This is a genomic window from Streptococcus ferus DSM 20646 (assembly GCF_000372425.1).
Taxonomy (GTDB): domain Bacteria; phylum Bacillota; class Bacilli; order Lactobacillales; family Streptococcaceae; genus Streptococcus; species Streptococcus ferus.
In genome coordinates this window covers 459,704-517,374 of the sequence record NZ_AQVD01000001.1, presented here as the reverse complement: position 1 = coordinate 517,374, position 57,671 = coordinate 459,704, and the positions used below count along the sequence as shown (strand labels likewise).

At 41.3% G+C, this 57,671-nt stretch carries 56 protein-coding genes, 2 pseudogenes and 1 riboswitch (2 of these 59 running past the window's edge); of the genes and pseudogenes, 40 read left to right on the top strand and 18 right to left on the bottom strand.

Annotation, left to right across the window (positions count from 1 at the left end):
• The 6 genes from A3GY_RS0102610 to radC form a co-directional block, all read left to right on the top strand.
• Positions 1–533, top strand: partial view of an SGNH/GDSL hydrolase family protein gene (locus A3GY_RS0102610; RefSeq protein ID WP_018029848.1) — the 3' portion only. The gene continues 91 nt to the left of window position 1, outside the view; the window shows 533 of its 624 coding nt (coding positions 92–624); its start codon lies beyond the left edge, outside the window; its stop codon occupies positions 531–533.
• Positions 534–663: 130 nt separating this feature from the next.
• Positions 664–1,260 carry a histidine phosphatase family protein gene (locus A3GY_RS0102605; protein WP_018029847.1) on the top strand — a complete coding sequence of 199 codons (597 nt, stop codon included), beginning with the start codon at positions 664–666 and terminating at the stop codon, positions 1,258–1,260.
• Positions 1,261–1,268: 8 nt separating this feature from the next.
• The gene (locus A3GY_RS0102600; RefSeq protein WP_018029846.1) at positions 1,269–1,868 is read left to right on the top strand and encodes a histidine phosphatase family protein; all 600 of its coding nucleotides are present in this window, start codon (positions 1,269–1,271) and stop codon (positions 1,866–1,868) included.
• Positions 1,869–1,871: 3 nt separating this feature from the next.
• Positions 1,872–3,308 (top strand): 6-phospho-beta-glucosidase, encoded by a 1,437-nt coding sequence (locus A3GY_RS0102595; RefSeq protein WP_018029845.1) that lies wholly within the window; start codon positions 1,872–1,874, stop codon positions 3,306–3,308.
• A gap of 94 nt (positions 3,309–3,402) precedes the next feature.
• Complete coding sequence (locus A3GY_RS0102590; RefSeq protein WP_018029844.1) at positions 3,403–4,521, top strand: AI-2E family transporter; 1,119 nt, start codon at positions 3,403–3,405, stop codon at positions 4,519–4,521.
• Positions 4,522–4,578: 57 nt separating this feature from the next.
• The gene (gene radC / locus A3GY_RS0102585; RefSeq protein WP_018029843.1) at positions 4,579–5,259 is read left to right on the top strand and encodes a RadC family protein; all 681 of its coding nucleotides are present in this window, start codon (positions 4,579–4,581) and stop codon (positions 5,257–5,259) included.
• Here radC and A3GY_RS0102580 read toward each other — a convergent pair.
• The 5 genes from A3GY_RS0102580 to A3GY_RS0102560 all read right to left on the bottom strand — a co-directional run bounded on the left by A3GY_RS0102580 (position 5,256) and on the right by A3GY_RS0102560 (position 9,202).
• Positions 5,256–5,954 carry a gamma-glutamyl-gamma-aminobutyrate hydrolase family protein gene (locus tag A3GY_RS0102580; protein WP_018029842.1) on the bottom strand — a complete coding sequence of 233 codons (699 nt, stop codon included), beginning with the start codon at positions 5,952–5,954 and terminating at the stop codon, positions 5,256–5,258. The genes radC and A3GY_RS0102580 overlap by 4 nt on opposite strands.
• Before the next feature lie 11 nt (positions 5,955–5,965).
• A complete protein-coding gene (locus A3GY_RS0102575) occupies positions 5,966–6,610 on the bottom strand; it encodes a redox-sensing transcriptional repressor Rex (protein WP_018029841.1) in 645 nt (214 codons plus the stop codon).
• Between the two features lie 131 nt (positions 6,611–6,741).
• Entirely contained in the window at positions 6,742–7,098 is a 357-nt protein-coding gene (locus A3GY_RS0102570) for a DUF1831 domain-containing protein (RefSeq protein WP_018029840.1), read from the bottom strand.
• Between the two features lie 2 nt (positions 7,099–7,100).
• Positions 7,101–8,216 (bottom strand): cysteine desulfurase family protein, encoded by a 1,116-nt coding sequence (locus A3GY_RS0102565; RefSeq protein ID WP_018029839.1) that lies wholly within the window; start codon positions 8,214–8,216, stop codon positions 7,101–7,103.
• Between the two features lie 11 nt (positions 8,217–8,227).
• Positions 8,228–9,202 (bottom strand): ribose-phosphate diphosphokinase, encoded by a 975-nt coding sequence (locus A3GY_RS0102560; protein ID WP_018029838.1) that lies wholly within the window; start codon positions 9,200–9,202, stop codon positions 8,228–8,230.
• A gap of 173 nt (positions 9,203–9,375) precedes the next feature.
• On the opposite strand from A3GY_RS0102560, the gene A3GY_RS0102555 reads away from it, so the two are divergent.
• Positions 9,376–11,175 (top strand): heavy metal translocating P-type ATPase, encoded by a 1,800-nt coding sequence (locus A3GY_RS0102555; protein WP_018029837.1) that lies wholly within the window; start codon positions 9,376–9,378, stop codon positions 11,173–11,175.
• Positions 11,176–11,232: 57 nt separating this feature from the next.
• On the opposite strand, the gene A3GY_RS0102550 is transcribed toward A3GY_RS0102555, so the two are convergent.
• Entirely contained in the window at positions 11,233–11,796 is a 564-nt protein-coding gene (locus tag A3GY_RS0102550) for a CYTH domain-containing protein (protein WP_018029836.1), read from the bottom strand.
• Between the two features lie 100 nt (positions 11,797–11,896).
• On the opposite strand from A3GY_RS0102550, the gene yjbM reads away from it, so the two are divergent.
• Genes yjbM through pta form a run of 4 tightly spaced genes read left to right on the top strand, consistent with a single transcriptional unit; the run spans position 11,897 to position 15,265 of the window.
• Entirely contained in the window at positions 11,897–12,562 is a 666-nt protein-coding gene (gene yjbM / locus A3GY_RS0102545) for a GTP diphosphokinase (RefSeq protein WP_231871641.1), read from the top strand.
• Positions 12,537–13,370, top strand: a complete 834-nt coding sequence (locus A3GY_RS0102540; protein ID WP_018029834.1) for an NAD kinase — start codon at positions 12,537–12,539, stop codon at positions 13,368–13,370. Before yjbM ends, A3GY_RS0102540 begins: the two co-directional genes overlap by 26 nt.
• The gene (locus A3GY_RS0102535; protein WP_018029833.1) at positions 13,367–14,257 is read left to right on the top strand and encodes an RluA family pseudouridine synthase; all 891 of its coding nucleotides are present in this window, start codon (positions 13,367–13,369) and stop codon (positions 14,255–14,257) included. The genes A3GY_RS0102540 and A3GY_RS0102535 overlap by 4 nt, the downstream gene beginning before the upstream one ends.
• 15 nt (positions 14,258–14,272) lie before the next feature.
• Positions 14,273–15,265, top strand: a complete 993-nt coding sequence (gene pta, locus A3GY_RS0102530) for a phosphate acetyltransferase (protein ID WP_018029832.1) — start codon at positions 14,273–14,275, stop codon at positions 15,263–15,265.
• A 54-nt stretch (positions 15,266–15,319) separates the two neighbouring features.
• Here pta and A3GY_RS0102525 read toward each other — a convergent pair whose 3' ends face one another.
• Both A3GY_RS0102525 and A3GY_RS0102520 read right to left on the bottom strand, forming a co-directional pair.
• Positions 15,320–16,930, bottom strand: a complete 1,611-nt coding sequence (locus tag A3GY_RS0102525; protein ID WP_018029831.1) for a hypothetical protein — start codon at positions 16,928–16,930, stop codon at positions 15,320–15,322.
• Entirely contained in the window at positions 16,927–17,673 is a 747-nt protein-coding gene (locus A3GY_RS0102520; RefSeq protein ID WP_018029830.1) for an ABC transporter ATP-binding protein, read from the bottom strand. Before A3GY_RS0102520 ends, A3GY_RS0102525 begins: the two co-directional genes overlap by 4 nt.
• Positions 17,674–17,805: 132 nt before the next feature.
• Between A3GY_RS0102520 and A3GY_RS0102515 the strand changes: the two genes are divergently transcribed.
• Together A3GY_RS0102515 and A3GY_RS0102510 are read left to right on the top strand one after the other, a co-directional pair.
• Positions 17,806–18,558: an SDR family oxidoreductase gene (locus A3GY_RS0102515; protein ID WP_018029829.1), complete on the top strand. Its 753-nt coding sequence runs from the start codon at positions 17,806–17,808 to the stop codon at positions 18,556–18,558.
• 11 nt (positions 18,559–18,569) lie between these two features.
• Complete coding sequence (locus tag A3GY_RS0102510) at positions 18,570–19,406, top strand: glycosyltransferase family 8 protein (protein ID WP_018029828.1); 837 nt, start codon at positions 18,570–18,572, stop codon at positions 19,404–19,406.
• 10 nt (positions 19,407–19,416) lie between these two features.
• On the opposite strand, the gene A3GY_RS09875 is transcribed toward A3GY_RS0102510, so the two are convergent.
• Positions 19,417–20,154: a hypothetical protein gene (locus A3GY_RS09875; RefSeq protein WP_018029827.1), complete on the bottom strand. Its 738-nt coding sequence runs from the start codon at positions 20,152–20,154 to the stop codon at positions 19,417–19,419.
• A gap of 85 nt (positions 20,155–20,239) precedes the next feature.
• Between A3GY_RS09875 and A3GY_RS0102500 the strand changes: the two are divergent.
• Positions 20,240–20,440, top strand: a pseudogene (locus tag A3GY_RS0102500) (HAD-IIB family hydrolase); the annotation flags it as partial.
• 2 nt (positions 20,441–20,442) lie between these two features.
• Here A3GY_RS0102500 and A3GY_RS09600 read toward each other — a convergent pair.
• Positions 20,443–20,967: pseudogene (locus A3GY_RS09600) on the bottom strand (ATP-binding cassette domain-containing protein); the annotation flags it as partial.
• Positions 20,968–20,980: 13 nt separating this feature from the next.
• Positions 20,981–22,450, bottom strand: a complete 1,470-nt coding sequence (locus A3GY_RS0102490) for an ABC transporter permease (protein ID WP_018029824.1) — start codon at positions 22,448–22,450, stop codon at positions 20,981–20,983.
• Positions 22,451–22,693: 243 nt separating this feature from the next.
• Here A3GY_RS0102490 and guaC point away from each other — a divergent pair, with 243 nt between their 5' ends.
• The 3 genes from guaC (at position 22,694) to A3GY_RS0102475 (ending at position 25,646) form a co-directional block, all read left to right on the top strand.
• Positions 22,694–23,677 carry a GMP reductase gene (gene guaC, locus A3GY_RS0102485; protein WP_018029823.1) on the top strand — a complete coding sequence of 328 codons (984 nt, stop codon included), beginning with the start codon at positions 22,694–22,696 and terminating at the stop codon, positions 23,675–23,677.
• A riboswitch (purine riboswitch) is annotated at positions 23,668–23,763 on the top strand. Its footprint overlaps the gene before it by 10 nt.
• Positions 23,764–23,796: 33 nt before the next feature.
• On the top strand, positions 23,797–24,378 hold the full coding sequence (locus A3GY_RS0102480; RefSeq protein WP_018029822.1) for a xanthine phosphoribosyltransferase: 582 nt from the start codon (positions 23,797–23,799) through the stop codon (positions 24,376–24,378).
• Between the two features lie 2 nt (positions 24,379–24,380).
• Entirely contained in the window at positions 24,381–25,646 is a 1,266-nt protein-coding gene (locus A3GY_RS0102475; RefSeq protein ID WP_018029821.1) for a nucleobase:cation symporter-2 family protein, read from the top strand.
• 30 nt (positions 25,647–25,676) lie between these two features.
• On the opposite strand, the gene A3GY_RS0102470 is transcribed toward A3GY_RS0102475, so the two are convergent.
• Together A3GY_RS0102470 and A3GY_RS0102465 are read right to left on the bottom strand one after the other, a co-directional pair.
• On the bottom strand, positions 25,677–26,588 hold the full coding sequence (locus A3GY_RS0102470) for an FAD:protein FMN transferase (RefSeq protein WP_408641238.1): 912 nt from the start codon (positions 26,586–26,588) through the stop codon (positions 25,677–25,679).
• Between the two features lie 66 nt (positions 26,589–26,654).
• Positions 26,655–26,840, bottom strand: coding sequence for a 4-oxalocrotonate tautomerase (locus tag A3GY_RS0102465; RefSeq protein WP_018029819.1), 186 nt, complete (start codon positions 26,838–26,840; stop codon positions 26,655–26,657).
• A 143-nt stretch (positions 26,841–26,983) separates the two neighbouring features.
• Between A3GY_RS0102465 and A3GY_RS0102460 the strand changes: the two genes are divergently transcribed.
• Genes A3GY_RS0102460 through A3GY_RS0102430 form a run of 7 tightly spaced genes read left to right on the top strand, consistent with a single transcriptional unit; the run spans position 26,984 to position 32,920 of the window.
• On the top strand, positions 26,984–27,577 hold the full coding sequence (locus A3GY_RS0102460) for a thymidine kinase (protein WP_026161887.1): 594 nt from the start codon (positions 26,984–26,986) through the stop codon (positions 27,575–27,577).
• Positions 27,574–28,653: a peptide chain release factor 1 gene (gene prfA / locus A3GY_RS0102455; protein WP_018029816.1), complete on the top strand. Its 1,080-nt coding sequence runs from the start codon at positions 27,574–27,576 to the stop codon at positions 28,651–28,653. The genes A3GY_RS0102460 and prfA overlap by 4 nt, the downstream gene beginning before the upstream one ends.
• Positions 28,653–29,483, top strand: a complete 831-nt coding sequence (gene prmC, locus A3GY_RS0102450; protein WP_018029815.1) for a peptide chain release factor N(5)-glutamine methyltransferase — start codon at positions 28,653–28,655, stop codon at positions 29,481–29,483. The genes prfA and prmC overlap by 1 nt, the downstream gene beginning before the upstream one ends.
• Positions 29,476–30,063 (top strand): L-threonylcarbamoyladenylate synthase, encoded by a 588-nt coding sequence (locus A3GY_RS0102445; protein ID WP_018029814.1) that lies wholly within the window; start codon positions 29,476–29,478, stop codon positions 30,061–30,063. The genes prmC and A3GY_RS0102445 overlap by 8 nt, the downstream gene beginning before the upstream one ends.
• 14 nt (positions 30,064–30,077) lie before the next feature.
• Positions 30,078–31,337: a serine hydroxymethyltransferase gene (gene glyA / locus A3GY_RS0102440; protein WP_018029813.1), complete on the top strand. Its 1,260-nt coding sequence runs from the start codon at positions 30,078–30,080 to the stop codon at positions 31,335–31,337.
• Between the two features lies 1 nt (position 31,338).
• A complete protein-coding gene (locus A3GY_RS0102435; protein ID WP_018029812.1) occupies positions 31,339–32,313 on the top strand; it encodes a nucleoid-associated protein in 975 nt (324 codons plus the stop codon).
• A gap of 1 nt (position 32,314) precedes the next feature.
• Positions 32,315–32,920: a lysozyme family protein gene (locus tag A3GY_RS0102430; RefSeq protein ID WP_018029811.1), complete on the top strand. Its 606-nt coding sequence runs from the start codon at positions 32,315–32,317 to the stop codon at positions 32,918–32,920.
• 45 nt (positions 32,921–32,965) lie between these two features.
• Here A3GY_RS0102430 and A3GY_RS0102425 read toward each other — a convergent pair whose 3' ends face one another.
• From A3GY_RS0102425 to A3GY_RS0102405, 5 genes are all read right to left on the bottom strand, one after another.
• On the bottom strand, positions 32,966–34,684 hold the full coding sequence (locus tag A3GY_RS0102425; RefSeq protein WP_018029810.1) for a phospho-sugar mutase: 1,719 nt from the start codon (positions 34,682–34,684) through the stop codon (positions 32,966–32,968).
• A gap of 73 nt (positions 34,685–34,757) precedes the next feature.
• The gene (locus A3GY_RS0102420; RefSeq protein ID WP_018029809.1) at positions 34,758–35,330 is read right to left on the bottom strand and encodes an ECF transporter S component; all 573 of its coding nucleotides are present in this window, start codon (positions 35,328–35,330) and stop codon (positions 34,758–34,760) included.
• Entirely contained in the window at positions 35,323–35,868 is a 546-nt protein-coding gene (gene coaC / locus A3GY_RS0102415; RefSeq protein ID WP_018029808.1) for a phosphopantothenoylcysteine decarboxylase, read from the bottom strand. Before coaC ends, A3GY_RS0102420 begins: the two co-directional genes overlap by 8 nt.
• Complete coding sequence (locus A3GY_RS0102410; RefSeq protein ID WP_018029807.1) at positions 35,861–36,547, bottom strand: phosphopantothenate--cysteine ligase; 687 nt, start codon at positions 36,545–36,547, stop codon at positions 35,861–35,863. Before A3GY_RS0102410 ends, coaC begins: the two co-directional genes overlap by 8 nt.
• A gap of 55 nt (positions 36,548–36,602) precedes the next feature.
• Positions 36,603–36,965 carry a plasmid mobilization protein gene (locus A3GY_RS0102405; protein WP_018029806.1) on the bottom strand — a complete coding sequence of 121 codons (363 nt, stop codon included), beginning with the start codon at positions 36,963–36,965 and terminating at the stop codon, positions 36,603–36,605.
• A 310-nt stretch (positions 36,966–37,275) separates the two neighbouring features.
• Between A3GY_RS0102405 and A3GY_RS0102400 the strand changes: the two genes are divergently transcribed.
• From A3GY_RS0102400 to A3GY_RS0102325, 16 genes are all read left to right on the top strand, one after another.
• Positions 37,276–38,949, top strand: a complete 1,674-nt coding sequence (locus A3GY_RS0102400; RefSeq protein WP_018029805.1) for a formate--tetrahydrofolate ligase — start codon at positions 37,276–37,278, stop codon at positions 38,947–38,949.
• Between the two features lie 50 nt (positions 38,950–38,999).
• Positions 39,000–39,491, top strand: coding sequence for a GNAT family N-acetyltransferase (locus A3GY_RS0102395; RefSeq protein WP_018029804.1), 492 nt, complete (start codon positions 39,000–39,002; stop codon positions 39,489–39,491).
• 272 nt (positions 39,492–39,763) lie between these two features.
• On the top strand, positions 39,764–41,089 hold the full coding sequence (locus A3GY_RS0102390; protein ID WP_018029803.1) for an LPXTG cell wall anchor domain-containing protein: 1,326 nt from the start codon (positions 39,764–39,766) through the stop codon (positions 41,087–41,089).
• An 80-nt stretch (positions 41,090–41,169) separates the two neighbouring features.
• Positions 41,170–42,762 (top strand): cardiolipin synthase, encoded by a 1,593-nt coding sequence (gene cls, locus A3GY_RS0102385; protein ID WP_373773970.1) that lies wholly within the window; start codon positions 41,170–41,172, stop codon positions 42,760–42,762.
• Positions 42,763–43,066: 304 nt separating this feature from the next.
• A complete protein-coding gene (locus A3GY_RS0102380; RefSeq protein WP_018029801.1) occupies positions 43,067–44,143 on the top strand; it encodes an aspartate-semialdehyde dehydrogenase in 1,077 nt (358 codons plus the stop codon).
• A 21-nt stretch (positions 44,144–44,164) separates the two neighbouring features.
• Positions 44,165–45,049, top strand: a complete 885-nt coding sequence (gene dapA / locus A3GY_RS0102375; protein WP_018029800.1) for a 4-hydroxy-tetrahydrodipicolinate synthase — start codon at positions 44,165–44,167, stop codon at positions 45,047–45,049.
• A 45-nt stretch (positions 45,050–45,094) separates the two neighbouring features.
• On the top strand, positions 45,095–45,598 hold the full coding sequence (locus tag A3GY_RS0102370) for a GNAT family N-acetyltransferase (protein WP_018029799.1): 504 nt from the start codon (positions 45,095–45,097) through the stop codon (positions 45,596–45,598).
• Between the two features lie 130 nt (positions 45,599–45,728).
• Positions 45,729–46,067, top strand: coding sequence for an ATP cone domain-containing protein (locus A3GY_RS0102365; RefSeq protein WP_018029798.1), 339 nt, complete (start codon positions 45,729–45,731; stop codon positions 46,065–46,067).
• Between the two features lie 117 nt (positions 46,068–46,184).
• On the top strand, positions 46,185–47,036 hold the full coding sequence (gene ylqF, locus A3GY_RS0102360; RefSeq protein WP_018029797.1) for a ribosome biogenesis GTPase YlqF: 852 nt from the start codon (positions 46,185–46,187) through the stop codon (positions 47,034–47,036).
• Positions 47,023–47,790: a ribonuclease HII gene (locus A3GY_RS0102355; RefSeq protein ID WP_018029796.1), complete on the top strand. Its 768-nt coding sequence runs from the start codon at positions 47,023–47,025 to the stop codon at positions 47,788–47,790. Before ylqF ends, A3GY_RS0102355 begins: the two co-directional genes overlap by 14 nt.
• A 26-nt stretch (positions 47,791–47,816) precedes the next feature.
• The gene (locus A3GY_RS0102350; protein ID WP_018029795.1) at positions 47,817–48,365 is read left to right on the top strand and encodes a sugar O-acetyltransferase; all 549 of its coding nucleotides are present in this window, start codon (positions 47,817–47,819) and stop codon (positions 48,363–48,365) included.
• Between the two features lie 14 nt (positions 48,366–48,379).
• The gene (locus tag A3GY_RS0102345; RefSeq protein ID WP_018029794.1) at positions 48,380–49,327 is read left to right on the top strand and encodes an ROK family protein; all 948 of its coding nucleotides are present in this window, start codon (positions 48,380–48,382) and stop codon (positions 49,325–49,327) included.
• Positions 49,328–49,375: 48 nt separating this feature from the next.
• Positions 49,376–50,218, top strand: a complete 843-nt coding sequence (gene dprA, locus A3GY_RS0102340; protein WP_018029793.1) for a DNA-processing protein DprA — start codon at positions 49,376–49,378, stop codon at positions 50,216–50,218.
• A 94-nt stretch (positions 50,219–50,312) separates the two neighbouring features.
• Positions 50,313–52,430, top strand: a complete 2,118-nt coding sequence (gene topA, locus A3GY_RS0102335; protein WP_018029792.1) for a type I DNA topoisomerase — start codon at positions 50,313–50,315, stop codon at positions 52,428–52,430.
• A gap of 263 nt (positions 52,431–52,693) precedes the next feature.
• Complete coding sequence (trmFO, locus tag A3GY_RS0102330; RefSeq protein WP_018029791.1) at positions 52,694–54,028, top strand: methylenetetrahydrofolate--tRNA-(uracil(54)-C(5))-methyltransferase (FADH(2)-oxidizing) TrmFO; 1,335 nt, start codon at positions 52,694–52,696, stop codon at positions 54,026–54,028.
• 175 nt (positions 54,029–54,203) lie between these two features.
• Positions 54,204–57,671, top strand: the 5' portion of a protein-coding gene (locus tag A3GY_RS0102325; protein ID WP_018029790.1) for a glycoside hydrolase family 70 protein. The gene runs 711 nt beyond the window's last position; the window shows 3,468 of its 4,179 coding nt (coding positions 1–3,468); its start codon is at positions 54,204–54,206; its stop codon lies off the right edge, out of view.

Below are 57,671 nucleotides of genomic sequence, written 5' to 3'. Positions count from 1 at the left end.
AAAAGGGAGGGATTGTTTTTGCAGGAGATTCCATTGTGGAATTTTTTCCTCTTAAAAAATATTTAGGAAGAGAGAAGCAGTTGATAAATCGAGGGATTTCGGGAACGGATTCCAATTGGTTGCTAGCACACCTGGATGAGCAGATTCTTGCTTTGGATCCAGAAAAGATTTTCTTATTGATTGGCACCAATGATCTTGGTTTAGGCTACTCTGTTTCAGAAGTTTTCAACCGGATCGGTCAGCTTATTGGGCAGATTAGAAACAATTCGTTGACCGTTCGCATTTACCTGCTATCGGTTTTGCCAGTTAATGAAGATAATCGCTATGCCGATAAGGTTAAGATTCGCTCTAATCAGCTGATTAAATCCCTAAACGACAATTTAAAGGTTTTACCTGGAGCTGAGTTTATTGATCTCTTCCCCCATTTAGTAGATGAAGAGGGAAATCTAGCAACTTCTTTTACCACTGATGGGCTCCATTTGACTCCTGACGGCTATGCTAAGTTAGCTGAACTGCTTCACTGGGACTTATAGAGATGAAAAACAAAGGATAGTATCAGAATACCGTAAGATTTTACAAGAAGAATGGTTCTTATTATTTTACACTATAAGCAGTAATGTTAACTTGTTTATCTGTGTCATTTAAAAGAGAAAAGAGAACATGATGTCAAGAAAACTTTATATAATGCGTCATGGAGAGACGCTTTTCAATCAGCAAAAGAGAGTTCAGGGCTGGTCTGATTCCCCCTTGACAGAAGTAGGTATTCAGCAAGCAGAAGATGCTGGCCGATTTTTTAAAGAACGCCATATTTTCTTTGACAAGGCCTACTCCTCGACTCAGGAGAGAGCGACCGATACCTTGAAATTGGTTACGGATGCTCCCTACGAGCAGTTAAAGGGGCTTAAGGAAATGAATTTCGGTATTTTTGAAGCTCGAGAGGAAAATCTCCTGCCCAAGTTTCGTCCGGGTGCCAACTCTTTTGAGGACCTATTGGTTCCCTATGGTGGTGAAGATATTAATCAAGTTGGCCAGCGTGTCTATCAGACCATCCAGGAAGTGCTTGACAAAACAAAGGATGACTCGATGTTAATGGTCAGTCATGGGGCGGCGCTTTGGGGCTTAATCCTGCACCTGAAAATCACTCTGCCAGCTGACTTTCGTTTTTCTAATTGTGCTGTTTGTCAATTTGGGATTTCTCGCCAGGACTTAAGTTTGGAAGCTCTAATCAACCCTTTGACCAGAGAAGAAATCCTGTTATAGGAGGTTTTATGGTGAAAACACTTTATTTGATGCGTCATGGACGAACTCGTTTCAATGAGCAAAAGCGTATCCAAGGAGCCTGTGATTCCCCCTTAACAGACGAAGGGATTTCTCAGGCCAAAGCGGCGGCTGCCTATTTTGAAGCCCATCAGCTTGTTTTTGATGAGGTGTATTCATCGACTCAGGAGAGGGCCTGTGATACAGCGGAGCTAGCAAGCGGTCGAACAGATTATATTCGGCTGAAAGGATTGAAAGAGCAAGATTTCGGAGCCTTTGAAGGACAGCAGGAATACCTAAATCCCCCTCTCCAAGGTGATATTGGTTACGGTCATTATTTTGTCACTTACGGGGGAGAGTCTTATATGGATGTTCGCCTGCGAATGGATCAGACGATTAGAGGTGTGCTTGATCAAACAAAGGCGGAGACAATCTTAATGGTCAGTCATGGAGCTGCTATGGCACAATTTTCACGCCATGTCATAGAGAATTTCCCCAAAGTCCGCATGACGAACTGTGGGATTCTAAAGTTCAATTACGATGGTACCGATTTTGATCTGCTTGCTGTTATCGATCCCTTAAATCATAAAATCATTTATCAAAAGGAGTAAAAAATGAGTCAATTAAAAGCATTTCCAAAAGGATTTTTGTGGGGCGGTGCAACAGCTGCCAATCAATGCGAAGGGGCCTACGATGCCGACGGACGGGGTCTGGCTAACGTTGACGTTGTGCCCATCGGTGAGGATCGTGAAGCGATTATCACTGGTAAGAAAAAAATGTTTGATTTTGAAGAAGGGTATTTCTACCCTGCTAAAAAATCGATTGATATGTACCATCATTTCAAGGAAGATATTGCCCTTTTTGGCGAAATGGGTTTTAAAACCTATCGCCTCTCCATTGGATGGACGCGTATTTTCCCTAAAGGAGATGAGCTTGAACCCAATGAGGCTGGTCTGCAATTCTATGAAGACCTCTTTAAAGAATGCCATAAGCATGGGATAGAACCTCTGGTTACGATTACCCATTTTGATTGTCCGATGCATTTGATTAAAGAATACGGCGGCTGGCGCAATCGGAAAATGTTGGTATTTTACGAGCGTCTTTGCAGAACGTTATTCACCCGTTTCAAAGGTTTGGTCAAGTACTGGCTGACTTTTAATGAAATCAATATGATTCTGCATGCGCCATTCATGGGAGCAGGCCTCTACTTTGAGGCAGGTGAAAATCAAGATTTGGTCAAATACCAAGCAGCCCATCATGAATTAGTGGCCTCTGCCATTGCAACTAAGCTGGCCCATGAGATTGATCCTGAAAACAAGGTGGGCTGTATGCTGGCTGCTGGACAATACTATCCAAACACCTGTCATCCTCGTGATGTTTGGGAAGGTTTGCAAGAGGACCGCGAAAACTATTTCTTCATTGATGTCCAATCTCGTGGTGAGTATCCTAATTACGCCAAGAAGAAGTGGGAGAAATTAGGGCTTGAACTGGAAATGACAGAAGAAGACCTGACTCTTCTTAAAAAACATACCGTAGATTTTATTTCCTTCTCTTATTACTCTAGCCGAGTGGCTTCTGGTGAACCAGATGTTAAAGATAAGACCCAAGGTAATATCTTCGCCTCTATTAAAAACCCTTATTTGGACGCTTCTGAGTGGGGTTGGCAGATTGATCCTCTGGGCCTTCGTATTACTCTCAATACCATTTGGGATCGTTACCAGAAACCTATGTTTATCGTCGAAAATGGTTTGGGCGCTGTAGATCAACCAGATGAGAATGGCTATGTGGAAGATGATTATCGAATTGACTATCTGAGAGAACATATCAAAGCCATGAATGATGCCATCAATATTGACGGTGTCGACTTGATGGGCTATACGACCTGGGGCTGTATTGATTTAGTATCAGCAGGTACCGGGGAGATGAAGAAGCGCTACGGATTTATCTATGTGGATCGTGATAATCAAGGAAATGGAACACTTAGACGTTCCAAGAAGAAATCCTTTGACTGGTATAAACGTGTGATTGCCAGCAACGGAACAGAACTTTAGTAGAAAAACCAATTCGTTAGAATTGGTTTTTTTAGGCATTTCAGTTTCTAAAAGCCTCTTTTTTAGTGTATAATAGAGCTTTGAAGGAGATCTCATGAAACTCAATAAGCAATATATTATCTATCCTGTCCTTATTTTTGCCTTGTGTCTGGCCATTCAGAAAAACTGGTCCGCTGCCAGTCAGCTAGTATCAACGGTATTGACCGCTTCAAAGCCTTTTCTGATGGGGGCTGCCCTTGCCTATATCATTAATATTGTCATGGGAGCTTACGAGACTCTCTATACGAAATTGGTAAAAATACCCCAGCTTTTAAAAATCAAGCGCCCTCTGTCTATGATTTTAGCCTATGCAACCTTTGGCGCTGTTCTAGTCTTGATTTTTAATATTGTATTGCCAGACCTAATCGCCAGTTTAAAATCGCTTTTATCAATCAATCCGAATGATATCAAGAAAGTTATCAGTCAGCTTCAGCATAATAAACTCATTTCAAAATGGCTGGCTCAAATCGGTTCTGAAGCAGAAATAAGCAACCTTATTTCAAAATATAGTCAGCAGATTCTAAGTCAAGTGTTATCGGTCTTCAATAATCTCTTGCTTTCGGTAACCTCCATTGCCTCAGCGGTAGTGTCAGTATTTGTCAGCCTGATTTTTTCAATTTATGTCTTAGTCAGCAAAGAAAAATTGGGTGCCCAGTTCAAGACACTTGTAGACACCTATCTATCGCCATTTGCTCATAACATTCATTATGTCCAGGCGATTTTGCATGAACGTTTTCACGGTTTCTTTGTCGGACAGACGATTGAGGCCATCATTTTAGGAAGTTTATCTGCCATAGGAATGACACTTTTGGGACTTCCTTATGCAGCCACTATCGGCGTTCTAATTGCCTTTACAGCCCTAATTCCAGTTGTAGGTGCCTATATCGGTGTCACTATTGGGGCCATTCTGATTTTGACCCAGTCTTTATCGCAGGCTCTGATTTTTGTCATCTTTTTGGTTGTCTTACAACAATTTGAAGGGAATCTCATCTATCCACGAGTAGTTGGTGGTTCTATTGGCTTGCCATCCATGTGGGTCCTTTTGGTGATTACCATCGGGGCTTCTCTGGGAGGAGTGCTGGGAATGCTGATTGCGGTACCTCTATCGGCCAGTCTTTACCAAATGCTAAAAGATCATGTTCGTAAAAAACAAAGTCAAAAACAAGGCTCTTAGCCTTGTTTTTTAGTTTAAATCCTCTTTAAATACGAATAAGTGGAGTGGAGGTGGTTTATGTATACAATCAATTTTAGCCAAGAGGCTCTTCTACCGCGTGAGCGCCTAGTCAGCCAAGGGGCTGAAAAACTCAGTAATCAGGAGCTATTGGCCATCCTTTTACGAACAGGTACCAAAAAGGAAAATGTTCTGAAACTCGCCCAATCTATCTTAGGTACCCTGGATAACATCGCCGACTTGCGTCAGCTTTCTTTGTCAGAGCTACAAAAGATTAGGGGGATTGGGAAGGTGAAATCCATTGAAATCAAGGCGATGTTGGAATTAGCCAGACGCATCAATCAGGCAGAGTATATTAAGCAGGAGAGGATCCTAAGCAGTGAGCGTTTAGCCAGAATGATGATGGCTGAGCTTTCTGAGAAGAAACAGGAGCACCTTGTTGCGATTTACTTGGATACACAAAACCGTATTATTAGAAAGCAAACCATCTTCATCGGCAGTGTCAGGAGATCGGTAGCAGAACCAAGGGAGATTTTACACTATGCGTGTAAGTATATGGCAACCTCCCTGATTGTTGTGCATAATCATCCATCTGGAACAAGCCATCCAAGCCCTAATGACTTGCACTTTACGGAAAAAATAAAACGATCATGTGATGACCTTGGTATTGTTTTCTTGGATCACATCATCGTTGGTAAAAAAGAGTATTATAGTTTTCGCGAGGAGACGGATTTGCTTTAAAAGTCATTGACGATGTAGTCAAAGAGTTTTTGATCTTCTGGCCGTTTCTCTCGAAGAAGTTCAGGATGCCATTGAACGCCGAGGTAGCGGAGGTCTTTCTTTACGGAAAGAACCGCTTCAATAGTATCATCACGAGGATCTCTTGCAATAATTTCAAGACCATCTGCAAGGCGTTTAATACTTTGGTGGTGGAAAGAGTTAATCTTAGTGGCAGTACCGTAAATACCTGCCAAATCAGTCCCAGGAGTAATAACCATATCTTGACTTAGATAATCGGTTGGAGCATCCTGCCAATGATTCTCAATATCTTGATTTAGGCTGCCTCCCAGAGCAATATTCATCAGTTGTGTCCCGCGACAAACGGAAAAAATGGGTTTGTTTTGTTTAATGGCTTCCTCAACAAGGGCAAACTCAAACAGGTCGCGTTCTAAGAAGAAATCATCGTCAGAAGTATCCTTTTCTTCGCCATAGAAGACAGGATCCACATTTTGACCGCCAGTTAAAATAAGTTTATCAATCATGCCGACATAACTGGCGACAACTTGTGTATCAGAACTAACTGGAATAATCAATGGAAGCCCTCCGGCTTCCTGGACGCCTTTGACATAGCCGGTTGGTGTATAGGACCATAAAATATCTGGAAATTTAGCGTGTGGCCTTTCGTTTCCCGAAATTCCTATCACAGGTTTTGCCATAAGGTCTCCTTTTATTTTTTCTCTTGATTCATAAAGTAAAGCAGAGTTTGCAGTTCACTGGTTAAATCAACGTATTGAGCAACGATGCCTTTAGGGAGGGACAGATGTCTAGGTGAAAAACTCAAAATGCCTTTGATACCAGCCTCTACCAGACGATCTGTCACTTCCTGAGCAGCGTTACTGGGAACAGTTAAAATAGCCGTTTGGATATCAGTCCCTTGGATTTTAGCTTTAATGTCAGAAATGCCATAAACTGGAATACCGTCTACCGTTTTGCTGCCGACCAACTCATTGTCATCCGTATCGAAAGCCATGGCAATCCGCATTTTATTCCGTTCGTGAAAACGATAATGCAAGAGGGCACGTCCGATATTTCCCACACCGACAAGCAGCACATTTGTTGTTGACGTATCATTTAGAATATCTGCAAAGAAGTTCATCAGCTTATTGACATCATAACCAAAGCCACGTCGTCCAAGTTCTCCAAAATAGGAGAAGTCCCTGCGAACTGTTGCGGAGTCAATCCCAATCGCATCTGCAATTTGTTTAGAACTGGCTTTTTCAATTTTTTCAGCATTAAAACGTTTGAATATGCGATAGTAGAGAGACAGCCGTTTTGCTGTCGCTTTTGGAATAGATTTATTTAGTGAAGCCATACTTTTCTCCTTCAGTGTCTAGATACTATTGTAAGAAAAGTTTGTGAAAAAAGCAACAACTTTTGCTTGGAAGTTCTTTAAACTAAAAACACTGCTCTCTGATAAAACACTTTGTCAGAGAACAGTATTTTCTATGCCTTTACATTATCCGATTTTTCAAAAATGTCACGTTCTACGAGACTATCCATGAGGAAGTAAAATTTTTCCTGCAGGATTTGGTGTTCCTCTTTGTTGAAAATATTGACAGGGCGAAGACCGGACAGATCTGTAATACTAAGTTTAAAACCAGTCAGTTCTTTGTTGATAATGATTTTTAGAGGAAAACCATTCCCGCTGTTTGGAACTTTTTCCAGAAGACGGTTAAGTTCATAATTGCCAAGCCGATTTTGGTTAAAGGTTGTATCACGCAGTGTGTATTTTTTAATTTTGGGGCTGATGGCATAGCTGTATTTGCAATCTGGGAGTGTGATTTTTGTTTCAAAAGCCATTTTTAATGTCCTACAATTTCTATTAGTTTTTTGCTTAGAAGAGTGACCTCTTCGATAGTATTATTTTCAGAGAAGCTGATTCGGATGGATTCCTTTAGGCGGTGGGAGTCCTGTCCGAAGGTTGCTTCTAAGACGTGGCTGGGAGCAACTGTCCCTGCTGTACAGGCAGACCCCGTTGAGACGGCAAAGCCTGCTAAATCAAGCTGTGTCAAGAGGGTCTCTTTATTTCGCTTGGGAAATCCCAAGTTGACAACATAAGGGAAGGCAGAAGGAGCAGAGTTTAAGTAAAAGTCGCAATCCTTAAGACCGTCTAGCAAAGTTTTCCGAAGCCTGTCTACATGCTCCAGGTTCTCCTTTTGCCGCTCCTGGCTGTCAATCAGTGCCTGACCGAGTCCAACGATACCTGTTAAATTTTCTGTGCTAGCCCGCCTCTTGTCTTCTTGTTCACCACCGTGCAACAGCGAATCAAAATGCAGGGATTCCGCGAAGAGAAATCCGATACCTTTGGGGCCGTGAAATTTATGGGCAGATCCAGATAGAAAATCGATATTCAGTTCTTTTGGATGAACAGGGATTTTCCCCAAGGCTTGCACGGCATCTACGTGAAGTACTGCTTGATGCTGTGCCACGATTTGACCGATTTCTTTTATAGGAAGAAGATCACCTGTCTCATTATTGGCATACATGACAGAGACTAAAATGGTATCTTCTCGGAGAGCATCTTGGATTTGTTTAGCAGTGATCCGGCCATTGACTGGTTTCAGGTAGGTAACATCAAAGCCAAATCTTTCTTCCAGATAGGACATGGTATGTAAGACGGAATGGTGCTCAATAGCAGTGGTAATCAGATGGTTCCCTTTAGACTGATTCGCCAGGGCATAACCCTTGATGGCTGTGTTATTGCTCTCTGTGCCACCGGAGGTAAAGATAATTTCTCTGCTGTTGACGTGTAAGATGTCAGCTACTTTTTGACGAGCCTCTCGGAGCAGCTTGCTGGCTTCTCGGCCATAAGCATGAGTACTGGAGGGATTGCCAAAAGTAGAGGTCATGACATCAGTCATGGCCTCAATAACGGTTGGTGATAAAGCTGTCGTTGCTGCATTATCAAAATAAATCAAATTATAAGCCTCTAATTTTCCTTGTGGTTGTAAGCGAAGAGAGGACTGATGGGACGTTTTTCGTGAATACGAATAATGGCATCAGCAATCAATTCACTTGCTGAAATGTAATGGAGCATTTGCGGGAGTTTTTCTTTTGTCAGCACAGAATCTGTAATCAAAATTTCTTTAATCGGTGCTGTTTCCAAAATATCAGCAGCACCTCCAGCAAAGAGACCATGACTGGCAACGGCGTAAATTTCAGTAGCTCCCTCGCGTTCTAAAATCTTAGCCCCTTCTGCAAATGTTTTTCCGGTATTTAAAATGTCATCAATCAAAATGGCTTTTTTGCCTTCAACATCTCCGATGATGTAGCCTTCTTCTCTGCTGGAGTCGTCCTGCTGGGCATAGTCAATAATGGCAATAGGGGCATCTAAGTACTCGGCCAGGCTACGGGCACGTTTAATGCCTGAATTCTTAGGACTGACAACGACAACATCATCACCCGTCAGTCCTTTGGCGATGTAATGTTTGGCAAAGAGTGGAACCGTGAAGAGGTTATCTACTGGAATGTCAAAGAAACCTTGGACCTGAACGGTATGTAAATCAAGTGTCAGGACGCGGTCAACACCTGCCTTGACCAGCATATTAGCGACCAGTTTAGCTGTAATAGGCTCACGTGCTGCTGCAATTCGGTCCTGACGTGAATAACCAAAGTAGGGAATAACAACATTAACGCTTCGGGCACTTGCACGTTTACAAGCATCAACCATAATCAGAAGCTCCCAAAGATGGTCATTTACCGGAAAGTTTGTAGACTGAATGATATAAATATCTCTGCCACGGACACTCTCCTCTATGTTAATCATAATTTCACCATCTGAGAATTGACGCGAAGAAAGTTTACCTAGGGGAATACCTGCGGTTTTAGCAATTTTCTCGGCAATTTCTGTGTTGGAGGTCAGAGAAAATAATTTTATTTGTTTGTCAGGGTAGGTATCTAACATGCTTGACAAGTGCTCCTTTTGTATTAGTCTGACATCATTTTATCAAAAATATAAGTTTTTTTCATCTTTTATCATAAAAAAGAGAGGCAAAAGACTTGCCTTTTCCTTTTTTATTTAGTATCATTCTAATTAAGAAAAATAATTTAGAATAGTTCTAAATAAAAGAGGATTATATGACTAATTTTAAAAAATTTGTATTGACCTTATCAATTGGTTTCATTGCTTTAATGAGTGAATTTGTCTTTCATCAGCCAAGACTCAGTTTCTTGGTCGTAGCCCTAGCTGGGGGTGTTGTAACCTTCAGTATGCTACTGGGGATGATCGAAACGATTAAAGAAGGAAAGTACGGAGTAGACATTCTTGCAGTCACAGCTATTGTAGCGACCTTGGCTGTTGGTGATTACTGGGCCAGCCTGATGATCTTAATCATGCTGACAGGCGGAGACAGTCTGGAAGATTTTGCCAGTCGTCAGGCCAGTAAGGAATTAAGGAGTCTTCTTGATAATTCTCCTCAAATTGCGCACCGAATAACGGAAGCAGGAATGGAAGATATCAAGGTTGATCAAGCTGAGATTGGAGATCTTATCTTAGTCAAACCAGGAGAAACAGTACCGGTTGATGGCGACATTGTTAAGGGAATCTCCAGCTTTGACGAATCGTCCCTGACAGGTGAATCTGTTCCGGTTGAAAAAACAGTCGGCGATGAGGTTTTATCAGGATCTGTCAATGGCGATCAGTCTATTCAATTTAAAGTTAGCAAATTAGCTAAGGACAGTCAGTATCAGCTTTTGGTGAAACTGGTTAAACAGTCCGAGGAAGAACCAGCCCAGTTCGTTCGTATGGCTGACCGATATGCTGTTCCCTTTACAATTGCGGCTTATGTAATTGGTGGCTTAGCATGGTTCTTTACCAAAGATCCTGTACGCTTTGCACAGGTTTTGGTCGTTGCTTCGCCCTGTCCCTTAATTTTGGCAGCCCCAGTTGCCTTGGTAGCGGGAATGAGTCGTTCCAGTAAGAACGGGATTGTCGTTAAGACAGGGACAACCTTTGAAAAATTAGAAAAAGCCAAATCCATTGCTTTTGATAAAACAGGTACCATTACTCAAGGGAAGTTGCATGTTGATCAAGTCGTTCCTTATGGCGATATCAGCAGAGAAGAATTTTTAGCCTTAGCTGCCAGTTTAGAACAGGAATCTTCTCATATCCTTGCCCGTTCCTTAGTCGCGTATGCGAAAGAGGAGCAAATTAGCCTAAGGGAAGTTGACCAAGCGAAAGAAATAACTGCCCAGGGAATTGAAGGATTGGTCGGCGGACGCCACATTTATGCTGGGAAAGCAAGAGAAGACCTACACATTCCAGAAGGGTATGTTTCTCAGCAAACATCGGTTTATGTCAGCGCAGATGGTGATTTTATCGGCTATATTTCTTTTAAGGATACGGTTCGTGATGAGGCCCCTGCGACAGTGGCTGAACTGAGAAAACTTGGTCTGGAACATATTGTCATGCTGACAGGGGATAAGGCCTCCATTGCTGAAGAAGTTGCCGCAGAGGTAGGGATTAAAGAAGTGGTGGCAGACTGTCTGCCACAAGATAAAATCAATCGCCTAAAAGAAACTGCGAGTCAAGAGCGGCCGATTATCATGGTTGGAGATGGTGTTAATGATGCCCCGGCTCTTGTGACAGCTGATGTTGGGATAGCTATGGGGGCACACGGTTCAACAACAGCAAGTGAAAGTGCCGATGCTGTTATCTTGAAAGACGATTTGAGTAAAGTCGCTATGGCTGTTAAAATTTCCAAAGATACGATGACAGTTGCTAGAGAGTCTGTCTTAATCGGTCTCTTCATCTGTTTATTCTTAATGCTGGTTGCAAGTACGGGCATTATTCCGACTTTGATTGGGGCTATGTTGCAAGAAGTTGTTGATACAGTCTCTATTCTTTCAGCCTTGCGGGCACGAAGCAATCGACCTTAAAAAACGTTTAATAACTCAAAATAAAGAGGCGGGAACTGTTATTCCTGCCTCTTATTCTTATTTTGCTAAAGTAGCGCTAAAGCGAGCAACTTTACTTTTAGCATATTTAAATTTGATTTGATTGGCCTGTAAAAAGGCTTCAAAATCAGCCTTACCTTTCTGAGCCTCTGTTACCTCAAGTTCCAATTCGTAGTCTTTCCTGCCAGCGTATGTATTGCAGTCAAGTGCCATTAGTCCGATTTTGGTCGGAATTTCTCGACGAACGGTTGTTAAATGGCCTAAAAGATTCAGATTTTCAATAGGAATGTGCTGAGAAATGATGCTTTTAATCTCTCCATCGGGAAATTGGAGGCTATCAATAGTGCTTGCAGCTGTTCCCAAAGAAAGTGCTTGGTTATACTCCAGATTTCCGACATCTTGAGGAATTTTTAAAGTCAGTTCAGCCCGATCAGAATAGGTTCGGATGCGTAGAGACATTTTATGGCCTTTTAAAGCAAAGTCTTCAGTATCAAAATAATAATTGGTCTGGCTGACAGGCTCAACATGAAGCAGCTGTTTTTCTATTTTTTGAAACTCTTCTTGACTTAAAAGAGTCTTGTATTCAATTTCATGGTGGGTCATTCTTGTTTTCCTTTGACAGGCTTAATGTGTTATAATAATGAAGTTAGTAATATTCTATAAAAAAGTCAGGCATTTGACAAGAAAGGCGTGTATCGTGGCAATAGATTGGGAAGAATTTCTTGATCCTTATATCCAAACGGTTGGCGAACTAAAGATTAAATTTAGAGGTATCCGGAAACAATTTCGAAAGCAAAAGCGACACTCTCCTATTGAGTTTGTGACTGGGCGGGTTAAGCCTGTTGAAAGCATCAAAGAAAAAATGCTGCTGCGTTCTATTGACGAAGAGCATCTTGCACAGGATATGCAGGATATTGCCGGGATTCGGATTATGGTTCAGTTTGTTGATGATGTGGACGAGGTCCTAGAGCTTTTGCGGCAGCGCAAGGATATGCAGGTGGTGCAGGAACGCGACTATATTCACAACATGAAAAGCAGCGGTTACCGTTCTTATCACGTGATTGTTGAGTATCCAGTGGATACGATTGATGGTCAAAAAAGAGTTTTGGCAGAGATACAAATCAGAACCCTAGCTATGAATTTTTGGGCAACGATTGAGCATTCTTTAAATTATAAGTATCATGGTGATTTTCCCGAAGAAATCAAGCAACGCTTGGAAATTACAGCTAAGATTGCTTATCAGCTGGACGAGGAGATGCGGCAAATTCGTGATGACATCAAAGAAGCGCAGATTTTATTTGATGTGGAGAAAAGAAAGTTAAATGATGGTGTAGGAAATAGCGATGACACAGATGAATTTTACCGATAAGACCAAGGTTGCCATTATTGCCAACGGGAAATATCAAAGTAAGCGGGTCGCAGCTAAACTATTTGCTGTTTTACGTGACGATGACGCTTTTTACCTGACGAAAAAAAATCCAGATATTGTCATTACTATCGGCGGAGACGGGATGCTATTGTCTGCTTTCCATATGTATGATAAATACTTGGACAGTGTTCGTTTTGTTGGTGTCCATACAGGGCATCTCGGTTTTTACACGGACTATCGTGATTTTGAGGTAGATGAGCTCCTGAACATTTTGAGATCTGACAAAGGGGAGAAGATTGCCTATCCGATTCTAAAAGTGACAACAACATTGGAGGATGGCCGTCAGTTCACTTCCAAGGCTCTAAATGAAGCAACTATTAAACGTATTGAAAAAACCATGGTTGCAGATGTTGTCATTAACAAGGTTCAGTTTGAACGTTTTCGCGGGGATGGTATCTCCGTATCAACGCCAACAGGAAGTACGGCTTATAATAAGTCCTTAGGTGGTGCTATTCTGCACCCAACCATTGAGGCCCTCCAGCTGACTGAAATTTCCAGTCTAAATAACCGTGTCTTCAGAACGATTGGCAGCTCAATCATTATTCCTAAAAAAGATAAGATTGAGATTATTCCTAAACGTCAGGGCACCTATTTTCTGTCTGTTGACAATAAAACTTATACCCACCGTAATGTGGCCAAGATTGAATATGAAATTGACAAAAAGAAGATTAATTTCGTAGCGACCCCCAGTCATACAAGTTTTTGGGCGCGGGTCAAGGATGCCTTTATCGGAGAATTTGACTCATGAGATTTGATTTTCTTGCAGATAGAGAAGTCAAGGTCAAGACGCTTTTGAAAAGCCATGATGTCTCCAAGGCCTTGCTTGCTAAGGTCAAGTTTAAAGGTGGGAAAATTCTTGTTAATGGGAAAGAGGAAAATGCTGTTTATCTTTTAAATGCTGGCGATCAAGTCAGCATTGATATTCCGCCTGAATTACCGCATGAAAGTTTAAGACCAGTTGATCATCCTCTGGCTATTGTCTATGAAGATGATCATTTTTTAGTTCTTGATAAACCTGCTGGTTTTGCCAGCATTCCCAGTATTCTCCATTCCAATACCATGGCTAATTTCGTCAAACATTACTATGTGGCAAACCATTACCCTAATCAGCAGATTCATATTGTTACTAGACTTGATAAGGATACCAGCGGTCTAATGCTCTTTGCAAAGCATGGGTATGCCCACGCTCGCTTAGACAAGCAGCTGCAGGCTAAAACCCTTGAGAAACGCTATTATGCTTTAGTCGCCGGTCAGGGAAATTTGCCAGAAAAAGGGGATATTATCGCCCCCATAGCTCGTGATGACCAGAGTATCATTACGCGCCGTGTTCATCCATCAGGAAAGTACGCTCATACCTCTTATCAGGTAATCGCACAGTATGGCGAGGTTAGGTTGGTCGATATTAAACTCCATACCGGAAGGACCCATCAGATTCGTGTCCATTTTGCCCATATCGGTTTTCCTCTTCTGGGAGATGACCTATACGGAGGAAGCATGACATACGGCATCAGCCGGCAGGCTCTGCATTGTCATTCTTTGAAGTTTTTTAATCCGTTTTCAAAAGAACACAGAGAGTACACAAGTTCCTTGACAGATGACTTTGAGAGCGTTATCATAGGATTATCACAAAATTAGATAGAAGGTTTTTAAATGGGAATCAGATCGTTATTCGGTAGTTTGAGAGAAAAAATTGTTGGCAAAAACATCAAAATTGTTTTTCCGGAAGGTAATGACGAACGTGTTGTTCGTGCGGCGGCCCGTCTTAAATTCGAAGGGCTGGTAGAGCCAATTATTCTAGGGAATCCTGATGATGTTCGCAAATTACTCTCTGAGTTAGGTTTTGCTGATCCCCACTATACCATTATCAACCCCGATGATTATGCTGAATTCGAGGAAATGAAACAAGCATTTGTGGATATTCGAAAGGGCAAAGCGAGCATCGAAGATGCTGATAAGATTTTACGTGACGTCAATTACTTTGGTGTGATGTTGGTGAAGCTAGGTCTGGCAGATGGTATGGTATCTGGCGCTATCCACTCAACAGCTGACACCGTTCGTCCAGCCTTGCAGATTATCAAGACGAAACCAGGTATTTCAAGGACATCAGGTGTCTTCCTGATGAATCGTGAAAATACAGAAGAGCGTCTGATTTTTGCGGACTGTGCCATCAATATTGATCCAAATGCTCAGGAACTTGCCGAAATTGCTGTTAATACAGCAGAAACAGCTCATATTTTTGATATCGACCCTAAAATTGCTCTCCTCAGCTTTTCTACTAAGGGAAGTGCTAAATCCCCTCAGGTGGACAAGGTTCAAGAAGCGACAAGAATCGCTCAGGAACTTCACCCAGAATTGGCCTTAGACGGAGAATTGCAGTTTGACGCTGCCTTTGTTCCCAATACTGCCAAAATTAAGGCACCTGACAGCCAAGTTGCTGGTCAGGCCAATGTCTTTATCTTCCCGGATCTTCAATCAGGCAATATCGGTTACAAAATCGCCCAACGTTTGGGAATGTTTGATGCCATTGGCCCTATTTTGCAGGGGTTAAATATGCCAGTGAATGACCTATCACGCGGGTCAAGTGCTGAAGATATCTACAAACTTGCGATTATTACAGCTGCTCAGGCCGTAGACAATCAATAATAAAAACACCCTGACCAATCTTGTAAAGAGGAATGGTCAAGGTGTTTTTTTGGGTTAAGGAAGTTTTTTCCAGAAGTTTTGAGAAATGATGACTTGAATGATGGCTATCACAGCTAGTATAACAGCAACTAAGATAAGGCTGACAAGGATAGCTGAGCTATGAAGAGCCAGAATTATGCTAAAGACCGTCAAGGCGACGCCAAAAACAAAAATACCTATAAAAAGGATAAAGCTGAACCATTGACCAATACCTCTAGAAAACAGCTGAGTGATGTTTTGCCAGGTTAGGTTAAGCAGGCGATAATCTCGCCAGTACATCAATTGCCCAAGGCATGCTGCGGCGATACCAGCTCCGAGTAAAAAACTTAGAACTAGAACCATATTTGCTTTTAGAAAGAACAGTCCGGCAAATAGGTAAATGGCAAGGGGCAGAGCTAATTGAGCGACTAAAAGGATTAGAAATTTCCCGACTAAAAATTTTTTAAAGGAAATCGGCAAGGTCTTTAAAAAGTTGTAATTCTCTTTTTCCAAAGAAATGGCAACAGCTAAGAAACTGGTTGGTGTTGCCAGCATACTCCCGACAAGAGTACCAATGAGGAAGGCAATTCCAAAGAAATCAGGTGTTACAAGGGATAGACCTAAGCGACTATTTGTCAAAGCAGGCCCCATAAAGGCAAAAACTAGGATAATCGGCATGAGGTAGGTCTGAATAATCAAGGTACCATCCTTAATAGTGGACAGATGATGCCTTCTGAGAGTCTTAGTCAAGCTCTCGGGCTTACTGTTTCGCTGAATGACCCGTTTGATTGGCTTTGCAGCTTCCATAGATAGAAAATGTTTAAAATAATTAGTGATGACAAGCTGTCTAATCAGAAAAAGCAGTGCTCCCAAGCCCAAGAGACCTAGCCAGTAGTTCAACAGACTATTTATTGAGAAAGGATTAATAAGGACTTCCAAAAATCCTCTAAAATAAGGGATGAGAGGCATTTGAACAGTTGTCGTCAAGGTCATATCTCGGCTGTTGCTCTGAGATGACAAATAAAAGATTGTGCCAACAGCCAAGAGCGTTGATAGAACCATTAAACTAGTGGAAATCATTTTTTTATGAGGACTTTTCATCAGCATCTGCCCTGTGAAATAGACTAGGAAAATGCTGATTGCATTGGTGAAAAGAACTAGGATTAGAAAGTTAATAAGCGTCCAAATCACCGCTAAAAAAGGGTTGGTCATCTGTAGGTAAGCGATGAGAAAAAGGGCAAAAATAGGCATCAGGAATGGAAGACTGCCGCCTTGTGATGAGAGGATTTTAGCGAGATAAACTTCACTTTCTTTAACAGGGATAGGCAGATAAAGTTTTGTGTCATTACTGTCATAAAAAACGGAGAATAAGGTTGTAAAGCCTGAAACAATCGCTATCAAAGCAAACATGCCCACTTGGAAAGAGAAGTAGCCCTGTGACTGACGGTAGTCAATATTAACAAACATATAGGCATAGATGAAAATGAAAAAGATAATCATAAGAATCTGCTGCCGAAGGATTGACCTGTAAGCTGAGAAGTTCTTCTTGGGATTCTTAGCCTGTTTCTTTTGGATGTTTGTCAAGGCTTGAGGATTGGAATAAAGAATGTTGATCTTGACTAATTCCCATACATTGTTGAGATTCATAGATCATCACCTGCCTTTGGTTCCTCTTTGCGCCCCGCTAATTCGAGATAGATGCTTTCAAGGTCCTTGTCAGGATAATGCGTTTTCAGTTCTTCCAGACTTCCAACAAAAATAAGTTCTCCTTGGCGCAAAATACCGATACGGTCGCAGAGTTGTTCCGCAACAGACAAGACATGGGTAGAGAATAAGACCGTGTTGCCAGCTTGCGCATGTTGACGCATCATTTCTTTCAAATCAAAAGATGCCTGCGGATCAAGCCCTGTCAGTGGCTCATCCAGAACCCAGATGTCGGGATTAGGGATAAGCGCACCAATGATAATTGTTTTTTGACGCATCCCATGAGAAAAGCTGTCAATGGTTTCAAACTGTCGCTCAGCAATGTCAAAAAGACGAGCGAGATAGTCTATTCTCGTATCGCGTTCTGCATCATCAACGCCATAAATTTTGGCTAGAAAATTCCAATACTCTCTAGCAGTCAGGTTCAAAAAAATATCGGGTGAATCAGGGACATAGGCAATTCTTTTTTTAATCTCATCACGATGTTCTGCCAAAGACAGTTGATCCACTAGGATATTACCAGAACTTGCTTCGATGATTGAGGTTAAGAGGCTGATGGTTGTTGTCTTACCTGCGCCATTATGGCCGATCAGGCCGAAAATCTCGCCATTTTCAATCGTCAGATTAAGGTCGTTCAAGGCCGCTTTTGCGTCATAATATTTGGAAATATGTTCAAATCTAATCATAAAATCTCCTCCTTGGCCCCTATTATAGTATATTAGTGGTACAATGTAAATTAAGATAAGGTTTACAAGGAATAATTGTTACATAATTATATTTATGTAAAACACCTTTTAAAAGAAGAAAAGGAGACGTTTATGTCAGAAGTGATTTTAGTGACAGGAGCATCTGCCGGATTTGGGGAGGCGATTGCCAGACTTTTCGTCAGTAAGGGCTATCGCGTCATTGGGGCAGCCAGACGCCAAGATAAGCTAAGAGACTTAGCTCATGAATTAGGGGAGAGGTTTTACCCTCTGCAGATGGATGTGTCCGATAAGGACTCCGTAGACAAGGCTCTTGCTCTCTTACCAAAGGACTGGTCCAAGATTTCGCTTTTAGTCAATAATGCTGGTCTTGCTCTGGGACTTGATAAGGCCTATGAAGCTGATTTTAAGGATTGGGAGACCATGATTATGACTAATGTTATGGGGCTCAGTTATTTAACGAGAAAATTATTGCCCCAAATGGTGGCCGCAAAAGAAGGTTATATCATTAATATTGGTTCTACCGCAGGAAGCTATCCCTATCCCGGTGGGAATGTTTATGGCGCGACTAAGGCTTTTGTCAAGCAGTTCAGTCTTAATTTACGAGCGGATTTGGCTGGCAGTCACGTCCGTGTCTCAACTATTGAACCTGGTCTCTGTGGTGGAACCGAATTTTCAAAAGTTCGTTTTAAAGGGGACGCTGACAGAGCCAAGCAGGTGTATGAAGGAGTCAGCAGCCTTCAGCCGGAAGATATTGCTAATGCTGTTTTATGGCTTTTTCAGCAGCCAAAACATGTCAATGTTAACCGTTTAGAACTCATGCCGGTCTCTCAAAGTTTTGGTCCTTGGCATTTGGCAGAAGACTAGAAAGGACTCTCATGACGCCTCTGAATCTCCTTTTTACACTGGATGATCGCTATGTTGACCATCTGAAAACGGTGCTTATATCACTTTTCAATAATTCTGAAAAAGCCGATTACCAGGTCTATCTGTTGCAAAAAGAAGCCTTAGAGGCTAATGAGGCCTTAGGAGCCTTTTGTCAGCAACTTGGCATGACCTATCACCCGATCATTATTGGAGAAAATGCTTTTGAGAAAGCGCCTGTCAGCAATCGCTACCCAGAAACTATTTATTATCGTCTTTTGGCACAAAAGTATCTCCCTGAAAACCTAGATAGGATTCTATACTTAGATGTTGATTTATTATGCATCAATAATATCTTACCGCTTTACAACATGGAAATGGGGAATCACCTCTATGCAGCAGCCAGTCATGTCAATGATTCCTCTGTCGCTGATTTGGTTAATAAGTTACGGCTGCATAATTTTGAAGCAGAAAGTTATTTTAATACTGGTGTTCTTCTGATTAACCTTGAGGCCTGTCGTCGAGTGGTTGATGAAGAGGCTATTCTCGATTATATCAACCAAAATGCCCAAACTTTAATTTTGCCAGACCAAGATGTGCTGAATGCCCTCTATGGGCATCGAACCATTCTGCTGCCGGATCAGATTTATAATTTTGATACGCGCTACAGTGTCCTCTATAAGGCTAGAGGACGGGGAGACTGGGATCTGGATTGGGTGATGGCGAATACTGTTTTTCTGCATTTTTGCGGTAAAGACAAACCTTGGAATCCAGCTTACAAAGGCCGCTACGCTGCTCTTTATAAACACTACCAGCACAAGGCAGCAGTGATCGAAAAAGACCAGACATAAGCTGGTCTTTTTAGTCGTCTAACAAGTTATTTTTAATGGAAGCACCGGAGGTGACATCGGACCAGCCTACGATAGCCTGGCCGCTATTTTCGAGATAGGAGTTTAGAAGCGGTCTGATATCCTGAACCTGTTGCAGGATGCCTCGAGGGGCTCCTTTAGCATCGTAAAGCATCTCGTAGGTCTGCATTAAGATTTGATCAAAGGAATCATTAGGAATTTGAAAGTGCAGAGTGTGGGTTGAGGACTGCTCTAAGTCAGCGATTAGCCAGTCCTCAATGTCTTGGGCTTCAGACCCAAAAGCGGCAAAGCCTGTATCTGACTTCAAATTGTCATAAAGAACCTGTCCTTTAATATCACAATAGGAAAAATGAAAAGGCAGGTCGTCCAAAGGGGAGTATTGGATGGTACTGTAAAAATGCAGCAGTTTTTTCTGTAAGGCTAAGAGCGCGAGGGGATCTTCCCAGATCGTCTCCAGATGAAAGTCTGTTAATGAGCAAACAGGCAGAGGGTAGGGTTCATTGGTTAGCGATAGGATTCCTTGGTAGTCAGACCAGCTGACTTCTTTGGTCTTCTCAAGGACAACTATTTGAAAAAGGTCATCAAAGTGTTGAGCCACTTGTTGGAAAAAGTGGATTTCATCTGGATGATCGGCCTGATAGAGGCACAAGAGGTTGGGTTTCAGTTTCATCATGTCTTTATCATACCCATTTGGAAGCTGAGAAGCAATTCTTTTGCTTCTATTATTCATAGGATAGTATCACTTTTTAAGCCTATCTTACTATTTTTCCACTTTTAGCTTTAGTATAATGGATATGAAAATGGAGGATTTGTTCATGCGAAAACTGATTTTTTTAGATGTTGATGGGACCTTGGTCGATTATGAAAACCGAATTCCTCAGTCTGCCCGTGAAGCCATCCAAAAAGCGCGAGCCAATGGTCATCTCGTTTTTGTCTGTACGGGGCGAAGTCGGGCTGAAATGCAGCCAGAACTCTGGGAAATTGGTTTAGATGGCATGATTGGCGGAAACGGTTCCTAATCCTTGGTTGTCTCCTCGTCAAGATTTCCTGTTGGTTCATCAGCGATAATAATATCGTGACCACTGGCCAAGGCCCTGACAATAGCGACCCTTTGCTGCTGTCCTCCTGAGAGTTGCAGAACAGGTTTATCAATTAAGTCTTTCGAAATCCCAACCTCTTGGAAAAGCTGTTCAACATCTTGTGCTGTCGAAGAGATATTAGAGATGTCCAAGGCTGTCTCGACATTCTGTCTGGCCGTCATATAAGGGAAGAGGTTATAAGCCTGAAAGATGGTCGATACTGCATTTTTACGATAATTGGTCAGACCACCTTTGGCAATATCCTGATCATTTAGCGAAATCTGTCCCGCCTTAGGGCTGTCAAGGCCAGCCAAGAGAGAGAGAAAAGTCGTTTTGCCGCTTCCCGATTGTCCCAGAATGGCATAAACCTTGCCTTTTTCAAAGGTTAGATTAACCTCTTTGAAAAGATAGTCCTCTGGATTATTGGAGTACCAATAGCCGATATCTGTGGTTGTTAAAGTCATAAGCGTCCTCTTTCTAATTGGAAGATAGAATATCCTTCGGTTTCATTCGTACAATCCCTATACTTGCCAAAATCGTTGCTGCAAAGGAGATTAGCAGAGCGATGCCGCCCAGTTTAGCGATACTTTCAGGGGTTTGTTTCACATTTAATTTGTTGATTTGGCTAATCGCAGAGCTTGATAAATTCATTCCAGGTATGCTTCGTCCGGATGGCGGTTGCGTTGATTTAGAACTTGAAGAATCAGATTCCGGTCCGCCTTGTCGATTAGATGTCTGAGCTGAGGTTTGTTGACTCAGCAACTGATTGCCAACTAGGTTGCCGACGTAATTTCCAGCAACTGTCGCAATCACTAAAGAAGCCAGTGTTACAACAAATAATTCGGTAAAGAATTGACCAATGATTTTGAGGCGGCTCTCACCTAAACTCATCAGAACACCGATTTCGTAGCGTCTTTCCCGAATGCTGAGAATGACAATTAAAGTTAGAATAACTGCTCCGGCTAAAGCAACGAGAATAACGATATTCTTAGAGAAACTTGCAACATTATTCAGCGGGCTCAGCATTTGTTGATAAAGCTGATCGCTTGTTTGAATGGAGAATTTTTCCGTATCAATCTTGGTTTTTGCTTTTTTAGCAAAAGCTGACAGTTGCGCAGGATCTGAAAGAGTATAAGTTGCACTGTCAACAGTATCGGTTTCCCCTTTCATGCTGTTAGCGGTCACGAGATTGGTATAAATGTTGTTAGATGGGTTAGAAGCGTTGTTTTGTAATTGAGAAGAAGTAACGCTAGAGCTTGATTTATAGATTCCGACAACTTTGAGAGTAACTGTTTTTTCAGCATCGTCTACGGTCACTTTAACAGTGAAGCTCTCACCAACCTTGAGATCATTAGCTTCGGCTAAATCAGATTCAATCACCGCTTCATTATTTGCAGAATCCTCAGTAATATCAGAACCTGAAGTTATTTTATTGGTGCCGCTTGTAAAATCAGAAACATTGCTGGTCGTATTGACACCCGTGATCGTAAAATCACCAGAAGCCATACCGCCAGGTCCACCAGAATTGTTAGAAGTAGAAGAATCTGAGGAAGACGAGCTTGACGAGCTAGAAGAAGAGATTGGTGAGATGTTGCCCTTGGTTGCTGTCGTTGTTGATGTGAATAAATAAGATTTCACACCTGACATATTGGCAATCTTTTCAACGGTAGCCAAGGAAATTGGTGGCATTTCCATTTTAGGTGGCTGACTGCTTGAAGAAGAGCTAGAAGATGACTGAGCCTGTTTCATCATATACTCTCTATTGACTTGAAGACTGACAGTAGCTCCGGCTTCTTTTTTGGCATTTTCAACAGCTTTATCAGCTGCTGCCTTAATCGTTAAACCAGCCAAGACAAATATGAGAATGCTACTGGTTACTAAAGTCAACAATGCGGTGCGCCCTTTTTTAGCTTTCGTTGCCAACCAGGCGCGTTTAATAAAATTCATGGGACTGTCCTCCAAAATATTGATGAAATCAGTTTAATAGCGGCAACTTAAAAAAGGCTGAAAGAAAACTGAAAATTTTCTTAACCAATTCCAGTAAAATCCGAACATTCTGCTTGATTGATTTTGAATTGTTGACGGAAACCTAACGACAACCTATAATATAGTCTGGAAGGGTAAGTGATTACCTAGCGATGCGAGAAATTGCATAGGAAGGTCTTTTTTACTATATTAAGGAGCTAACTTATGTTAAACGACATCCCCGTTTTTGATTATGAAGATATCCAGCTGATTCCCAATAAATGTATTATCGATAGCCGTTCTGAGGCTGACACCAGTGTATCACTTGGGAAATACCGCTTTAAAATGCCGGTTATTCCAGCCAATATGCAAACCATTATTGACGAAGACATTGCAGAAGCATTGGCCAAAGGCGGTTATTTCTATATTATGCACCGTTTTGAGGAAGAAAGTAGACAAGTCTTTATTAAACGAATGCACGAACAGAAGCTGATTGCTTCCATTTCTGTCGGTGTAAAAGATTACGAGTACGATTTTGTGACTAGCTTGAAGAATGATCCGCCAGAATTTGTGACGATTGACATTGCTCACGGTCATGCTGACAGCGTGATTAAGATGATAAAGCATATTAAGCAGGAACTACCAGAAACTTTTGTCATCGCTGGTAATGTCGGCACTCCAGAAGCCGTTCGAGAACTGGAAAATGCTGGAGCAGATGCTACCAAAGTAGGTATCGGACCAGGAAAAGTCTGCATCACAAAAGTTAAGACAGGCTTTGGAACTGGCGGCTGGCAATTGGCAGCTCTCCGTTGGTGTTCCAAAGCAGCCAGAAAGCCTATTATTGCAGACGGCGGCATTCGGACACATGGCGATATTGCCAAGTCGATCCGTTTCGGTGCCAGCATGGTGATGATTGGTTCTCTCTTTGCCGGACACTTAGAGAGCCCCGGAAAACTCATTGAAAAAGATGGACAGACCTTCAAAGAGTACTATGGCTCAGCCTCCGAATATCAGAAAGGTGAGCATAAAAATGTGGAAGGTAAAAAGATTCTTTTGCCTACGAAAGGGCATTTAGCAGACACACTGACTGAGATGCAACAGGATTTACAGTCCTCAATCTCTTATGCCGGCGGAAATGATTTAGCCAGTCTTCGTCATGTCGACTATGTGATTGTCAAAAATTCGATATGGAATGGCGACCAAATATAATAAAAAAAACTTATTTAGGCTGTGAATTGGCGCAGCGTTTCTACAAGACACCGTAATGTCTAACAATAAGTGAGCTTAAAGCTTGCTTTTTGCGAGCTTTTTTAGTTGAAAGGACAGTCATGAAAGTTTTAGAAGAGCGTATTATCAAAGACGGGCAACTCCTAGGGGAAACGATTTTAAAAGTTGACAGTTTTCTGACACACCAGGTGGATTATCAATTGATGAAAGACATTGGCCGCGTTTTTGCTGCTAAGTATCGACACGAAGGCATCACTAAAATTGTGACCATTGAAGCATCTGGGATCGCACCGGCACTTTATGTAGCGGAGGCTTTAGATTTGCCCATGGTATTTGCTAAAAAGTCTAAAAATATCACTATGACAGAAGATATCCTGACGGCTCAGGTTTACTCCTTTACCAAACAGGTAACCAGTCAGGTCTCGATTGCACAGAAATTTTTAAAGGCAAGTGATAAGGTATTGATTATTGATGATTTCTTGGCTAATGGACAGGCAGCCAAGGGGTTGATTGAGATGATTGAGCAAGCTGGAGCACAAGTGGCTGGGGTCGGCATTGTTATTGAGAAATCATTTCAGAGCGGCCGACAGTTATTAGAAGAGATGGGAGTCCCTGTCACATCCTTAGCCAGACTGGGACGGTGTGAAAATGGTGAGATTAAGTTTTTGGAGGCAGATGCATAGTCATGGAATTTAGAGAAGAAAAACAATCACAGTCAGCTCTATTGGGGCTTCAGCACCTCTTAGCCATGTATTCAGGCTCTATTTTGGTCCCTATTATGATCGCGAGTGCCTTGAACTATCCATCAGCAGAATTAACGTATTTAATTGCTACTGATATCTTTATGTGCGGCGTAGCCACCTTGCTTCAGTTGCAGCTTTGGAAACATTTGGGAATAGGCCTACCGGTTGTTTTGGGGGTCGCTTTTCAGTCTGTTGCCCCTTTATCGCTTATCGGAGCCAAGCATGGCAATGGTGCCATGTTTGGAGCTCTAATTATTTCAGGCCTTTACGTTATTCTAGTTTCGGGATTTTTTTCTAAAATCGCCAAGCTATTCCCTAAAATTGTCACAGGTTCCGTCATTACAACCATCGGGTTGACTTTGATTCCAGTAGCCATAGGAAATATGGGAAACAATGTTGATAAACCCAGTGTCGAAAGTCTAATTTTAGCCAGTTTGACCATTGTTATTATTCTAGCTGTTAATGCCTTTGCAAAGGGTTTTCTTAAGTCCATTTCGATTTTAATCGGCCTTGTTTCAGGGACTATTATCGCCGCCTTTATGGGACAGGTTGATTTTTCGGCGGTCAGCCAGGCGCCTCTTATTCACATTCCAACCCCCTTCTATTTTGGGCAGCCACGTTTTGAAATTTCTTCCATCATCATGATGTGTATTATTGCGACTGTTTCTCTGGTAGAATCGACAGGTGTTTATTATGCTCTGGCCGATTTAACCGATGAAAAACTGGACAGTAAACGCCTTAGAAACGGTTATCGGGCTGAAGGACTGGCTGTTTTGCTTGGAGGCATTTTTAATACCTTTCCTTATACTGGCTTCTCTCAAAATGTTGGCCTTGTTAAGTTATCTGGGATTAAGACCAGACAGCCAATTTATTACACCGCCTTTTTTCTTATGATCTTGGGACTTATCCCTAAATTTGGTGCCGTTGCGCAGATTATTCCCAGTCCAGTTCTGGGTGGAGGAATGTTAGTGATGTTTGGTATGGTCGCTCTTCAAGGGATGCATATTCTAAACGAAGTTGATTTTAATACAAATGAAAACCACTTTATCATAGCGGCTGTCTCCATAGCAGCAGGAGTTGGCTTTAACAACACCAATCTCTTTAGCGGTCTGCCGATAAATCTTCAAATGTTCTTAACCAACGGTATCGTCATGGCAACCCTATTTTCGATTATTCTGAATCTAGTCTTTAACCGCAAGCACAACTAAAAACACTCTGTTTATCAGAGTGTTTTTAGTTTAAAATAAAGGAATGAATCGCGTTTTCAAACCTTTTGATACAAAAAATCGATTGTCTTTAGTGACAATAATCCCTTCAATATGTGGCAGTTGATCAATAACGGCAACAGCATCAGATAAAGGCAGTCCGAAAAGGCGGCTAGTCCAAATCTCTCCATCAAGTGATAAATCAGATACAATGGTTAAGCTCGCCATCTCTGTTTCAATGGGGTAGCCGGTATTACTATCAAAAATATGGTGATAATCGGTGCCATCAACAACCATGTGACGTTCGTATATCCCTGATGTAACGACCGACTGGTCGGCAATCTTGATCAGACCCAAGTTTTGATTTCTTGCTTTTTGAGGATTCTGAATTCCGATATACCAAAGTTTATCGGGGCGTTTTTGATTTGGCCCGTAAACCAAAACATTTCCCCCTAAATTGATCAGAGCAGAACGAGCACCGTGTTCTTTTAGATAGCTCATGATTTTATCAGCGATGAAGCCCTTAGCCAAGGCTCCCAAATCAATTTTCATCCCCTCTTGGGCTAAAAAAACCGTCTGCTGACCATCCTCCAGCACAATTTTTTCGGGCTGAATCAAACCTTGTTTTTCTTTGATGGCAGCTGGGTCAGGCAGCTTGGCATCGCTAAAACCAATCCTCCAAGTTTGTACAAGAGGACCGATTGCGATGTTGAGATTACTGGTATCAGCCAGACTATGCCTTTTTCCAATTTTAATCAATTCAAATAAGTCCTTGTCTACCTCGACAGGCCTTTTTCCGGCGGCATGATTGATTGCCATCAGTTCTGAATCAGTATCATTAGCACTGAACCGTTTATTATAGATATCCAATAAACGACAAGCCTCCTCTGCCAACAAATCAGGATGACTATCTGCCTCAACTAAAATATCGATAATCGTTCCCATTAGATGAACTTGTTTTTGTGCCAACAAGAGCAGTCACCTCCTAAAAACAGTCGGCCAGCCGCCGACTCAAGGCTTCTTTTTCAGCTCGCCGTGAGGGTAGTAGGTTCCTTCAGGCATATCATTGATAAAAACATGAATAGCCTCTTTAGGGGCCTTAGCGATACGTGAAACGACTTCAGTGACCTCACGAGCCAACTCTATTTTTTGCTCCTCAGAACGTCCTTCAAAAAGATCGATTTTAACAAATGGCATAAGCAGTTCCTCTATTCTTTAAGATGTTTTTATTTTAGCATAAATAGCTGTTTCTGGAAACGTTTTAGAAGAGAAGTCTATGCCACATGCCTGCTTTTATGGTAAAATAGAAAAGATAATGAAACGGATGGAGAAAAACGAAATTGGCACAGTTATACTACAAGTATGGCACGATGAATTCTGGGAAAACGATTGAAATTTTAAAGGTTGCCCATAATTATGAAGAACAAAATAAGCCGGTTGTTATCATGACCAGCGCCTTAGATAATCGCGACACCTTTGGGGTTGTCTCTAGTCGAATCGGCATGAGAAGAGAAGCCATTCCCATTTCTGATGAGACCGATATCTTTGCATATATTGAGCAGCTTAAGGAAAAACCTTACTGTATTTTGATTGATGAATGTCAATTTTTAAGTAAAAAAAATGTTTACGATTTGGCCAAAGTAGTTGACGACTTGAATGTTCCTGTGATGGCATTTGGTCTGAAAAATGATTTCCAAAACGAACTGTTTGAAGGTTCGAAATATTTACTGCTCTTAGCTGATAAGATTGATGAAATTAAAACGATTTGTCAATACTGTTCAAAGAAGGCTACGATGGTTTTAAGAACCAAAGACGGGCAGCCTGTTTATGAAGGCGATCAGATTCAAATCGGCGGTAACGAGACTTATATCCCAGTCTGCCGCAAACACTATTTCCATCCTGACATAACAAACGAGGTTGAAAAAGCAAAATGAATATTTACGATCAATTACAGGCGGTCGAAGATCGCTACGAAGAACTCGGCGAATTATTGAGTGACCCAGAAGTGGTCAGCGATACAAAACGCTTTATGGATTTGTCTCGCGAAGAGGCTTCAACCAGAGAAACTGTTACTGTTTACCGCGAATACAAACAAATCATTCAAAACATTTCAGATGCCGAAGAGATGATTAAAGATGCCTCTGGAGACGCCGAATTAGAAGAGATGGCTAAAGAAGAACTGAAAGACTCTAAAGCAGCCAAGGAAGACTACGAAGAAAAACTTAAAATTCTTCTGCTTCCAAAAGATCCCAATGATGATAAGAACATCATTCTTGAAATCAGAGGTGCTGCCGGAGGAGATGAAGCTGCTCTCTTTGCTGGTGATTTATTAGCCATGTACCAAAAGTATGCAGAAAACCAAGGCTGGCGCTTTGAAGTGATGGAAGCTTCTTATAATGGTGTCGGTGGCATCAAAGAAGTAGTGGCTATGGTGTCTGGTCAATCAGTTTACTCGAAACTGAAATATGAATCCGGTGCACATCGAGTCCAGCGTGTACCTGTTACCGAAAGTCAAGGCCGTGTTCACACCTCGACAGCAACCGTTTTGATTATGCCAGAAGTTGAAGAAGTCGAGTATGATATTGATCCTAAAGATCTGCGGGTCGATATCTACCACGCTTCTGGTGCTGGCGGGCAAAATGTCAACAAGGTCGCTACAGCCGTCAGAATGGTCCATATCCCAACCAATATCAAAGTTGAGATGCAGGAAGAAAGAACGCAGCAAAAAAACCGAGACAAGGCCCTGAAGATAATTCGAGCCCGAGTCGCAGACCATTTTGCTCAAATCGCGCAAGACGAGCAAGATGCTGAGCGTAAATCAACCATCGGAACAGGCGATCGTTCCGAACGCATCAGAACCTATAATTTTCCTCAGAATCGTGTTACCGATCACCGTATCGGTCTAACCCTGCAAAAGTTGGACAGCATTCTGTCAGGTAAATTAGACGAAGTGATTGATGCCTTAGTACTCTATGATCAAACACAAAAATTAGAAGAGCTGAACAAGTAATGAATTACGGACAGATTATCCATCAGCTTGAACAGGAATTAAGCCCTTTTGGCGAAGACAAAGAGAGCCTTCTTTATGCTTTCAAGGAACTCAAAGGATGGAATCAGACCGATTTGGTGCTTAATCTCTCCAAAGAAGTGGAAGCTGCTGACAACCGCTTACTGATAGAGATTGCAGAGCAGCTAAAAACACATACACCAGCCCAATACATTGCTAAAACAGCCTATTTTAGGGAGTTGGTGCTTAAAGTAGATGACAGAGTTCTCATTCCCAGGCCGGAAACGGAAGAGTTGGTTCAGCTAATCATTGAAGAAAATACCGACGAGAAGCTAGATGTCCTTGATATTGGAACAGGAAGCGGCGCCATTGCGTTGGCTCTGGCAAAGGTCAAAAAAAATTGGCGGCTGACAGCCAGTGACATTTCCCGTGACGCTTTAGAGCTTGCTAGGGAAAATGCCGAAAAAAATCAGGTCCAGCTCAATTTGATTCAATCGGATCTTTTTAGGAATATTTCAGGAAAGTTTGATATTATTGTCTCTAACCCTCCCTATATTTCTTATAAAGATAAGGATGAGGTTGATCAGAATGTCTTCCGACACGAACCTCATCTAGCCCTTTTTGCAGATGAGGATGGATTTGCCATCTACAGACACATAGCCCAATCGGCTAATTCCTATTTGACAGAAGGAGGTAAACTCTATCTGGAGATAGGCTACAAGCAGGGAGAGGTCCTTAAACAACTTTTTGAGCAAGCCTTTCCCAATCGAAGGGTTCGAGTATTAAAAGATAGTTTTGATAAAGAGAGAATGGTGGTCGTTGATTATGGATAAATTGGCTCATGCACTGGGGCAAGGTCAGGCCGTAATTCTGCCAACAGAAACGGTTTATGGCTTATTTGCCAAAGCCCTTGATAAGAAAGCCGTCGAAGCAGTCTACCAGCTCAAACACCGTCCTCAAGAAAAAGCCATGAATCTGAATGTGGCTTCCCTTCAAGATATTTTACGATTTTCAAAGAACCCTCCGACCTACCTAGCAGATCTGGTGGACGCTTTTCTTCCAGGTCCGCTCACTTTAATTCTTCAGGCCAATGACCAAGTCCCTTTATGGATTAATTCTGGCAAGAATACTGTCGGTTTTCGGATTCCCAAGCATGCCAAAACACTTGATTATATTAAACGTTTTGGCCCTTTAATTGGACCGTCTGCCAATATTTCCGGTCAAAAAAGCGGCCAGTATTTCCACCAAATAAAAACCTATTTCCCTGAAATTCCAGGGATTGAAGATGATATGGCTATCCAAGGAGTGGATTCAACAATTCTAGATATCTCAGGTGACCGTGCTAAAATATTAAGACAAGGTATTGTCACAAAAGAGCAAATTCTTGATAAAATAAAAGAGATAAGATTTTAAAAGGAGCAATAAGCATGATTTTTGATAAAGAAAATTTTAAGCAGTATGATACGGATGTTTGGGAAGCTATCGAGGCCGAAGAAAAACGTCAGCAGAACAATATTGAGCTAATCGCCTCAGAAAACACCGTTTCCAAAGCGATTATGGCTGCCCAAGGCACTATTTTAACCAATAAATATGCAGAAGGCTACCCAGGGAAACGTTATTACGGCGGCACAGAATGTGTTGATGTCATCGAAACATTGGCGATTGAACGCGCTAAAGAACTTTTTGGAGCTAAGCATGCCAATGTTCAGCCGCATTCAGGCAGTCAAGCCAACGCAGCGGCCTATATGGCTTTAATCGAACCAGGCGATACTGTTATGGGATTAGACTTAGCTGCGGGCGGTCATTTGACACACGGTGCCTCCGTTAGCTTTTCAGGGAAAACCTATAACTTCGTTGCCTATAATGTTGATCCAGAGACAGAATTGCTAGATTATGATCAAATTTTAGAACAAGCTAAAGAAGTGCAGCCCAAGTTGATTGTTGCTGGTGCATCTGCTTATTCACGTATCATTGATTTTGCTAAATTCCGTGAGATTGCTGATGCTGTCGGAGCGAAACTAATGGTTGATATGGCTCATATCGCAGGCCTAGTAGCTGCCGGTGAACACCCAAGCCCAGTCCCTTATGCTGATATCACGACAACAACAACTCATAAGACACTCCGCGGCCCACGTGGTGGACTGGTGTTAACCAACGATGATGATCTTGCTAAAAAAATCAATTCTGCAGTCTTTCCAGGATTGCAAGGCGGACCTTTGGAGCACGTCATTGCTGCTAAAGCAATTGGGTTTAAGGAAAATCTCGACCCATCATGGAAGACTTATGCCCAAGATATCATTAAAAACTGTCAAGCAATGGCCGAAGTCTTTAACCAGCACGATCATTTCCGTGTTATTTCAGGCGGAACAGACAATCATGTTTTCTTAGTTGATGTCACTCAAGTGGTTGAAAATGGAAAAATAGCCCAAACTGTTCTTGATGAGGTCAATATTACCTTGAACAAGAACTCTATCCCATTTGAGCAACTATCTCCCTTCAAAACATCAGGTATTCGAATTGGAACAGCAGCAGTTACGGCACGTGGATTTGGTGTTGCGGAATGTCGCAAAGTCGCTGAACTGATTGTTAAGACGCTTGAAAACATCGAGAACGAAGACGTTTTAGACCAGGTCCGTCAAGAAGTTAAAGAGCTGACCGAGGCTTATCCGCTATACGAGAACCTCTAAAATGATGGACTTTTATATTAAACAAGTTATTATTCATCAGTTTCGGCCCGACGACACAGAACTTCATTTAGCTACTTCGCCGATAGAGCTGACCCCTAGATTAGATGACTATTTTCGAAAAAAATTAAGTCGTGTCTTTTCAGAGGAAGCGAAACGGGGCTATTTTGAAGCCAACAGCCCTTTCTTTGCAAAGATTGAGGATGATTTGGCAGTCTCCTCACAAACCATTGCTAAACTTTGGAGAGAAGCCTTTGTTATCAGCGAAAATCAAAAAACAAACGATTTGATTTTCATTCAGTTTGACAAAGATGGTGTGTCATATTTTGCTTTTCTTAGGCTCGCATTACGCGAACATTTGGCACACATCATCGGGGAAGAAAGTCCTATTCAAATCACCCAGAATAATTTACCCAGCGCAGCCCAAACGCCAGATGAAGCCCTGGTTGTTAATCTAACAAGCAGACAGTATTATCTCATCGAAAAACGTATCAAGCATAACGGCTCCTTTGCCAATTATTTTTCCGAGAATCTTTTGCAGGTAACGCCCGAGCAATCTGTTAAAAAATCAATTAAAACTCTGGAACATACCGCTCAAAAAATTGCGGAGAACTTCAACCAAGATGACTTCACCTTCCAATCGAAAATGAAGAGCGTTATCTACGATCATTTGGAAGGAGAAGAAGAGCTGTCTCCTGAAAAACTGGCTGATCAACTCTTTGATTCCAATCTGACAGCTAGATTATCTTTTGTAGACCAAGTGAAAGAAACCATTCCAGAGCCCATTAACATTTCTGATATTGACCATTCACGCCAAACCAAAAAACTTGAGAACCAAAAACTCTCTTTGTCAAATGGCATTGAAATGTTGGTTCCCACTCGTGTTTTTCAAGATGCTGAGTCGGTAGAATTTATCCAAAATCAAGACGGGACCTATTCTATCTTGATTAAAAATATTCAAGACATACAAAGTAAGTGATATGAAAAAAAGACTAATTAAACTGGTTCTCTTAGCCATACTCATCGTTCTTGGTTATCAGTTGGCCATTACCTATAACAACGTGAAGAATGTCCTTGTCTATCGAACCATGGTTAAGGAAATTCTTGATGAAAATGATAATAAAACCAATGAAGACCTAGTCCTTGCCATGATTTACACGGAAACCAAAGGCCAGGAGAGTGATCTCATGCAGTCAAGCGAAAGTTCGACAGGAGTCAAAAACACCATTACAGACAGCCGAGAAAGTGTGAAACAGGGCGTAACTGTATTATCTGAGAATCTCCAGGAAGCTCGAGAAAAGAAGACGGATGTCTGGACCGCTATACAGGCCTACAATTTTGGGAAAAACTATATTGCCTATGTTTCTAAAAATGGTGGTAAGAATACCATCTCGTTGGCTAAGAAGTATTCCAAAAATGTGGTAGCTCCAAGTTTAGGCAATACCAGTGGTGAAACCTACCAATATTATAATCCAGTCGCTCTTTTCTATGGCGGCGGTCAATTATATAAGGATGGCGGCAACATCTACTATGCGAAACAAGTCCAGTTTAACTTAGGTTTAATCAAATTGGTCAGTCGACTGTAAAACAAAACAATTAAAAAGAACTGAGATGATCTCAGTTCTTTTTGATTAACCAACAAAGTCGTTGATTTCCTTTTCAATCGTAGCAATTTTTGTTTCAGCTTCTTCTAAGGTTTGCCCAACAGTCGCGATATAAAACTTAATTTTTGGTTCTGTTCCAGAAGGGCGAACCGCAATCCATGAGTCATCAGCAAGAGTATACTTAAGGACATTGCTTGGAGGAGTCGTCAAAGTAGTGACCTGACCATCTTTATCTTTGGCTGTCAGTTCTAGGAAATCCTCAGTTAGGGAAATAGGTGTGGCATTGAAGTCTGCAGGAGCAGAAGTACGGAATTTGTCCATAATTTTTTTGATTTCAGCAGCACCGTCAACACCTGAGAGCGTTACAGAAACGGTCTTTTCAGCGAAATAACCATATTCTTTAAAGATTTCATCAATACCATCAGCAAGTGTCAGACCACGTGAACGGTAGTAAGCTGCAATTTCAGCAACAATGAGAACAGCCTGAATTGCATCTTTATCGCGAACAAAGGGTTTGATTAAATAGCCGAAACTTTCTTCAAAACCAAACATGTAGGTATGATTGCCAGTATCTTCAAATTCTTGAATCTTCTCAGCAATAAACTTGAAACCTGTCAAAACATTAAACATCGTCGCCCCGTAGCTTTCAGCAATCTTGGTTACCAGTTCAGTTGAGACGATTGATTTTGCCAAAGCAGCATTGTCTGGAAGAGTACCGGCCTGTTTATGGGCTTCTAAAATATATTTTGCGATTAAGGCACCGATCTGATTACCAGATAAATTCCAATAAGAGCCATCAGCTTGACGGATCTCAACACCTAGACGGTCAGCATCGGGGTCGGTCGCCACCAAAACATCAGCATCAACCTGACGCCCCAATTCTTCAGCCAAAGCAAAGGCAGCCTGACTTTCAGGGTTAGGTGATTTTACCGTTGAAAAATCAGGATCAGCTTTCGCTTGAGCTTCAACCACTTGAACAGATTGGAAACCAGCCTGTGCAAGGGCACGTCTAGCAAGCATTTCGCCAGTACCATGCAATGGTGTATAGACAATTTTCATGTCCTTGCCAAATTTATCAATTAAATCTTGATTGATATTAACTTCCTTAACTTCTTTAAGGTATTCGGCATCAACAGCTTCTCCAATGATTTCAATCAGTCCTTCTGACTTAGCAGCTTCAAAATCAGCAACTTCAATGGCAAAAGGATTGTCAATGGCACGAATAAAATCCGTTAAGGCATCAGCATCGGCAGGAGGCATTTGTCCGCCGTCTTCCCCATACACTTTATAGCCATTAAAAGGAGCAGGATTATGGCTGGCTGTCACCATAATACCAGCAAATGCGTTAAGATGTCTTACAGCAAACGATAACTCAGGCGTAGGACGCAGGCTTTCAAAGACATAGGATTTTATACCATGCTCTGCCAATACACGAGCTGAGTCTTGTGCAAACTCTGGAGAGAAGTGGCGCGAATCATAAGCAATAGCGACCCCACGATTCTTGGCTTCATCCCCTTTTGTCTCAATAAGTTTAGCTAAGCCTTCGGTAGCCTGACGCACGACATAGATATTAATCCGGTTTGTTCCAGCACCGATATAGCCTCGCATGCCTGCTGTACCAAATTCAAGGTTAGTATAGAAAGCATCTTCTTTCGTTTTTTCGTCCATGGCTTCCAAATCTTTACGGAGATAATCTGGAAGCTGATTGAAGTCTACCCATTTTTGATAATTGTCTTGATAAGCCATAACCTACTCCTTTTATTTTTTTAAACGCTTTCATTATACCATTTTCATGAAAAAAAATCACGTTTTTCCGTGATTATTTTTTTAATTTCTGTAAGCGAGGTACGGCTATAACAGTTACTACTGTTGCAATGAGGAGCTCAGCTATGGAATTACTCCATACAATTGTGGCTAGGAATGCTTTAACATTGCTATTGTTAGCCTGAACGAAAAAGATGAAAATTCCCGAGAGAACAAGAACCGTATTTGTAGCAGAGCCCACGGCACCAGCACAAAGTAAGCCAAATCGGTTTTTCAAATATTTGTAAACAAAATAAGGGAGGATACCAATCATAATCCGCGGAACAAGGGCGATAATAAGAGAGTAAACATTACCTGGCGCAACAAATGGCGAAAAAAGATAACTCGTCGGCATGAGGAAGATGGTATTATGAATCACACTAACCAGCCCCATCAATCCCCCCAGAGTACCGCCGACCCGAGGACCATAAACAATAGATGCAATGATTACAGGGATATGAATAATGGTGGGCTTGATAGGAACAGGCCAAAAATTAAAAACAAGGCTTGAAAGAAGATGAACCACCAACATGACAGCAAAAAAAACAGCAATTACTGCAATATTTTGTGAACGATTTTTTCTAGCCATTCATTCTCTCCTCTATTGTCTTCACGATAAATTCTAAATCCGCTAAAGCTCCTTTTCCCACATCTCCACAGGCTAGGAGAGCAGATTTAGGTGGTATTTCTTGATAACCCAATTGTTCTAAGGTGGCAATATTCCTTTGAGTCACTGGATTATGATACATGTGAGTATTCATTGCTGGTGCCACTAATTTAGGAACATGAGGGGGAAGGGCTAGCGCCACAGCTGTGACTATATGATCTGCAAAACCATGAGCCAGATGCGCTATTGTATTAGCAGAAGCAGGGGCCACGATGAACAGGTCTGTTTTTTTGGCTAAATCAATATGATTAATACGATCAGCCTTGTCTTCAGCCATTAAATCAAAATGAACAGGATTCTTAGATAAAACCTGCAATGTCAAAGGGGTAATAAAAGATTGCGCAGCTTCAGTCATCAGAATATGGATATCATAATCTAATTTTCTGAGCTGACTAGTTAAGTCAGCAGCTTTATAAGCAGAGATGCTGCCCGAAACAGCGAGTGCTATTGTTTTAGTCATTTTGAACAGCCTTTTCATAAATTAAGTGTGCAATTTCTTCTTTAGTACCTGCTTGGAAAACATCTTGAGCAGACACCAAGTAAGCCTTATGCTGAGAAGAGTTGATATCAAGCAAATCATTAGCCAGAATGCAGTCAGCCTTGTTTTTCAAGAGACTCTGGCGAGCAACTTTCAGGAGCTCTTCTTTTGAAACACCAACTAAAAGTTTAAAACCAATCAACTTAATGTTGGGATTCCATTTTTTCACTAAAGAAATGATTTTGGGGGTTCTTTTCAAAAAAAGCACCTGAACATCCTTATCAGAAGAAATCTTAGCCTCTGTGTTGCGATTTTCTAACAATTGCGATACAGGATGTGTTTGTTCAACCTCATCTAAACTAGTCATATAAAGTGGAGTATAGTCAGCGACAGCCATTGCATGAATGATACAATCATATTCAGGAACGAGTGATTCCAGCTTGTCTGCAAGTTCCTGGGCATTGCTTATCAGAACAATAGATAGCTTGGGATGGGAAGTCGGTTTTTCAGCAGCAGAAGTTGTCACAAGACAGATATCGTGACCATGTTTTAAAAATGTCTCAGCTATTGCTTTGCCAAGCCTGCCAGAAGAGTGATTAGTTATGGCCCTGACCTGATCAATTTTTTCTGTTGTGCCACCGGATGTTATCAAAATTTTCATAATAATAGTATTTTACAAAAAAAGCAGGAATACGTAAACTAAAGAAGCGAGGTCTTTAATCCGTTTTCTTGGGCTTTTTAAATTTAGCTCCCCAAGATTTAAAGAAAGATCTTTTGGCTTTGGGCTGGTTTTCAAGGAGCGACTGATTCTTTTCGCGTTCAGCCTCTAACATAGCAAAAAGCTGATCAATCGTTTTTTGCTGTTGTTTGGAATGTTCTGTTACTTGCGCATACAATTTTTGAATATAGTCATATCTCATTTGATAAAATTGGCTACTGGCTTCAGCAGAATCATTAAGAAGTTTGTTGCGAATATAATCTGATATCTTCGCACCACTTTCTTCAGCTTTAGCAGCTATGCGTTCTTTTTCATCCTCAGTTACCCTAATGTTAATTTGTTTTAACTTATTCTCAACCAAAACAATCTCCAGTCATTAGTTTTATTAGAAAAAGAATAGCATAAAAGTACATTCTTCGCAAGTTAAGCAACCACTCCCCTTAAAAGAGGGTAGAAAGATTTCTGGATATCAAAAACATATACATATAGTATACATCAAATTTACATTTTACTCCTTTTATGCAGGGAAAATAACTGCCACTGTTTGTATATTAAATGTATATCTAAATGTTTTTCGAATGTTAGAGACGAACTTTATCCTTTGTTTTTAAGGGATATTGTTCTTGTTTGCTAAGATTTGATATAATGAATAAAAAGAAGAAGGAGTTTCTATGAAAACTGATATCGAAATTGCTCAAAACAGTCAACTAAGCCCTATTACAGAGATTGCTGCTAAGATTGGTATTGAACCCGATGATCTAGAATTATATGGTAAATATAAGGCTAAACTGTCATTTGATAAAATTCAAGCTGCTCAAGCTAATAAGCCTGGAAAACTGATTTTGGTTACAGCTATTAACCCAACTCCAGCAGGGGAAGGCAAGTCAACCATGAGCATTGGTCTGGCAGACGCCCTCAATAAAATTGGGAAGCAGACGATGATCGCCCTGCGTGAACCTTCTTTGGGCCCTGTTATGGGGATTAAAGGCGGAGCAGCTGGAGGTGGTTATGCTCAGGTGCTGCCTATGGAGGATATCAATCTTCATTTTACAGGTGATATGCATGCCATCACAACCGCCAATAATGCTTTGGCAGCTTTGATTGACAACCATCTCCACCAAGGTAACTCATTGAATATTGATCAGCGCCGTATCATTTGGAAGCGCGTAGTTGATTTAAATGATCGTGCGCTGCGCCATGTCACAGTTGGTCTGGGCAGCCCGGTCAATGGTATCCCTAGGGAAGACGGCTTTGATATTACTGTTGCCTCCGAAATTATGGCCATTTTATGCTTGGCAACCGACTTAGCTAACTTAAAAAAACGGCTTTCAAACATTGTTATTGGTTATCGTTTTGATCGGACACCCGTATATGTTAAGGATCTCAAGGTCGAAGGTGCTCTGACGCTTATCCTTAAAGATGCCATTAAACCCAATCTCGTTCAAACCATCTATGGCACACCCACTCTTGTACATGGAGGTCCGTTTGCCAATATTGCACATGGCTGTAACTCTGTTTTAGCGACCTCCACAGCTCTTCGTTTAGCGGACTATACTGTTACAGAAGCTGGATTTGGAGCTGATTTAGGTGCGGAAAAATTCCTTGATATTAAAGTCCCTAACCTACCGGTTGCACCTGATGCTGTTGTGGTAGTAGCTACTCTAAGAGCTTTAAAAATGCATGGGGGCGTTCCAAAGGCAGAGCTATCACAAGAGAATATTCCGGCTCTTAGGGCTGGGTTTGCCAACTTAAAACGTCACATTGATAATGTCAAGCGATTTGGACTTCCGGCTGTCGTTGCAATTAATGAATTCGTGACCGATACAGAAGCTGAAATTGCTGCTCTTAAAGAACTATGCCAATCAATTGATGTTCCTGTTGAACTGGCCAGTGTTTGGGCTGATGGGGCTGATGGCGGTGTGGCATTAGCAAAAACCTTAGTTAATGTTGTTGAAAACGGGAATAGTAATGAGTATCAACGCTTGTATGATGATCAGGACAGTCTTGAAACAAAGGCGACACGCATCGTTCAGGAGATATATGGCGGCCGTTCAGTTGTGTTTGCTCCGAAAGCCAAGAATCAGCTGAAAGAATTCGCTAAAAACGGCTGGGATAAACTACCGATTTGTATGGCTAAAACACAATACTCTTTTTCTGATAACCCAACTCTTCTAGGAGCTCCAACCGATTTTGACATTACCATCAGAGAGTTTGTCCCTAAGACTGGAGCAGGTTTCATCGTAGCCTTGACCGGAGATGTTATGACCATGCCAGGTTTACCCAAAGAACCTGCAGCGTTAAACATGGATGTGGCCGAAGATGGTTCAGCAATCGGATTATTTTAACATTAAAGCCGACAGTTCGGCTTTTTTCAATTGGTTATAAAGGAGTTTAGATGAAAATTAGACCCGTCACAGAAACTGATGCGCAAGGCATCCTGGATATATATACCCCTTATATCACAAATACAGCCATCACTTTTGAGTGCGACATTCCCCATCTTGCTGAATTTAAACATCGTGTAAATCAAACCGCAGCCCGCTTTCCTTATTTTGTTGTAGAAGATAGTGGCAATATAGTCGGGTATGCTTATGCCTCTACCTACTATGATAGAACAGCCTATGATTGGACAGCTGAATTATCTATTTATGTGAGACAAGACATACGAGGGAAAGGAGTGGGAGAGCAGCTCTATACGGCCTTAGAAAACGCCTTAAAAGAACAGGGATTTGTTAATCTGCTAGCTTGTATCTCCTTGCCTAATGATGCCAGTATTCACTTTCACCTCAAAAATGGCTTTAAAAAAGTAGGTTTTTTTGAAAAAATTGGCTATAAGTTTAATCAGTGGCACGATATTATCTGGATGCAGAAACGATTGATATCATAATTTACTTCTGTAAGAATATTTCGTTGTTATACAAACAATACTTTAAAGAAAACGAACAAATATTATCAAAAATGGATTTTAATCTATTTTGTATACCTTTTTTCTTTACATTTAGCTGACTTTTCTGTCAAAAATAAGTTTTTTACAATATAACAAAACAGTTACAAATCCTCTTTAGATTATCACTGGCGTTATTTTTATGTTAAAATAGTACCAATAATTGGTTTTTAATATGACAAATTATCTAAAAAATAGGAGATTACATTTTATTTATGAAAACGAAACATAAACTCTTAGGCTTTGTTTCTATTCTAACAATCCTTTTTGGTATTTTACTGACGAGCAGAGCAGTACATGCTACTGAAATTACGAATTATTCTAATACGGCTTCTATCACAAAGGCTGATGGAACTGCCATTACAGCAGCACAAGCCATTGATTATTGGGAGCCTTTATCCGTAAGTAATAACATTACTTTCCCTGATGAACAGGAAATTAAAGCAGGAGATACGCTCACCATTACCTTACCTCCGCAGCTGCGTTTCACAACAACCTTATCCTTTGATGTGATGCACACAAATGGAGAGTTGGCCGGTAAAGCAACCGTTGATCCTTTCTCTCAAAAAGCAACCGTTACCTTTACAGATATTTTTGAGAGATTCCCTTTAGACAAGGCAATGTCACTCAACTTCAATGTTCAAATCAATCATGATAATGTTGTTGTTCCAAATACTATTAATTTTGTTTATAGCGGAACAGCTTATGCTGTATTTGTTAACGAAAATACAGTTGTTCCTATCAGCCCCGCTCTCAATAAGACGGGCTACCAAGATGAAAATGACCCTAGTATTATCCATTGGAAAGTTCTGATTAACAGTAATCAAGCAAGTGTTGATAATTTGACTCTACGTGATATCGTTGGTCCAGATCAATATATCCTTAAGGAAACTCTTTTGGCGGTTCGCTCTCAGTATATCGAAGGTGATCCTATTGACAGCTTTGACGAAGCGGCTTCGCGCCCCTATGCTGAAGATTTTTCTAAGAGCGTAACTTATGAAAATGATGTTTTGGGTCAGGCCATCGGTTTCACTTATACAATCCCTACACCAAGCAACAACGCGATTTATATTACTTATGATACAAAATTGACCAAAGCTCAGGCCGTTGGTACAGATATGAGTAATACAGTTGCGATTTCTGGGAATAACATCAAATACTCCAACGAAACAGCTTATGCACGTATTGAAGCAGCTTATGGTGCCGCACGCTCTCGTGTTAGACGTAACATCGTAACGACAACAACGACCGAAACAACTACTACCAGTCAAACAACATCAACAACAAGCACTACTACAGAAGCAACCACGACAAGTGGAACACAGACGACAACAGAATCAGGAACGAGTCAAAGCTCTACTTCCTCTGGTACAACTACAGGAACAGGAAGTACGACAAGCACCCTTCCTTCAACAACTGCAGTGACTAAATCTCAGAAACGTCTGCCAGCTACAGGAGACGAAACCGGTGTTTGGCTGATGGCTCTTGGATTTACTTTGCTTGCTGGAGTCTATTTCCGTCACTCAAAGGTAAAATCATAACACTTTAAACGTACCTCAATAAAGAAGTCCTTACTCAGGGCTTCTTTATTTTTGCTTTAGATATGGTATAATAGGAACAAATTATTTGGGAGGAAAGAGCCATCAGCAAGGGGAAAGAAAGAGTTGTTAAACTCCTTACAAAGAGTAAGTTGGGATTTTTAAGAGGGATATTTAGTCGAGCCAGTATTTTCTTCCTCCTGATTTTGATACAGCTAGGAATTTTAGGTGCTTCCTTTATCTGGTTTAGTCAATATCGTATCTATATTGATATTTTAGGGTTTATTTTAATGACGGGGACAGTCTTGTATCTCATCAATAGTCAAATGGATACTTTATCTATTATTACCTGGCTCTTTGTCATTATTCCCTTCCCTTTTTTAGGCTCGGTCTTTTTGATTTACACCAAAAGAGACTGGGGAGTGCGAGAGTTGAAGATGTTAGTTAAACAATCAACTCTGGCAATCAAACCTTATTTTAGACAAGACGATCAAATCATGGAGGAATTAGCTGAGCGCCATTCAACAACTTATAATTTAGCCAAATACCTTCACAGAGCCAGCGGATTTCCTGTTTATAAAAATACCAAAGTGACTTATTTCCCTTCTGGTCAGGAGAAATTTAAAGCTCTCAAGGAAGAGCTGCTCAAAGCCAAAAAATTCATTTTCTTAGAGTATTTCATCATCGATGAAGGGCTGATGTGGGGAGAAATCCTAGGTATCTTAGAGCAAAAGGTCGCTGAAGGGGTTGAGGTTCGTGTGATGTATGACGGCATGATTGAACTGTCAACACTCTCGCTGGATTATAGCAAGCGACTTGAAAAACTAGGTATTAAGGCCAAGGTTTTCTCTCCGATTACACCGTTTGTATCGACTTATTACAATTATCGTGACCATCGGAAAATCTTAGTTATTGATAACAAAGTCGCTTTCAACGGCGGTATTAATTTAGCAGATGAATATATTAATGCAATCAATCGTTTTGGCTATTGGAAAGATACGGCCGTTATGCTAGAAGGAGAAGCGGTTCGCTCGTTCACCTTGATGTTCCTGCAGATGTGGTCCACGACAAGTGAAGTTTATCATTTTGAACCTTACTTGACCGAGGAAGCGAGTTCTCCCCAAGAGGCTGGTTTTGTCATTCCTTATTGTGATTCTCCTTTGGATCATGAAAAGGTCGGTGAAAATGTCTATATTGATATCCTGAATCAGGCAAGAGATTATGTTCATATTATGACCCCCTACTTAATTCTTGATAGTGAGATGGAACATGCGATTAAGTTTGCGGCCGAGCGAGGGGTTGACGTTAAACTGATCATGCCAGGCATCCCAGATAAAAAAGTTCCCTACGCTTTAGCCAAGCGTTATTATCCAAGTCTGCTTGATTCAGGTGTGAAAATTTATGAATTTACGCCTGGCTTTGTGCATGCTAAAGTATTTGTTGCTGATGACACTAAAGCAGTTGTGGGAACCATAAATCTAGATTATCGAAGCCTTTATCATCACTTTGAATGTGCAACCTATATGTATCGAACGGCTTGTATTTCTGATATTACCGAAGATTTTAACCAGACGCTCAAACAATGTCAGCGGGTAACCAGAGCCAGCCTGCGAAAAGAAAAATTAACCACCAAAATAACTGGAATAGTGGTTAAATTGGTGGCTCCTTTGTTGTAACTTATTAAGGAGTTGACTTTTTCGGAGACCCCTGATAAACTATTTCTATGCGATGAGTCGATTGTGGCACTGCCACATTTGCGCTAGGGATGTCATTACGCAGGAGCGGACATTATTAGGATGTGTGAACCGTCCTAATTCATCTTACTTTTACAAGATGCCCTTCCCCTTGTTTTAACAAGGGATTTTTTGTTTTTCAGACGATTTCACCTTTCCATTTCTGTTAAAAAATAGTATAATTGTGACAAAATAATTTTTAGGACATTTGATGTGTTCCTTGTAAAGATCAAACGTGAGGTAAAAAATGGGATATACAGTTGCTATAGTTGGTGCCACAGGTGCTGTCGGAGCTCAAATGATCAAAATGCTGGAAGAGTCATCGCTTCCTGTTGATAAGGTTCGATACTTGTCCTCTACACGTTCTGCTGGAAAAGTCCTTAGCTTCAAGGGCCAAGAAGTGACAGTTGAATTAACAACAGAAGAGTCGTTTTCAGGCGTAGATATTGCTCTCTTTTCAGCGGGAGGCTCTACATCTGCTAAATTTGCTCCTTATGCAGTAAAAGCAGGAGCTGTTGTCGTAGATAATACTTCTTTCTATCGTCAAAATCCGAATGTACCTCTTATTGTGCCAGAAGTGAATGAACATGCTTTGGAAAAACACAAGGGTATTATCGCCTGTCCAAATTGTTCTACCATTCAGATGATGGTGGCTTTGGAGCCAATTCGTCAAAAATGGGGGCTTGAGCGCGTTATTGTCTCTACCTATCAAGCGGTCTCAGGAGCGGGAGCTAATGCTATCCATGAAACATTGGGACAGTTGCATGAGGCAGTCGTTGACGGAGTCAATCCTAAAGACCTAAGAGCGGAAATCTTACCAAGCGGTGGCGATAAAAAGCACTACCCTATCGCTTTTAATGCTCTTGCACAGATTGACGTTTTCACAGACAATGACTACACTTACGAAGAAATGAAAATGACTAAAGAAACCAAAAAAATCATGGAAGATGATAACATCAAGGTTTCTGCGACTTGTGTTCGTATTCCTGTGCTTTCTGGTCATTCTGAGTCTGTCTATATCGAAACCAAAGCAGTAGCACCAATCGCGGAAGTCAAAGAGGCAATCGCGAATTTCCCTGGCGCTGTCCTAGAGGATGACCCAAGTCAGCAAATTTATCCTCAGGCCGTTAATGCTGTGGGCCATCGTGAGACTTTTGTCGGCCGTATCCGCAAGGATCTAGATGCTGAAAAAGGAATTCATATGTGGGTGGTGGCAGATAACCTCTTAAAAGGAGCTGCTTGGAATTCTGTCCAAATCGCTGAAAAATTACACGAACGCCACTTGGTAAGACCAACCGAAGAACTTGTGTTTGAGTTAAAATAGATCAATAAAGGAGGGCCTAATATGTCTATAGACGCTTTACAGAATGCTGAAATCATTACTGCAATGGTAACGCCTTTCCATGAGGATGGCAGCATCAATTTCGATGTACTGCCCAAACTAATCGAAGAGTTGCTGGCGCACAATACGCAAGGATTGATATTGGCAGGAACAACTGGGGAAAGTCCGACTTTAACCCATGATGAAGAATTAGAGTTTTTCTCAGAAGTTCAAAAAATCGTCAATGGACGTGTGCCTCTAATTGCCGGCGTGGGAACCAATGATACAAGGGATTCTGTGACTTTTGTTAAGGAAGTTGCAGACTTCGGAGGGTTTGCAGCTGGTTTGGCAGTTGTTCCTTATTATAACAAACCAAGTCAGGAGGGCCTTTATCAGCATTTTACAAAAATCGCTGATGCCAGCGACCTTCCCATTATTCTTTATAATGTCCCTGGAAGAACTGTGGCTTCCTTAGATGTAGCAACAACCATTCGACTTGCTCAACATCCTAATATCATTGCTGTTAAGGAATGTACAGGTGTTGAAAACATTGCTTATTTAGTCGAAAATGCTCCTGCAGATTTCTTGATTTATACAGGGGAAGATGGCTTGGCCTTTCATGCTAAAGCTCTGGGCGCTCATGGTGTTATTAGTGTTGCTTCCCATACTAATGGAGATGACTTTTTTGATATGTTTAAGGCCATTGATAATGGTGATATCAAGACTGCAGCTAAAATCCAGCGCAGCTTGTTGCCTAAGGTAGACGCTCTTTTTTCTCTGCCTAGTCCAGCTCCGGTTAAGGCTGTTTTAAACAGCCGTGGTATTGAGGTAGGACCTTTACGTCTGCCTTTAGTTGCCTGTCAGCCAGAAGAAGCGCAGCGTATCATTGATATCGTTGAAAATAACTAAACACACTGGCTATCTAGTGTGTTTTTTACTAAAGGAGAGTTGCAGATGTTTACAATACGAAAAGCTAATCTAGATGATATTAGAGCTATCCAGGAGGTCTGTTCGCAGACTTGGCAAGCGACTTATCATGATATTTACACAACAGCCTATATCGACCGAGTCATTGACGAACACTACAATTTAGAACGTTTAAAACAAGATGTTCTTGAGAATAGTTCTTTCTGGAATGGCTACTGGGTGGCAGAAAAAGAAGGTGAAATTCTAGGTTGTATTGCTGGTGGAATGGATGAGAAAGAACATGCTAATGTCTATGTTCTCTATATTTCCCCTAAAGCTCAGCGTCAGGGGGCTGGGCACCTCCTACTAAAAACTCTTACGGACTATCAGAAAATGCATTTTAATGCCAAAGAGCAATGGGTCAGTGTTGCTGAAGACAACACCATTGGCATTCCTTTTTATGAAAAAGAAGGTTTTATTTTGGATCATATCCTTGACAATAGCCATGACAATGCAGAAGCTAGAGATTTGCAGTACAAACGAGATATTTAGAATATAATCGCTTGAAGAAATTGAGGGTGAAAATCATTTGATAACCAAAGTAAAATAACTTGACAAATGACCTAACTCTTTAGATAATAAAGATAGTTAAAAACCACGCCTTAGTAGAAAAGAGGTTTCTATGCAAATTATAAAACGTGATGGTCAGATTGTTGACTTTGATCCAGATAAAATTTACCAAGCTATTTTGAAGGCTGCTCAGAGCGTTTATGTCCTAGATGATCACCTGCGTCAAGAGTTAGCTCAAGTTACCAAAAAAGTCGTGATTGACTTAGAAGAAGCTAAAATCGAAAAAGCGACGATTAGTGTTATTCAAGGAATGGTTGAGCATCGTTTACTTGATGCTGGTTACATCAAAATCGCAGAACACTATATTTCTTATCGTCTTCAGCGTGACTTGGAGCGTAACGGCTATGGAGACAGTATTATTGTCCATTTGACCTTCGAGCAGATTAAATAGTAAGTAAAAACCTTGTAAAAGGTTTTTTTCGTGCTTACAATAAAGGGTCCCTTCCAAAAGAGCAAAGACTAAGAAGATGTGTTAGAATAGATATACTAACAATTAGAAGGAATAACTATGGCTACTATTCAATGGTTTCCGGGACATATGTCCAAGGCTCGGAGACAGGTACAGGAAAATTTAAAATTTATTGATTTTGTGACAATTTTGGTTGATGCCCGTTTGCCTTTGTCCAGTCAAAATCCCATGCTCAATAAGATTGTCGGCGACAAGCCAAAGCTCATGATTCTTAACAAGGTCGATTTGGCTGATCCCGTTCGCACCAAGGAATGGCAGTCCTCTTTTGAAAGCCATGGCATTAAAACCCTAGCTATCAATTCAAAAGAGCAGTCGACGGTCAAAAAGGTGACCGAGGCCGCAAAAAGTCTCATGAAAGATAAGATTGAACGCCTCCGCCAAAGAGGCATTCAAAAAGAAACCCTGCGGACCATGATTATCGGGATTCCAAACGCCGGTAAATCCACCCTCATGAACCGACTGGCTGGCAAGAAAATTGCCGCTGTTGGGAATAAACCTGGTGTCACCAAGGGCCAGCAATGGCTCAAAAGCAACAAAGATTTGGAAATCTTGGACACACCAGGAATTCTCTGGCCCAAGTTTGAAGACCAAGAGGTCGGCCTCAAATTGGCTCTGACAGGTGCCATCAAAGACCAGCTCCTGCCCATGGATGAAGTCACTATATTTGGCTTGGACTATTTTAAGGCTAACTATCCAGAACGCTTGCTGGAGCGTTTTAAGGGCATGGACTTGGACCAGGAAACACCTGAACTCATTATGACCTGGACACAAAAACTGGGCTTCCGTGATGATTATGACCGTTTTTACCAGCTCTTTGTAAAGGAGGTTCGAGATGGACGCTTGGGTACTTATACATTAGACAAGGTGAGTGATTTGGATGGCGACGATTAAGGAAATAAAAGCTACCTTGGAAGATGTAACTGACTTAGCAGATCCGAGATGGGCAGACTTTGAAGTAGATAGCAGAAGTGGTGTACAAAAGGTCATTTTACAGCGAAAAAAAGCGATTCAAGCAGAAGAAGCTGAAGATAAGCGCCTCGAATCCATGCTTCGCTATGAAAAGGAAATCTACGCGCAAGGATTTCAGGTGATTGCCGGTATTGACGAAGTCGGCCGCGGTCCTTTGGCAGGACCTGTGGTGGCAGCAGCAGTCATTCTGCCCAAGGGCTGCAAAATCAAACACCTCAACGATTCCAAAAAAATCCCCAAGTCTAAGCACGTGGCCATCTATCACGAAGTCATGGAGCAAGCAGTAGCAGTGGGAATTGGCATAAAAGATGCCAAGATTATCGACCAAGTGAACATTTATGAGGCGACCAAGCTAGCCATGCTGGAGGCCTTGGGTAAGCTAAACCCAGCCCCTCAGCACCTCCTTATCGATGCCATGAAGCTGGACACCCCCATCCCTCAGCAATCCATCATCAAGGGGGATGCCAATTCCTTATCGATCGCAGCGGCTTCCATCGTGGCCAAGGTGACCAGGGACAGGCTGATGGCCGACTATGACCAAACCTATCCAGGCTATGGCTTTGCCCAAAATGCTGGCTATGGCACCGCAGAGCATTTGACCGGTTTGGAAAGATTGGGGATTACGCCTATTCATCGCAAAAGTTTTGAACCCATCAAATCTCTAATTCAAAAATAAATGAAATAGAAAAAGGAGAAGCAAATATGGTTACTGAGAAAGAAAAAATGTTAGCAGGACAGCTTTATGATGCTTCAGATCCAGAATTGAAGATTATGCGGGAACAAAGACGTTTGCTGATGCAAGATTTTAATGCAGAGCTGGATGGGAAAAAACGCTCTGAACTCCTGAAGAAATGGTTAGGAAAAACAGGCGACGCTATTTACATGGAGCCTCATTTTGCCTGCGATTATGGCAGCAACATCTATGTCGGAGAAAATTTCTATGCCAACTTTAACTGTACCATGTTGGATGTCTGTGAGATTCATATTGGTGACAACGCCATGCTAGGCCCTAACTGTCAGCTTCTGACACCTTTACATCCTCTGGATGCTCAAGAGCGTATCTCTGGAAAAGAATACGGAGCCCCAATCACCATCGGTGACAATGTTTGGCTTGCTGGAGGAGTGACTATCCTACCCGGCGTAACACTCGGAGACAATGTTGTTGTCGGTGCAGGGAGCGTTGTGACTAAATCCTTTGGTGACAATCTTGTGATTGCAGGCAATCCCGCACGTGTTATCAAAGAATTATAAACTAGGGATAAGATATGAAATATTATCTGACGATTGATATTGGCGGAACTTTTATTAAATATGCTTTAATTGATGACAGCTATCATCTCCTAGAAACTGATAAAATACCGACACCCAATACGTTAACCGACTTTCTGACCCATGTGAAAGAACTGATTGCTACTCATAAACAACAGATTTCAGGGGTTGCTATTGCCTGTCCGGGTCAAATCAACAGTAAAGTAGGATTCATTCATAGAGGAGGTCTGATTCCTTACCTCAGAAACCTTCCTCTAGCAAGCCATTTGGAACGTGTAAGCCTCTTACCAGTAACAGTCATTAATGATGCCAATGCAGCTGGCTTAGCAGAAGCTAGATTGGGTAATCTTAGGGACTGCTCGTGCGGAGCAGCCTTAATTTTAGGAACTGGCGTTGGTCTGGCCTTGATATCAGATGGTAACTTGCTTTCGTTTAGGAATCTTCAGTCTCATCATATGTTAATTGGACCGACCACCAATGATGTGCAGAAAAACGCTCGGTTCATGGCTCAAAAAGATATTCTCAATCTTCGCGTAAGAGGTATTGAAAGTCTGTTGCAAAACAATGGGTCAGCAGTTCAGTTTATCCACAAGGCAAGTGACCATCTCGCCTTGCCCCATGACGATGGACAGGCTGTTTTTAAGGTCTTGACGGAAAATTCAGATACCGTTCTGATTCAATTATTTGAAAATTACTGTCAGGAAATTGCTCAGCTCATTTTGAATCTACAAACGGTCTTCCGCCTAGAGAGAGTGGTGTTAGGTGGTGGTATCAGCTGCCAACCGCTTTTGCTGAAAGAAGTCCAGCACCAGTACCATACTTTATTAGAAGAAAATGATCATGCGCTGTCTGTTGAAAAACTAACCCTAAAGACGTGTCGCTTTTATAATAATGCCAATTTAATAGGTGCCTTTTGTCACTTTAAAGATTTAAAATTAGGATAAGCCTCCTAATTTTTTTAGTTTACGAATAAGAGGGTAGAAGGAGGGCTTATGAATCATTTCGACATCTATAAATTAAAGAAAGCGGGCTTAAATAACCTCAATGTTATTAATATCCTCAATTATCAGGAAAAACATCAAAAATCCTTATCTCTTAGAGATATAGCCGTGGTCTCAGACTGCAAAAATCCTTTGCAATTCATTGAAAACTATAAAAATTTAGACAGCAAAACACTTAGGAAGGAATTTACCAAATTCCCCTCCCTATCTATTTTAGATAAAGAATATCCCTTATCTTTAAAGGAAATCTATAACCCTCCTGTTCTTTTGTTTTACCAAGGAGATCTCAGTCTATTGGAAAAACCTAAATTAGCAGTTGTAGGTTCGCGCGATGCTAGCTCAGTCGGCAGTAAGTCTGTTCAGAAGATTATCAATGAATTAAACAAACGGTTTGTCATTGTAAGCGGTCTAGCTAGAGGTATTGATACCGCCGCTCATTTAGCAGCTTTAAAAAACGGTGGCTCCACAATAGCCGTCATCGGATGCGGATTGGACACGTATTACCCCAAAGAAAATCAGAAGCTCCAGGACTATATTGGGAAGCATCACCTGATTTTATCCGAATACGGCCCCCAAAGTCAGCCCTTAAAATTCCATTTTCCAGAAAGAAATCGCATTATCGCAGGTTTATGTCAGGGAATTATGGTAGCCGAAGCTAAGATGCGTTCTGGAAGTCTGATTACCTGTGAAAGAGGGATGGAAGAAGGACGAGATGTTTTCGCCGTACCAGGCTCTATTTTAGACGGTAAATCTGATGGCTGCCATCATCTCATTCAAGAGGGGGCAAAGTGCGTCACAAGTGGGTTCGACATTGTTTCAGAACTCTTAAATTAAAACAAGTTCTCCTATAAGAAAAGTTTGTTCTTGACAGTCTTTCTAAAATGATATATTATGCTAGGAGTTTATTACATTTAGGAAGTGCAAGATATTGGCAACAAAAACCCAAACAAAAACGAAAAAAACAAGTAAAAAACGGGCCACCCCTAAAAAAAATCTAGTGATTGTGGAATCGCCTGCCAAAGCCAAAACCATCGAAAAATATTTAGGGCGTTCTTATAAGGTCGTTGCCTCAGTGGGGCATATCCGAGATTTGAAAAAATCCAGTATGTCAATTGATTTTGACGACAACTATAAGCCGCAATATATTAATATCCGTGGTAAGGGTCCCTTGATCAATTCTCTTAAAAAAGAAGCCAAAAATGCTAAACAAGTTTTCTTGGCAAGTGACCCGGACCGTGAAGGAGAAGCCATTTCCTGGCATTTAGCCCATATTCTGGATTTAGATCCAAAGGCTAAAAACCGTGTTGTTTTCAATGAAATCACTAAAGACGCCGTAAAAAATGCTTTTGTGGAGCCTCGTGAAATCGATATGGATTTAGTTGACGCTCAGCAGGCGAGGCGTGTGTTGGATCGGATTGTCGGCTATTCCATTTCACCTATTTTATGGAAGAAAGTTAAAAAAGGACTTTCTGCTGGACGTGTTCAGTCTGTGGCTCTCAAGCTCATTATCGATCGTGAAAATGAAATAAAAGCCTTCATTCCGGAAGAGTATTGGACCATTGATGGTCTCTTCCAAAAAGGGACTAAAAAGTTTCAAGCAAACTTTTACGGTCTTGATGGTAAAAAGGTTAAGCTGTCGAACAACGATGAGGTTAAAGAGGTTCTGGCTCGTATTAAGACCGATGACTTTTTAGTAGATAAGGTTGAGAAAAAAGAGCGTAAGCGCAATGCACCACTTGCCTATACGACCTCCTCTTTGCAGCAGGATGCTGCTAATAAGATCAACTTCCGTACCCGAAAGACCATGATGGTTGCCCAGCAACTGTATGAGGGTCTCAATCTAGGTTCAAATGGCCATCAGGGGCTCATCACCTATATGCGTACGGATTCAACTCGTATCAGCCCCGTTGCTCAAAACGAAGCAGCCGACTTCATCAAAGAACGTTTTGGAAGTCAATACTCCAAACAGGGAAGCAAAGTCCGCAATGCCTCCGGCGCCCAAGACGCCCACGAGGCTATCCGTCCCTCTAATGTTCATTATACGCCCGAATCAATCGCTAAATACCTTGATAAAGATCAACTGAAACTTTATACTCTTATCTGGAATCGCTTTGTGGCTAGTCAAATGACAGCAGCGATTTTTGACACCATGAAAGTTCATCTGGAGCAAAATGGCGTCCGCTTTGTAGCTAACGGCAGTCAGGTGAAATTTGACGGTTATCTAGCTGTCTATAATGACTCCGATAAAAATAAAATGCTTCCGGAAATGAGCCAAGGAGAAATCGTTAAGAAAGTCTCTGCCAATCCTGAACAGCACTTTACCCAGCCGCCTGCTCGCTATTCAGAAGCTAGTTTGATTAAAACGCTGGAAGAAAATGGTGTCGGTCGTCCATCGACATACGCACCGACTCTGGAAACTATCCAAAAGCGTTACTATGTTAAATTAGCTGCCAAACGGTTTGAACCGACAGAATTAGGAGAAATCGTGAATAGCTTGATTGTGGAGTTCTTTCCTGATATTGTCGATGTCAAGTTCACTGCAGAAATGGAAGGTAAGCTAGACCAGGTCGAAATCGGTAAAGAAGAATGGCAAAAGGTTATCGATCAATTTTACCAACCCTTTGAAAAAGAAGTTGTCAAGGCAGAAGAAGAGATGGAAAAGATCCAGATTAAGGATGAGCCTGCTGGTTTTGACTGCGATGTCTGCGGACATCCTATGGTAATCAAACTGGGGCGTTACGGTAAGTTTTATGCCTGTAGTAATTTCCCCGACTGCCGCAATACCAAAGCCATTACCAAGGAAATCGGGGTAACTTGTCCTATCTGCCACAAAGGGCAAGTTATCGAACGGAAAACGAAACGGAATCGTCTTTTCTACGGATGCGATCGTTATCCAGAATGTGATTTTACTTCTTGGGATAAGCCAGTTGGACGTGAGTGCCCGAAATCAGGAGATTTCTTAGTTGAAAAGAAAGTCCGTGGTGGCGGAAAACAAGTCATCTGCAGCAATGAAGCATGTGATTACAAAGAAGAAAAGATCAAATAAAGTTTGCATAATAATAATTATGCAAACTTTATTTATTCTAACATCGGTTTTTTTATTTCAGGATGTTTAGAAAAGGATTTTTGAAAGTGGCTGTCTAAATTTGAGATGGTTTAGTTTAAGAAAATTCGGAATTGAGGTATAATAGTCAGGCAACCATAAAAGGAAATTTTATCCTATTATTTAAAGAAGAGAAAATAAGTTCGATATCAATTATAATTTTAGAAAGAATTGCGGGAATTTTGCTCCCGAAGGGGTAGAGTATTATGTCTCAATCTTATATCAATGTTATTGGCGCTGGATTAGCAGGTTCAGAAGCAGCTTACCAGATTGCTAAGCGCGGTATTCCTGTTAAACTGTATGAGATGCGCGGGGTGAAAGCAACGCCACAGCATAAGACAGACCAGTTTGCAGAATTAGTTTGTTCTAATTCTTTCCGCGGTGATAGCCTAACCAATGCTGTCGGACTACTTAAAGAAGAGATGCGTCGCTTAGATTCGCTCATTATGCGGGCAGGCGAAGCTCACCGTGTCCCTGCTGGCGGTGCTATGGCTGTTGATCGAGAAGGATATGCCCAAACTGTCACAAAAGAAATTGAAACCAATCCGTTAATTGAGATTATCCGTGGCGAAGTGACGGAAATTCCTGATGATGCTATCACAGTTATTGCAACTGGGCCATTAACTTCAGATGCTTTAGCTGAAAAAATTCACAGCCTAAATGGTGGTGATGGTTTTTATTTCTATGATGCGGCAGCTCCCATTATTGATAAAGCTTCAATTGATATGGATAAGGTCTATCTAAAATCCCGCTATGACAAGGGAGAAGCCGCCTACCTTAACTGTCCCATGACCAAAGAAGAATTCCTGGCTTTTCATCATGCCTTAACAGAAGCAGAAGAAGCTCCTCTTAATACTTTTGAGAAGGAAAAATACTTTGAAGGCTGTATGCCTATTGAAGTCATGGCCAAACGAGGCATCAAAACCATGCTTTATGGTCCTATGAAACCTGTCGGTCTCGAGTATCCAGAAGATTATAAAGGCCCCCGTGATGGTGATTTTAAGACCCCTTACGCCGTTGTTCAATTAAGGCAGGACAATGCAGCAGGCAGTCTTTATAATATGGTTGGTTTCCAAACACACCTGAAGTGGGGAGAACAAAAACGTGTCTTCCAGGTGATTCCAGGACTTGAAAATGCAGAATTTGTCCGTTACGGTGTGATGCACCGAAATTCTTATATGGATTCTCCTAATTTATTAAAACAAACCTTCCAAAGCAAAAAAAATCCCAATCTTTTCTTTGCCGGACAAATGACGGGTGTTGAAGGCTATGTTGAATCAGCTGCCAGTGGATTAGTCGCTGGTATCAACGCCGTTCGAACATTTTTAGGAGAGAAGGAGCTGATCTTTCCAAGAACAACAGCTATTGGAAGCCTTCCTTACTATGTCACCCATGCTGAGAGCAAAAATTTCCAACCCATGAATGTTAATTTCGGTATTATTCAGGAATTAGAAGGACCTCGAATCCGTGATAAAAAAGAACGGTATGAAGCCATTGCAGAACGAGCATTAACAGATTTGAAAGGTTATATTGATTTCTAAAAACTATCTTATAGGATAGTTTTTTATTTTGTAAGAAATATAAGCAAAAAATACTTTTTTTGTCATATTATTTGACTTTTAAAACGTTTTCTTTTGATTTTCTATTGAATAATATGAGGATAATGTTATAATTTAGTCGTTTAGGATAAACAAATTTTATATTCCGGAGGATTTTATGGAAGAAAAAGTTCGCTATAAGTTACGCAAAGTCAAGAAAAATTGGGTAACCGTTTCAATGACATCTGCTGTGGTGACACTAGCTGCCTTATCTGCTAATGCTGTCAAAGCCGATACTGAAACTGCTAGCAAGGAGACAACTACCAGTGATTCCAGCCTTGTTTCAAGTCAAACGACGGAAGTAACAACGACAGCAGTAGAAGAAAAAGCTTCTACGCAAAATCAGGTCACTAGCGAAACAACAACTGTCAGCCAAGATCAGACTGAAATTCAAGCAAAATCGGAAGCGATTATTGATAGCAAGTCACAGACTGGGCAGACCGCAGCTTATGCCGCTTCAGAAACAACTTCAACAGTAGCTAAAGCCAAACAAGCCAGTGAAGAAGTGATTTCGGCAGAGCAACTCAAAGCTCTAAAAAGCTTAAGCAATGTCAAACTTGTTGATGGTAAGTATTACTATTACAACACTGACGGTAGCCTCCAAAAGAACTATGCACTAAATGTTAATGGACAGGTTCTTTATTTTGATGAAACCGGTGCTTACAAACCGAGCTCAACGGTTTCAGCTTCCACATCCACCGATGAAACAACCAATTCTTATGCTAAGTATAATCAAGTTTACAGCACAGATGTTAAGAACTTCGAACAAATCGATAACTATCTAACTGCTGAATCTTGGTACCGTCCTAAATATATCTTGAAAGATGGCACCACTTGGACAGAATCAACTGAAAATGACTTCCGTCCACTTTTGATGACCTGGTGGCCTGACAAAGAAACCCAACGCCAATATGTCAACTTTATGAATGACCAGTTTGGTGTCAAAGTTACTTATGATACAAATGCCAGTCAAAATGAACTTAATTTAGCTGCACAAACCATTCAGGCGAAGATCGAAGAAAAAATTACGATTGCGCAAAATACGACATGGCTGCGTTCCACAATCGCTGCCTTTGTCAAAACACAGTCTGCTTGGAATAGTGAGAGTGAAAAACCTTTTGATGATCACCTGCAAAACGGGGCTCTCCTTTTTGCAAATGACAGCAGTCTAACACCTTGGGCTAATTCTAACTTTAGACTTCTTAACCGCACCCCGACTAACCAAACAGGGGAGAAAGATCCTCGCTATACTCAGGATATGTCTCGCTACGGCGGTTATGAATTGCTTTTAGCCAATGATGTTGACAATTCCAATCCTGTTGTTCAGGCAGAACAGCTAAACTGGCTGCATTTCTTAATGAACTTTGGCACTATTTATGCCAACGATCCTGAGGCAAACTTTGATTCTATCCGTGTCGATGCTGTTGATAATGTCGATGCCGATCTGCTTCAAATTTCAGCGGATTATTTGAAATATGTACACGGTATCAACAAGAATGACGCAACAGCAAACGATCATTTATCAATCTTAGAAGCTTGGAGCGATAACGATACACCTTATCTCCATGACGACGGGGATAATATGATCAATATGGATAACAAGTTGCGTTTATCCTTTATTTGGTCACTAGCTAGACCCTTAAATGTTCGTTCAGGACTTGAGCCTCTCGTGACAAACAGTCTTGTTGACCGCACAAATGACAGTGCTGAGACAGCTAAAATTCCATCTTACTCATTTGTACGTGCGCACGATAGTGAGGTGCAGGATTTAATCCGTGATATTATCAAAGCGGAAATCAATCCAAATTCATTCGGTTATTCTTTTACACCTGAAGAGATTGAAAAAGCCTTCAAGATCTATAATGAAGATTTGAAAGCGACCAATAAAAAATACACCCATTATAATACCGCTTTGTCCTACGCTTTGATTTTGACCAACAAATCAAGTGTTCCGCGTATTTACTATGGAGATATGTTTACCGATGACGGTCAGTACATGGCAAACAAAACCATTAACTATGATGCGATTGAAAGCCTCCTAAAAGCCCGTATCAAATACGTTTCTGGCGGTCAAAGCATGAAAGTTAATTATCTCGCCAATGCTAATCGTACAGCATGGGATCAGACAGTCTTGACATCTGTACGTTATGGTAAGGGCGCAATGACTGCTACAGATACTGGTGATCAAACCACTCGTCTGTCTGGTATTGCAGTCATCGAGGCTAACCGACCTGAACTCAAACTAAATAGCAATGAAAGAGTTGTTATCAACATGGGAGCAGCCCATAAGAATCAGGCTTATCGTCCACTTATCCTGACAACTAACAGCGGTGTGGCAACTTACAATTCTGATGCAGAAGCAAAAGCCCTGATTCGTTACACAAATGCTAACGGAGAACTCATCTTCACAGCAGATGAAATTAAGGGATATGCTAATCCGCAAGTGTCAGGTTACCTAGCGGTCTGGGTACCGGTCGGAGCAGCAGAAAACCAAGACATCCGCGTTGCAGCAAGTACTGCACCATCCACAGACGGTAAGTCACTCCATCAAAATGCCGCTTTGGATTCTCGTGTGATGTACGAAGGCTTCTCAAACTTCCAAGCCTTTGCGACAACTGAAGACGAGTATACCAATGTTGTGATTACTAAAAATCTTGATAAATTTGTTGAATGGGGTATCACTGACTTTGAAATGGCACCGCAGTATGTGTCATCAACAGATGGAACCTTCCTTGATTCAGTTATCTTAAACGGCTATGCCTTCACAGATCGTTATGATTTAGGAATTTCTAAACCAAATAAATATGGTACTGCTGATCACTTAGTGAAAGCTATCAAAGCCCTCCACAGCAAAGGTATCAAAGTCATGGCTGACTGGGTTCCAGATCAAATGTACACATTCCCTCAAAAGGAAGTCGTAACCGTAACACGTGTTGATAAATACGGCAAACCAATTGAAGGATCTCAAATTAAAGATAGCCTTTATGTGGTTGATACGAAGAGTTCCGGAGACGATCAGCAAGCCAAATATGGCGGTGAATTCTTAGAAGAATTAGCTGCTAAGTATCCTGAATTGTTTGAACGCAAACAAATTTCAACTGGTCTTCCAATGGACTACTCCGAAAAAATCAAACAATGGTCAGCTAAGTACTTTAATGGAACCAACATTTTAGGCCGTGGTGCAGGTTATGTCCTGAAAGATCAAGCAAGCGGTACATACTTTAATGTTGGGGAAGACAACACTTTCTTACCTAAACAGCTTTTAAACCAAGCTGCTGTTTCTGGCTTTGTTTATGATGGAAAAGGTTATACTTACTATTCAACTAATGGTTACCAAGCTAAGAAGACCTTTATCAGCGAAGGAGACAACTGGTATTACTTTGATGACAAAGGTTATATGGTCGTTGGCAGCCAAGTGATTGATGGGGCTAATTATTTCTTCCTCACAAATGGTGTCCAATTAAGAAATGCGATTTACAATAATGGCAATAATACCTTCTCTTACTACGGTAACGATGGTAAACGTTATGAAAATGGCTATTATCTCTTTGGTCAGCAATGGCGCTATTTCCAAAATGGCCTTATG

What these genes read in the sequence shown, in the direction of transcription:
- A3GY_RS0102605 (WP_018029847.1), top strand. Translation starts at nt 664, where the DNA reads ATGTCAAGAAAACTTTATATAATGCGTCATGGAGAGACGCTTTTCAAT.
- A3GY_RS0102600 (WP_018029846.1), top strand. Translation starts at nt 1,269, where the DNA reads ATGGTGAAAACACTTTATTTGATGCGTCATGGACGAACTCGTTTCAAT.
- A3GY_RS0102595 (WP_018029845.1), top strand. Translation starts at nt 1,872, where the DNA reads ATGAGTCAATTAAAAGCATTTCCAAAAGGATTTTTGTGGGGCGGTGCA.
- A3GY_RS0102590 (WP_018029844.1), top strand. Translation starts at nt 3,403, where the DNA reads ATGAAACTCAATAAGCAATATATTATCTATCCTGTCCTTATTTTTGCC.
- radC (WP_018029843.1), top strand. Translation starts at nt 4,579, where the DNA reads ATGTATACAATCAATTTTAGCCAAGAGGCTCTTCTACCGCGTGAGCGC.
- A3GY_RS0102580 (WP_018029842.1), bottom strand. Translation starts at nt 5,954, where the DNA reads ATGGCAAAACCTGTGATAGGAATTTCGGGAAACGAAAGGCCACACGCT.
- A3GY_RS0102575 (WP_018029841.1), bottom strand. Translation starts at nt 6,610, where the DNA reads ATGGCTTCACTAAATAAATCTATTCCAAAAGCGACAGCAAAACGGCTG.
- A3GY_RS0102570 (WP_018029840.1), bottom strand. Translation starts at nt 7,098, where the DNA reads ATGGCTTTTGAAACAAAAATCACACTCCCAGATTGCAAATACAGCTAT.
- A3GY_RS0102560 (WP_018029838.1), bottom strand. Translation starts at nt 9,202, where the DNA reads ATGTTAGATACCTACCCTGACAAACAAATAAAATTATTTTCTCTGACC.
- A3GY_RS0102555 (WP_018029837.1), top strand. Translation starts at nt 9,376, where the DNA reads ATGACTAATTTTAAAAAATTTGTATTGACCTTATCAATTGGTTTCATT.
- A3GY_RS0102550 (WP_018029836.1), bottom strand. Translation starts at nt 11,796, where the DNA reads ATGACCCACCATGAAATTGAATACAAGACTCTTTTAAGTCAAGAAGAG.
- A3GY_RS0102540 (WP_018029834.1), top strand. Translation starts at nt 12,537, where the DNA reads ATGACACAGATGAATTTTACCGATAAGACCAAGGTTGCCATTATTGCC.
- A3GY_RS0102535 (WP_018029833.1), top strand. Translation starts at nt 13,367, where the DNA reads ATGAGATTTGATTTTCTTGCAGATAGAGAAGTCAAGGTCAAGACGCTT.
- pta (WP_018029832.1), top strand. Translation starts at nt 14,273, where the DNA reads ATGGGAATCAGATCGTTATTCGGTAGTTTGAGAGAAAAAATTGTTGGC.
- A3GY_RS0102525 (WP_018029831.1), bottom strand. Translation starts at nt 16,930, where the DNA reads ATGAATCTCAACAATGTATGGGAATTAGTCAAGATCAACATTCTTTAT.
- A3GY_RS0102520 (WP_018029830.1), bottom strand. Translation starts at nt 17,673, where the DNA reads ATGATTAGATTTGAACATATTTCCAAATATTATGACGCAAAAGCGGCC.
- A3GY_RS0102515 (WP_018029829.1), top strand. Translation starts at nt 17,806, where the DNA reads ATGTCAGAAGTGATTTTAGTGACAGGAGCATCTGCCGGATTTGGGGAG.
- A3GY_RS0102510 (WP_018029828.1), top strand. Translation starts at nt 18,570, where the DNA reads ATGACGCCTCTGAATCTCCTTTTTACACTGGATGATCGCTATGTTGAC.
- A3GY_RS09875 (WP_018029827.1), bottom strand. Translation starts at nt 20,154, where the DNA reads ATGAATAATAGAAGCAAAAGAATTGCTTCTCAGCTTCCAAATGGGTAT.
- A3GY_RS0102490 (WP_018029824.1), bottom strand. Translation starts at nt 22,450, where the DNA reads ATGAATTTTATTAAACGCGCCTGGTTGGCAACGAAAGCTAAAAAAGGG.
- guaC (WP_018029823.1), top strand. Translation starts at nt 22,694, where the DNA reads ATGTTAAACGACATCCCCGTTTTTGATTATGAAGATATCCAGCTGATT.
- A3GY_RS0102480 (WP_018029822.1), top strand. Translation starts at nt 23,797, where the DNA reads ATGAAAGTTTTAGAAGAGCGTATTATCAAAGACGGGCAACTCCTAGGG.
- A3GY_RS0102475 (WP_018029821.1), top strand. Translation starts at nt 24,381, where the DNA reads ATGGAATTTAGAGAAGAAAAACAATCACAGTCAGCTCTATTGGGGCTT.
- A3GY_RS0102470 (WP_408641238.1), bottom strand. Translation starts at nt 26,588, where the DNA reads ATGGGAACGATTATCGATATTTTAGTTGAGGCAGATAGTCATCCTGAT.
- A3GY_RS0102465 (WP_018029819.1), bottom strand. Translation starts at nt 26,840, where the DNA reads ATGCCATTTGTTAAAATCGATCTTTTTGAAGGACGTTCTGAGGAGCAA.
- prfA (WP_018029816.1), top strand. Translation starts at nt 27,574, where the DNA reads ATGAATATTTACGATCAATTACAGGCGGTCGAAGATCGCTACGAAGAA.
- prmC (WP_018029815.1), top strand. Translation starts at nt 28,653, where the DNA reads ATGAATTACGGACAGATTATCCATCAGCTTGAACAGGAATTAAGCCCT.
- A3GY_RS0102445 (WP_018029814.1), top strand. Translation starts at nt 29,476, where the DNA reads ATGGATAAATTGGCTCATGCACTGGGGCAAGGTCAGGCCGTAATTCTG.
- glyA (WP_018029813.1), top strand. Translation starts at nt 30,078, where the DNA reads ATGATTTTTGATAAAGAAAATTTTAAGCAGTATGATACGGATGTTTGG.
- A3GY_RS0102435 (WP_018029812.1), top strand. Translation starts at nt 31,339, where the DNA reads ATGATGGACTTTTATATTAAACAAGTTATTATTCATCAGTTTCGGCCC.
- A3GY_RS0102430 (WP_018029811.1), top strand. Translation starts at nt 32,315, where the DNA reads ATGAAAAAAAGACTAATTAAACTGGTTCTCTTAGCCATACTCATCGTT.
- A3GY_RS0102425 (WP_018029810.1), bottom strand. Translation starts at nt 34,684, where the DNA reads ATGGCTTATCAAGACAATTATCAAAAATGGGTAGACTTCAATCAGCTT.
- A3GY_RS0102420 (WP_018029809.1), bottom strand. Translation starts at nt 35,330, where the DNA reads ATGGCTAGAAAAAATCGTTCACAAAATATTGCAGTAATTGCTGTTTTT.
- coaC (WP_018029808.1), bottom strand. Translation starts at nt 35,868, where the DNA reads ATGACTAAAACAATAGCACTCGCTGTTTCGGGCAGCATCTCTGCTTAT.
- A3GY_RS0102410 (WP_018029807.1), bottom strand. Translation starts at nt 36,547, where the DNA reads ATGAAAATTTTGATAACATCCGGTGGCACAACAGAAAAAATTGATCAG.
- A3GY_RS0102400 (WP_018029805.1), top strand. Translation starts at nt 37,276, where the DNA reads ATGAAAACTGATATCGAAATTGCTCAAAACAGTCAACTAAGCCCTATT.
- A3GY_RS0102395 (WP_018029804.1), top strand. Translation starts at nt 39,000, where the DNA reads ATGAAAATTAGACCCGTCACAGAAACTGATGCGCAAGGCATCCTGGAT.
- A3GY_RS0102390 (WP_018029803.1), top strand. Translation starts at nt 39,764, where the DNA reads ATGAAAACGAAACATAAACTCTTAGGCTTTGTTTCTATTCTAACAATC.
- A3GY_RS0102380 (WP_018029801.1), top strand. Translation starts at nt 43,067, where the DNA reads ATGGGATATACAGTTGCTATAGTTGGTGCCACAGGTGCTGTCGGAGCT.
- dapA (WP_018029800.1), top strand. Translation starts at nt 44,165, where the DNA reads ATGTCTATAGACGCTTTACAGAATGCTGAAATCATTACTGCAATGGTA.
- A3GY_RS0102370 (WP_018029799.1), top strand. Translation starts at nt 45,095, where the DNA reads ATGTTTACAATACGAAAAGCTAATCTAGATGATATTAGAGCTATCCAG.
- A3GY_RS0102365 (WP_018029798.1), top strand. Translation starts at nt 45,729, where the DNA reads ATGCAAATTATAAAACGTGATGGTCAGATTGTTGACTTTGATCCAGAT.
- ylqF (WP_018029797.1), top strand. Translation starts at nt 46,185, where the DNA reads ATGGCTACTATTCAATGGTTTCCGGGACATATGTCCAAGGCTCGGAGA.
- A3GY_RS0102355 (WP_018029796.1), top strand. Translation starts at nt 47,023, where the DNA reads ATGGCGACGATTAAGGAAATAAAAGCTACCTTGGAAGATGTAACTGAC.
- A3GY_RS0102350 (WP_018029795.1), top strand. Translation starts at nt 47,817, where the DNA reads ATGGTTACTGAGAAAGAAAAAATGTTAGCAGGACAGCTTTATGATGCT.
- A3GY_RS0102345 (WP_018029794.1), top strand. Translation starts at nt 48,380, where the DNA reads ATGAAATATTATCTGACGATTGATATTGGCGGAACTTTTATTAAATAT.
- dprA (WP_018029793.1), top strand. Translation starts at nt 49,376, where the DNA reads ATGAATCATTTCGACATCTATAAATTAAAGAAAGCGGGCTTAAATAAC.
- trmFO (WP_018029791.1), top strand. Translation starts at nt 52,694, where the DNA reads ATGTCTCAATCTTATATCAATGTTATTGGCGCTGGATTAGCAGGTTCA.